This is a genomic window from Pseudoalteromonas sp. c7(2019) (assembly GCF_011378625.1).
Classification (GTDB): domain Bacteria; phylum Pseudomonadota; class Gammaproteobacteria; order Enterobacterales; family Alteromonadaceae; genus Pseudoalteromonas; species Pseudoalteromonas arctica.
On record NZ_WTKS01000018.1, the window covers coordinates 1 to 56,548 of the forward strand.

A 56,548-nucleotide genomic window follows, 5' to 3' on the forward strand; every position below is an offset into this window, starting at 1 on the left:
AAACTTTATCTCGCTAGGGCTGCGCATATTACGCTTTCCTATTTTTTTGTCAACACTTAAATTTAAACTTTCTAAAAATATTCAATCTAAGTTTTACTTAACACCCTGAGTTGTTCGTGCCTCGCTATGCGTTGGCGTTTCCCGTCTCAGTGGGGTCGCATTATAGGGAGATCCGAAAACAGATCAACCCTTTTTTGAAGAAAACTTGAAATAATGTGCTGTTCGCTGAGTATTTGAGCTAAACGCTCAAAAACACAACTAAACTACCATTATTAATAGGTTCATAGAGCTATTTGAGATGAAAGTTGGGCAACTACTAACGGGTAGAGACACATTTCGATCATCGATGCAGAAAAAACAACCAATAGAGCAAGAGTCGTATTCCTATTATCATTTAAATTAATCAAAAGCTGATAATTGAATTGATCAGCCTATGTTTAATAATAGTTTTACATATTTTAGGAGGAAGTTTACTTAGGCCGTAATGGTTAACTTTACTCTGAGGTTCTTAGTACCGGTATATTTATAAGAGTACGCACGTTATATCTTTTAATCAGCTCTATAAGTAGAAACTTCGTTAGGGATTGCTCTAATTGTAGCTCAATTCGCGGCGGTATTATTAATAGCTGTAAATCACAATATATAGTGGAAATGATCTTTAACTAGAATCTGATAGGCTATTTTGAATGAATGGTAAATAAAGAGTAATTAGATAGAGCTATTAAAGCAGCTGTCAAAACAACTTATCAATTCAGAATCTATGAGTCATTGCCCATAATAGAAGGTAATTACTGGTTCATATAGTTTGACAAATTTTAGGCAAGAAAAAGCCGAGCATAGGCTCGGCTTTTAGGTTTCTTTAAGACTTACTCTGCAGACTGTGCGTCTTCTTGAACTGCTTCGCTAGTCGCTGGGCGACCAACTAGTTCAATATAAGCCATTGGTGCATTATCACCAGTACGGAAGCCACACTTAAGAATACGAGTGTAACCACCTGGACGATCCGCGTTACGTGGACCGATTTCACTGAATAATTTACCAACAACTTCATTATCACGCGTGCGAGCAAACGCTAAACGGCGATTTGCTACACTGTCAGTCTTAGCCAGTGTGATTAAAGGTTCAATTACACGACGTAACTCTTTCGCTTTAGGCAAAGTAGTTTTGATGATTTCATGTTTCACCAAAGAACCTGCCATATTGCTAAACATCGCTTTACGATGGCTACTGTTACGGTTTAATTGACGACCACTCTTACGATGGCGCATGACCCTATCCTTCTAACTAAACTAATATAGTGATTTAGATTATTCAGCTAAACTTGCAGGTGGCCAATTTTCTAGGCGCATGCCCAGAGAAAGTCCACGTGAAGCTAGCACGTCTTTAATTTCAGTTAGAGACTTCTTACCTAAATTAGGTGTTTTAAGAAGCTCAACTTCAGTGCGCTGAACTAAATCACCGATATATTGAATTTGCTCGGCTTTCAAACAATTTGCTGAGCGTACTGTTAATTCAAGGTCATCAACTGGACGAAGTAGAATAGGATCGAATTCTGGCTTCTCTTCTTTCTCTTCTGGCTCAGTTACATCACGTAAATCTACGAATGCATCTAATTGCTCAGCTAAGATAGTAGACGCACGGCGGATCGCTTCTTCTGGATCTAAAGTGCCGTTTGTTTCCATATCAATGATTAACTTGTCTAAATCTGTACGTTGCTCAACTCGAGCTGATTCAACCGAGTACGCAATACGTTCAACTGGGCTAAATGATGCATCAAGCAACAATCTACCAATTGGACGCTCATCGTCATCAGAGGATAAACGACTAGATGCCGGCACATAACCACGACCACGTTCAACACGAATACGCATGCTGATCTCGCTGTTATTTGTAGTTAAATTACAAATAACGTGATCTGGATTAGCAATTGTTACATCGCCATCGTGCTGAATATCAGCCGCAGTAACAGGGCCTACACCAGATTTAGTCAGGGTCAGAAAAACTTCATCTTTGCCTTCTAACGTTACTGCTAAACCTTTAAGGTTTAATAGTATTTCAATGATGTCTTCTTGAACGCCTTCTTTCGCGCTGTACTCATGTAATACACCGTCGATTTCAACTTCAGTTACTGCACATCCAGGCATAGATGAAAGTAATATACGGCGTAAAGCATTACCCAGAGTATGGCCAAAGCCACGCTCTAATGGTTCTAAAACTATTTTAGAACGCGTTGGGTTGATAGCGTCGATGTCGACTAACCTTGGTTTTAGAAATTCTGTAACAGAACCCTGCATTTTATCCTCTCTTAACTCTTAACTTTACTTAGAGTAAAGTTCGACGATTAGTTGTTCATTAATGTCCGCAGACAGGTCTGAACGCTCAGGTAGACGCTTAAAGCTGCCTTCCAATTTCTTACCGTCAACTTCAACCCAAGTCGGCTTTTCACGTTGCTCAGCCAACTCTAGAGCAGCGATGATACGTGCTTGTGTCTTAGACTTCTCACGGATTACAACAGTATCTTCTGGAGTAATTACGTATGAAGGAATGTTCACAACACGACCATTAACTAAAATCGCTTTATGGCTTACTAACTGACGTGCTTCTGCACGTGTGCTAGCAAAACCCATGCGATATACAACATTGTCTAAACGTTGCTCTAAAAGCTGTAACAAGTTTTCACCTGTATTACCTTTAAGGCGAGCAGCTTCTTTGTAGTAGTTACGGAATTGCTTTTCTAATACACCGTATATACGACGTACTTTTTGCTTTTCACGTAATTGTAAACCGTAATCAGATAAACGACCTTTACGGGCGCCGTGCTGACCAGGTGCAGTCTCAAGTTTACACTTAGAGTCGATAGCTCTTACGCCGCTCTTAAGGAACAGGTCAGTACCTTCACGACGACTCAGCTTGAGCTTAGGGCCCAAATATCTTGCCATGTTATTTCTCCTAACCTATTGTTAAACGCGACGTTTCTTCGGTGGACGACAACCATTATGTGGTATAGGCGTCACGTCAGTAATGTTGGTAATACGGTAACCAGCAGCATTCAAAGCACGTACAGCAGATTCACGACCTGGACCTGGACCTTTGATGAAAACTTCTAGATTTTTTAAACCGTATTCTTGAGCAGCAGTACCTGCACGCTCTGCAGCAACCTGAGCAGCAAATGGTGTAGATTTACGTGAACCACGGAAACCTGAACCACCGGCAGTAGCCCATGATAGTGCATTACCTTGACGGTCGGTAATCGTTACAATAGTGTTGTTGAAAGACGCATGAACATGAGCCATACCATCAGCAACTTGTTTTTTAACCTTTTTACGACGAATTGGTGTCTTAGCCATAATACTATCCCCTTATCGCTTAATAGGCTTACGAGGACCCTTGCGGGTGCGCGCGTTAGTCTTAGTTCTTTGACCACGTAGTGGTAAAGAGCGACGGTGACGTAGGCCACGATAACAACCAAGGTCCATAAGGCGCTTGATATTTAAAGTAACTTCACGACGAAGATCACCTTCAACAGTGTACTTGCCAACTGCATCACGCAGTACGTCAAGAATTTCGTCTGAAAGTTCACCGATTTTTGTGGTTTCGGCGATACCAGTCGCTACTAAGATAGCCTTAGAGCGAGTCTTACCTATGCCATAAATAGCTGTTAAACCAATAACTGCATGTTTATGATCAGGGACGTTAATGCCAGCAATACGGGCCACTAACACATCTCCTATATTCGAATTTGGTAATCATCTGTTTGAAAAGCCCGTAAGGATACTCAAACGAAGACCAAATTACTACTAAAAACACAGGCCGAGAAAACTCAGCCTGCACGCTGTTTACTTAACCTTGCCTTTGCTTATGCTTAGGCTCACTGCAAATTACGCGTACTACACCAGCACGTTTAATAACTTTACAGTTACGGCATATTTTCTTAACGGAAGCACGTACTTTCATTGCTCAACTCCGTAAACTGACCTTATCGACCGTAGCCTTTAAGGTTCGCTTTTTTCAGCACAGAATCATACTGATGAGACATCAGGTGAGTCTGTACTTGTGCCATAAAGTCCATGATCACTACAACGATAATCAAAACTGATGTACCGCCGAAGTAGAATGGCGTTTGCCACGCCATCGTCATGAATTCAGGCACCAGACAGATAAAGGTTATATACAAAGCACCTGCCAATGTCAGGCGTGTCATCACTTTATCAATGTATTTAGATGTCTGCTCACCTGGACGAATACCTGGGATAAATGCGCCAGATTTCTTAAGGTTATCTGCTGTTTCACGTGGGTTAAAAACCAACGCTGTGTAGAAAAAGCAGAAGAAGATAATAGCCGCAGCTAAAACAAGTGAGTACAACGGTTGACCTGGGGTCAACGTAGTAGCAACAGCTTGTAATACATCAGCGACTGGACCTTCACCTTGGCCGAACCAGCTAGCAATTGTACCAGGGAACAGAATTATACTGCTAGCGAAGATTGGTGGAATAACACCCGCCATATTTACTTTTAGTGGTAAATGCGTGCTTTGAGCAGCAAATACTTGACGACCTTGTTGGCGTTTAGCGTAGTTAACAACAATACGACGTTGTCCACGTTCGAAAAACACTACAAGATAAGTAACAGCGAATACGATTACCGCAACCATCAACAGTACAAAAACATTCAAATCACCTTGGCGCGCCATTTCGACTGTCGAACCAATAGCAGACGGCAAGTTAGCTACAATACCAACAAATATTAGAACAGAGATACCGTTACCGATACCGCGCTCTGTTATTTGTTCACCCAACCACATAAGGAACATAGTACCAGTTACTAAACTCACCACTGCGGTGAAATAGAAACCCATACCAGGGTTAACAACTAACCCCTCCATCATGCCCGGTAAGCTAGAAGCAATACCGATTGATTGAATAGTAGCTAGCACAAGCGTGCCATAGCGTGTGTACTGGCTAATTTTTTTACGCCCTTGCTCACCTTCTTTCTTAAGCTCTATAAACGGAGGATACATATGCGTTAATAGTTGCGTAATAATCGAAGCCGAGATATACGGCATAATACCCAGTGCTAACACTGAAGCTCGCTCAAGTGCACCACCACTGAACATGTTGAACATCTCAACAATGGTGCCCTTTTGTTGCTCGAAGAAATCGGCAAGTACAGCGGCGTCAATCCCAGGGATCGGCACAAATGAACCTAGACGGTAAATTATGATAGCACCCAATACGAAGAGTAATCGGCGCTTCAATTCCGAAAGTCCACCTTGTGCACTTTTTGTATCTTGACCTGGTTTAGCCATTAGTACTTCCTTAGTCTTCTACCTTGCCTCCGGCAGCTTCAATAGCTTCGCGAGCACCTTTCGAGGCTTTAAGGCCTTTAACGGTAACAGCGCGTGAAACTTCGCCAGATTTAACAACTTTAACGAAAAGAACGTTCTTTTTAACTAGACCAGCTGCTTGTAACGCGCTTAGGTCTACCACATCGCCTTCTACTTTAGCGATTTCAAAAAGGTTTATTTCTGCAGATACTAAAGATTTGCGAGAAGTAAAACCAAATTTAGGTAGACGACGTTGCATAGGCATTTGACCGCCTTCAAAACCAACGCGTACTTTGCCGCCAGAACGTGATTTTTGACCTTTGTGACCACGGCCGCCAGTCTTACCTAGACCAGAACCGATACCACGACCAACACGTTTTGGAGCAGTTTTTGAACCTGCAGCAGGTGAAAGTGTATTCAAATGCATCGAATTAACCCTCTACCTTAACCATGTAAGAAACCTTGTTTATCATACCACGTACACATGCTGTGTCTTCTAACTCAACAGTGTGGTTGATACGACGTAAACCAAGACCGCGTAATGTAGCTTTATGTTTCGGTAAACGACCGATAGAGCTTTTTACTTGTGTTACTTTTACAGTTTGATTTGCCATGGTTACCCCAGTATTTCGTCTACGCGAAGGCCACGTTTAGCAGCGATTGACTGTGGAGAATTCATATTCTCAAGAGCCGAAATCGTTGCACGTACCACGTTGATCGGGTTAGTAGAACCGTAACATTTAGAAAGTACGTTCTGCACACCAGTAACTTCTAGTACTGCACGCATAGCACCACCTGCAATGATACCAGTACCTTCAGATGCTGGTTTCATGAACACTAGTGAGCCAGCATGACGTCCCTTAACAGGATGCTGTAATGTGTTGCCATTTAGGTCTACGTTGATCATGTTACGACGTGCTTTTTCCATTGCTTTTTGAATAGCAGCTGGAACTTCACGTGCTTTACCATAACCGAAACCTACTTTACCTGCGCCATCACCAACTACAGTTAGTGCAGTAAAGCTAAAGATACGACCACCTTTAACTACTTTAGACACACGGTTCACCGCGATTAGCTTTTCAGCTAGATCAGGCTGTTGTTGCTTTGCTTCTACGTTAGCCATAGTCTACTCCTAGAATTGCAAACCGGCTTCACGCGCAGCATCAGCTAGCGCCTTCACACGGCCGTGATATTTAAAGCCACTGCGATCAAAAGCAATCTTTTCGATGCCTTTGTCAGCCGCACGTTCAGCAACCGCTTTGCCAACTGCTTGCGCAGCTTCAACGTTACCGGTGCCTTTAACTGTTTCGCTAATAGCCTTTTCAACAGTAGAAGCAGCAGCCAGTACATTACCCTCAGCATTTACTACTTGAGCGTATATGTGACGTGGCGTGCGGTGGATAACAAGACGCGTTGTGCCTTGTTCAATATAATTTCTACGAGTGCGTTTAGCACGACGTAGACGAGCTGTTTTTTTATCCATCGTCTTACCTTACTTCTTCTTAGCCTCTTTACGGCGTACATTCTCATCTGAATAACGAACACCCTTACCTTTATAAGGCTCAGGTTTACGGTATGCACGAATGTTAGCAGCTGTTTGACCAACTAACTGCTTATCTACGCCCTTAACTAGAACTTCTGTTTGGCTTGGAGTTTCAATCGTAATTCCTTCAGGAACTGCGAAATTAACTGGGTGTGAGAAGCCAAGAGTTAAATCTAATGTTTTACCCTTAGCTGCAGCACGGTAACCCACGCCTACTAACTGAAGTTTCTTCTCGTAACCTTCATGCGTACCAACAACCATGTTGTTGATTAGAGCGCGAGCAGTACCTGCTTGAGCCCATGCATTAGCTACGCCATCACGAGGTAAAGTAGTAATAACGTTGTCATTAACTTGTACTTCAACAGCGTTGTTGATAGTACGAGTAAGTTCACCGTTTTTGCCTTTAACTGTGATTTCCTGGCCTTTTAATGTAACTTCTACACCGGCAGGAACAGTAATTGGTGCCTTTGCTATGCGAGACATAGTTCCCCTCCGATTAAGCTACAAAACCAATGATTTCACCACCAACACCAGCACTACGTGCTGTGCGGTCTGTCATTAGGCCTTTAGAAGTTGATACGATAGCGATACCAAGACCACCCATTACCTTAGGTAATTGGTCACGTTTCTTATAGATACGTAGACCAGGGCGACTTACACGCTGGATATTTTCAATTACAGCTTTGCCTTCGAAGTACTTCAACTCGATAGAAAGCTCAGGTTTAGTTTCACCGTTAACGGCGAAATCTACGATATAACCTTCGTCTTTTAGTACTTTAGCTAATGCTACTTTCAGCTTTGAAGTTGGCATCGTTACAGATACTTTCTTCGCTGATTGACCGTTACGAATTCGTGTAAACAAATCCGCGATAGGATCTTGCAAGCTCATAGTCTTACTCCCATGATTCTATTACCAGCTAGCCTTTTTAAGGCCAGGAATTTCACCGCGCATAGCTGCTTCGCGAACTTTAATACGGCTCATGCCGAATTTGCGAAGGAAACCATGTGGGCGGCCCGTAATGTTACAACGATTACGTTGACGTGCAGGGCTAGAATCACGAGGTAAAGCTTGTAGCTTAAGTACCGCGTCCCAACGATCATCTTCAGATGTGTTAACATCACTGATGATAGCTTTTAGTGCCGCGCGCTTTTCAGCGAACTGAGCAACTAGTTTTGTGCGCTTTGCTTCGCGCGCTTTCATAGAATTCTTTGCCATAACCCTACCCTTATTTCTTAAATGGGAAGTTAAACGCTTCTAACAACGCACGGCCTTCCTCATCAGATTTCGCAGAAGTAGTGATAGTAATATCCATACCGCGTACACGGTCTACTTTATCGTAATCGATTTCTGGGAAGATGATTTGTTCACGTACGCCCATGCTGTAGTTGCCACGTCCATCAAAAGACTTAGCACTTACGCCACGGAAGTCACGAATACGTGGGATAGCGATTGATACCAAACGCTCAAAAAAGTCCCACATACGCTCGCCGCGTAGGGTTACTTTACAACCAATCGGGTAACCTTCACGCACTTTGAAGCCAGCAACAGATTTGCGTGCTTTAGTGATTAGAGGTTTCTGACCAGAGATTGCTGCTAGATCCGCTACTGCGTTATCTAAAATCTTCTTGTCAGCTAGGGCTTCGCCCACGCCCATATTCAATGTGATCTTTTCGATCTGAGGGACTTGCATGACAGAGCTGAAACCAAACTTCTCTTGAAGTTCCGCAACTACTTTGTCTTTATATACTTCATGCAGTTTCGCCATCATTCTACTCCAACTATTAGATAGTTTTACCAGTAGATTTAAAGATACGTAATTTCTTACCATCTTCAATCTTGAAACCTACACGATCAGCTTTACTCGTTTCCGAGTTGAAGATCGCAACGTTTGATGCATCCATAGATGCTTCTTTCTCAACAATGCCGCCAGCTTGGTTCAATTGTGGAACCGGCTTTTGGTGTTTCTTGATCAAGTTTATGCCTTCGACAAAGATTCGACCAGATTCAGTAACAACTGAAAGCACTTTTCCGCGCTTACCTTTGTCTTTACCTGCTAGTACGATTACTTCGTCATCACGACGTATTTTTGCTGCCATGATTGGCTCCTTACAGTACTTCTGGGGCTAGTGAAACGATTTTCATGAACTTATCATTACGAAGTTCGCGAGTCACAGGGCCGAAAATACGTGTACCAATTGGCTGCAAGTTATCATTTAAGATAACAGCCGCGTTGCTGTCAAAACGGATCAAAGAACCATCTGGACGGCGAACACCTTTTCTGGTACGCACAACTACCGCGTTTTTAACATCACCTTTCTTCACTTTACCGCGAGGAATAGCTTCTTTTACAGAAACTTTAATGATGTCGCCAATCGCTGCGTAGCGACGGTGTGAACCACCAAGGACTTTTATACACTGCACTTTGCGAGCGCCGCTGTTATCAGCAACTTCCAGCTGAGTTTGCATTTGGATCATGTTAATGACCTCCGGTGTAGTAATTACAACGTGTCTAAAATTCGTTTAAAAATCAGACATTTCGATTAAATCCCAATCAAAAAACAAACGAGTTGTCTCTTAAGGGCGGGCAATTGTACCAGCATTGAGGGGGTAGTGATAGGTTATTTTTTAATTAATTTAGAGCGTATGGTTATTAAAGTTGAGTAATTACGGCTATGTAGCTATTTTACAGATGGTTACAAAACAAACAAGGCACTATATAAGTGCCTTGTTTGTTTTAACTATAGATGATTAACCGAATAAACCTTTTAATTTATCTTTAATCTTATCCTTTGCTTTGTCTTTGGCTTTTTCTTTTGCCTCATCAACCTTCTGCTTAGCTTCATCTTTAAGCGCATTGCCTACATCAAGCTTTATACCAACATCGTGGAAAGGCCCTTTTATACGTAGTGGTATTTTAAAACCAGTGCTGTCATCAGTGGTCCCCTGTCCTTCGATTGATCCAACTATGCCTGTAACCAAACGGTAATTAACTGTTGTTTGTGGTAAATCAACATCGCCTTCACCTGATATTCTAACGAGTGGGCTAATAAGTGATAAATCAGTATTTTTACCAACACCATTAGTAAAGTTAAAACTTCCTGTTAGTGCAGAGAAATCTGTTTGCTCTGATTCTTCAAACCCGGTATCCAGCCCTTCAGACGCAGCACCAAAGTTTCCTGAAATGAGTTCCTTACCTTTACGAACCATCTCAGCTATATTCGCACCTTTTACGGCTCCATCAGCAAACTCAAATCCAAGTTTTCCGTTAAGCGCACCAATAAACGACTTTTGACTTTGGCCAGTTGTGTTTAGGTTCCAATTTAAAGACCCCTTACCCATTAGCTTGTCAAAACCTGCCGCATCAGTTAATAGAGGCTGTGCATCTATACCAGCTAAGTCAAAGTTAGTTGATATTTTATAAGGTACTTGTTGTGCGTTTACATTGATAACGCCTTTACCTGACCCTTCATAAGCAGAAAAGCTATCTAGGCTTAGTTTTGCAGTGCTATTTTTTAAAGCAACAGTAAATTGATTTGCGCCCAACTTAATATCGTTAGCTTTTAATCCACTTGAACGAATAACTACATTCGCATCTAGTGAATTTAACGCACTTAGATCAATTTTAGTGTCATCCCATACTATTGGCTCTGCAGGTTTATCATTTTGCTCTACTGGCTCTTCTTGTTTTGCTACTGCTTCAGGTAGGTACGGGTTTAAATCAAGCATACCTAAATCGATATCAGCATTTACAGCTAAACGCTTTCCTAGGTTAAGCTCGCTCTTACCTTTTATTTCCAATGCGTCTAACGTCGCAACTAAATCGTCTAAATTAAATTTCTCACCTGCTAGGTGCATTTTACCGTTTACACTGAATGCGTTAAAAGCATTGTCTTTAGCGTCTAACTCTACACCTTGCCATTTTGCAATACTTTTAACAGACTCACCGCTTAGTGATAACTGACCTTTAATATCTTGGCCTTGCCCAGCGATGCTCCCTTCGAACGTTAGATCAACTAAACGAGAATCTAAGGTTTGTTTAACATTAAAAGTAGCACCTTCAATTGCTTTAGCAGGAGTATCTAATTTTATATCAAGCTCAAAACGCTCCTGCATATAAGTAATACCCCCTTTTACTTCTAATGTTTTACGAAGTGATGGAAGTAAAATAGCGAGTTCTAAATCACTAATTTGTTGCTTAGCACCTGTTAGACCATCTAAATAAGTAAATGTGCCGCCATAAATAGCGACCTCGCCTAACTCAATATCAAAGTTATCTGGAAGCTTTATAGCTTCACCTGATTGGCTTTGCTCTTTAGGTTGCTCTGCAACTGCATCAAACAACTGCCAATTAGCTTTACCATTTTTGTCAGTTTCTAATAGGATATTTGGTTCATTTATAACAAACTTATCTAATTTAAACTCACCACCAAATAATGAAAACCAAGGTATGTGTACAGCAAGCTGTTTCATACTCGCCATATCGGCGCGCGAACCTGATTCCATATTTGCAAAATGCACGTCGTTAAGTTCTAACTTTAATGCAGGGAATACGCTAAGTGTTTTATCACCTTTAATAGTAAGAGTGCGCCCAGTTGTTTGTTCTACCTGCTCAGACACTTTATTAAAAATAGTATCAGTAGGGATTAAAAACGGTGCGGCAACAATTAGTGCTATACATAGTAAAAGTATTACACCTACAATTTTAAGTAAGGTTTTCATGATCGTCCTTTCAAACGTGCAAATAATGTTCTTATCATAGCGAGTGTTAGCCTTAAAATCATTGTAGTTGATGTAAAAAAGCCACTAAAACCATTTTACCTGTTATATGTGAATCTTTCCTGAAACATTTTGATACCTTTAGGTTACAAATAAATATTGACCCGGTGATACCCCAAGGTTACATTGATACCCAGAGGTTACAAAAAATAAAATACTATTACAGGATGAATACTATGAAACAACAGGATATTAAAACTGAAGAACAATTTATGGGTCAAAACATATGGATTAGTTTAAGCGCAGGGATAGTTTGTTTACTTCTCTGTGTTTACTCACTAATAAAACAAGATCAACATATTGGAGGGCTTTTAACTGTTGGAATGGGCGTTTTTTTTTATATAGTTATAGTGATTATTTATCTCATTAAAGGGGGCTTTCCGTTAAAAATGTATTTTCAATACGCTTATAAAGATGAGTTTCTAAACACCATTGACACTAATGCATATAAACATACAAGTTTTGCATTTGGGTTTTGCCTTCTGGGTGTTTTTTATATAAGCGATGAAATACCTACCGAATTTTCGCATGCAACTATGGCAATATTCTACCTAGGTATCATGCTCTTGGTATATGGCGCTTCATTGCTTTGGCAAAATCGTGATTAGGAGTGGATATGCAAAATAACATAGCAAAGTATCGAAAAGAGGCCGGGCTTTCACAGCAAGAACTTGCTGATGCTATTAAAGTGTCGCGCAAAACAATAAGTACCGTAGAAACAAACCGGTTTACGCCGTCGGTAATAATTGCTCTAAAAATAGCAAAGCATTTTAATACCTCAGTTGAAAGCCTCTTTGTACTGGATGAAAATGATTGATACATGTTAAAGCATTAGTCTCATTTTATTAGCAAAAATACTGATTTAGTCACTTCAATTACAACGTATGGAGGACAGCGCTGTTGTTATTAGCGTAATTGCGCTAAAATAGACCAGCAAAAAAATATATATCTAAACCGGAGATTCTACAAGGCATGAAAAAACTGCTAATTTCACCGTCAAAAATGACGCTAGGCGAACAAGAAAATCAAATCTATCAGAACATTCTGAAGCAATCTTCAGAGTTAAGCCTTAACCTTATGGCCGTGAAAGTAGAAAACCACCCTGATGATTTTTTACCTTGGTGTTACGAATTGCTAAGTGCAAGCAGAGATCGTATGAACTACGATTTGCTAGAGCCACAGCAGTTACCAGTACTTAAGAAGCTACACGATCAGCTTATTTCAGCTATCAGCTTTTTACAGGTTAAAACTTTACGTATTGCTCCGTGGCCTGTTGTAAGTGTATTTGTAGAACAACACAAAGACGTTATTGCACTTGATGAACAGCTTCGTTTGGTAGACTACATCAAAAGCATTCGTGAACAATCTCTTAAAGATATGATTCCTGAAGACTTACTTGCGTTTAGCGGTAAGCACATGGCATCACTTGATCCAAGCACATACAACTTTGACGTTGAATGGTTTGCATCTACAAAGAGTGCAAAGAGCTTCCATCAAATGCTTGGTGATTTACCAGGTGCTTTTGACGATGCACTAGTAAATATTCCACTTGAAGGTGATATTACTCAATACGAATATCAACAATTTGTTGCTGCTTATTCAAAAATATTCACCGACAACAACGAAAAACCAACACTTGCGCCTGCAACACGACTGCTTGCAATGCGTCGCCCTGATTTATTTACTCCGATTACAAATAATCGATTAGATGCATTATGTGGTGCTCTTGGTGTTTCTAAACTTAAAAATAGTGATTTTGAGCGTTACTGGCAAGATATCGTAAAAGGTATTCAAGCTATGTCATGGTACAAAATGGCTAAACCTAGTAATGAGTTAGAAGAACAATTGGTTGCTATTAAAGCATTAATTCCATGTTTCTTTCACTACGCTGATGCTAAAACACCAGATAACTCTAACTACATTAAACTGCTAACCAAGCCTAAACGTACTACAACTACAACAGGTAAAACTCAGCGTAGAGGTAAAGAGTCTGCAGAAATTTTAGTAGACCGTGCTCTTGCTGCTGACGATATTCCTGAACACATTCGCAGTAAACGTGATTCAATTGTGAGTGAAGTACAAAAAGGTCGCAGCGTAAACGAAACAATTAGCCTTATGCGCACTATATTCGGTTAAAATCTTCTAATTTAGCCGTACTTTTATGGTGCGGCTAGGTTAATTTATGCACCAGCAATGTGCGCAACATCTTCCTTCATGTTATATCCCCATCCTATTCATAAAATTCAAGCTCATGTTTTTAATAAATAAAAAATAATTTTTAATAAAAAATAATGAAGCTGGCACATACAGTGCAATTATCCCGTTAGTTAAACAATAAAAAGCCGTCAGCCTAAAGGTTCCGAATACATAATAAAAACCTTGGCGAGCAAAAATCATATAACGGGAAATGGACATGCTAAAACTAAAAAAAACCATCGCTATAAGTGCTATAGCATTAATGGGCGCAACATCTTTAACGTCAACAGCCGTACATGCTGAAGTAACAGCAAACGCAGCGGCAACATCAAACTACTTATGGCGTGGTCAAGAGCAAACTGGGGGCGATGCAGCTATTTCAGGCGGTATTGATTACGCCAATGAATCGGGCTTTTATGCAGGTACTTGGGCTTCAAATGCATCGTGGGCAGATGAAATGACCTATGAGCTTGATTTATACGCAGGCTTTGGTGGCGACATTAACGAAAGCGTTAGCTACGATGTTGGCTATATTTATTACGCTTACCCAGATGCCGCTTCTGAGGCTGACGCAGATTTCTCTGAAATTTACGGTAGCATCAGTGTTGAAGGCTTTACATTTGGTGCTTCAGTACTTGCAACATCAGCTGCAAGTGGTGATGGTACAGACTTTGGTGATTCACTTTACCTAACAGCTGATTACGGTTTTGCTGTTGGCAGTAACGGCACTGAAATGGCACTTCACTTAGGCCATTACTCTGGTGACTTTATTGGCGATGATAATATCTTAGATTACGGTGTATCAATTTCGAAAGACGGTTTTACTTTTGGTTTGTCTGATACAGATATGGATGATTCAGATATTAAAGCTTACGTTGCTTATTCTGTAGACTTTAATTTATAAGAAAGAATGTGTTACTTGCTGCAACACGAAGGGCCTTTTGGCCCTTTTCTCGTTTTTGAACAAGCCCCCTCACATCTGTTAACAAACCGTTACAATTGAATAAAAACAATACATACTTTTTCCTTTATTCTATTACTTAGTCACTGGGCATTTATAACTGCCTAGCCATAAAATAGGTATAAAGGAATAATAATGAAATCACCTAACGCGTTTAGCGCCCTACTCGATATTTATATAAATCCTAGTAAAGCTTTCAATGGTGTTGAACACGCCAAAGGTTGGTCATGGTTAGCATTTATATGTATTACCCTTGCTAGTATCGCTAGTGTTTATATTTTTTACTCTAGTGTTGATATGCAGTTTTTGATTAATGAGCAAGTAGCAGCATCAAGTATAGATGCAACAATTGGCGAGCAAAAAGCAATTCGTCAAAGTATAGAGCTAAATGCAGAAAACCAAATTTGGTTTGCTCTGTTTGGCGGCGTAATTGCGCTGGCTATCATGAATGCACTCATGGCACTTTATTATATGCTTGTGGCTAAACAAGATCCTGAATCAGAACATAGCTACGGAGCTTGGTATGGATTCTCTACCTGGACAATGATGCCAGTTGTTATTTCAAGCCTAGGCACAATTGCTCTTGTACTAAGTGCAAGTACAGATCAAATATCTCAACAAGCCGTATTTAGCTACGCATCTATTAACCAATTAATAATAGGACTTGAAATTGGCCATCCTTTTTATAGCTTATTAGAATCAATAAATTTATTTAGCTTTTGGAGCATTGCGCTGGGAATGATCGGCTTAAAATGCTGGACTAATTTTTCAACTAACAAAGCACTCCTATTCTCTGCACTTCCTTCAATCATTATTTTTGGTATTTGGGCAGTCATTGCAGCAATGTAACCACTAGATGGGGGTATGTATTGCCTCCGTATTACTTAATTCACGGATAGATAAAAATGAAAAAAGCAATAATCATCACACTCGCTGTAGGCGCATTTATAGCCCTAATTGTGTCAAAGCAAATCTCTGGCGATGAAAAACAAGCCGAAGTAAATATTGCTCAAGTAGAGCTTGGCGACATTGCTGACTCAATAATGGCTTCAGGTAATTTAGTTTTTAATACACAAGTGCAATTACGCTCTGAAGTGACAGGCCGAGTAGATAAAATATTTGTTCAAGAAGGCCAAGGAGTTAAACAAGGTGACATGTTAATGCGCCTTGATACAACCGCTTTTGAATCTGAAGTTACCCGTAGTAAAGCAATCCTTCGCGCCACAGAAATTGAAATTAAACATAGTAGAACACGCCTTGCTAACCTAGAGCGCCAACTTAAAAGACAAAAAGACTTATATGATGTCGGTTTAGGTAATCAAGAGAGCTACGAGAATATTGAAAGCGCACGCGATCTAGCTAAAATTGATATTGAATCACGAATAGAGTCGTACAACCAAGCACAAGCGTCACTACAAATTGCGCAAGATCGCTTAAGTAAAAGTGTATTTAGAGCTCCAATGAGCGGCTTGCTTGCATCTGTAAATATTAAAGAAGGTGAAACCGTTATAGCCGGTACTACTAATATTATTGGCTCTGATTTAATGCTAGTAGCAGACCCAAGCGCTATTTTAGCCGAGCTACGTGTTGATGAAACCGACATTGCGAGTATTAAGCTTAACCAAAAAGCGAATATTTATGCTGCCGCATACCCAAATAAACCATTTAGCGGCACAGTAATCAATATTGGTACTTCAGCTAAAAACCAAGCCGGCTCTCAAGGTTTATCGTTTAAAGTAAAAGTATTACTCGATACTACTGAGCGCCAGCTATATGCAGGAATGAGTTGTAGAGCAGAGATCGCAACAAGCATTGCCGAAAACGGTTTAAAACTTCCAATAGAAGCAATCCAAAAAGAAGACGATAAAACATTTGTATGGCGACTAAATAGCGATAATACAGTTAGCAAAATTGCCATAACTGTTGGAATATCATCTGATATAGAGCAAGCAATTACTGACGGCTTAAATGAAGGCGACAAAATAGTTATTGGCCCTGCGCGCCCAGTAAGTCTTCTGACTGAAGGTGATGTGGTAAAACTTAAATCAGATGCAGACAAGGAAGAAGCCTAATGTCTGCGGTAATCAAGCTAGAGCATATTAATAAACAATACAAAATGGGCTCAGAGGTATTTAAGGCACTTGATGATGTAAACGTACATATAATGCAAAACGAATACGTGGCGATTATAGGACCTTCTGGTTCAGGCAAGTCGACCTTAATGAACTTATTAGGCTGTTTAGATACACCCAGCAGTGGCGAATACTACTTAAAAGACAAACTAGTAAAAAGTATGACCGAGACAGAGCTAGCTCATCAGCGTAATGAAAGCGTTGGGTTTATATTTCAAAGCTTTAACTTAATACCACGTGCAACCGCACTAGAAAATGTAATGCAGCCTTTAGTGTATCGCTTTATTCCTAGCAAACAGCGCAAGCAACAAGCCCTAGAAGCACTAAAACGGGTAGGCCTCGGTGATAAAGTTAATCACTTATCTAGCCAACTATCAGGTGGGCAACGTCAACGTGTTGCCATTGCCCGCGCTTTAGTCACAAAACCACATATATTATTAGGAGATGAACCCACAGGTAACCTTGATAGTAAAACAACCCGCGAAATTATGGGTTTATTTGATGAGCTGCATAACGAAGGTCACACTATTATTTTAGTAACACATGAGCAAGAGATTGCCGATCATTGCCAACGCGTAATTCGTTTGGTCGACGGTAAAGTGGTAAGTGATGTCACTAAAGATGAAGGAATCAAGCAGCATGTTTAAATCAGCTCTTGCGATAATGGAAGGCACTAAAGCCGCTTTTTCAGCTATTAAAGCTAATGCAATGCGCAGCGCACTGACCTGTTTGGGCATTATTATTGGTGTTGCCGCCGTAGTTACTGTAGTTGCAGTAATGCAGGGCTTTACAAAGCAAATAAACGATCAACTTGCTGATATGTCGCCAGATGTAACAACAATAAAGCCTTACACCAGTATTGAACTCGAAATGGTTGGCAAAAATGCCAAGCTTACCTACGACGATTTTTTAGCTTTAAAGTCGCGTATAAAAGAAGCTGAAACGCTAACTGCCCTAATGTTTACCTGGCGCTTTTCGGGGGGAGCTGAGTATGGAAATAAAAGCCATTCATCGCGTGTTATCGGTACTGAGCAAGACTATCAAAAAGCGTATCGTACTTATCCTGAACTTGGTCGCTTTATTCGTGCTGAGGACGATGATAAGCGAAGAAGGGTCGCATTTATCGGCCCTTCAATCATAGAAAAGCTAAACCTTCCTGAAAACCCAGTAGGTGAATATATAAAGCTAGGTGGTGAATGGTTTAGAATTATTGGCGTTGCTGAAAAACAAGGTAGCTTATTTGGTTTTGACCAAGACGATTACATTAATATTCCAATTAGTACCATGAGTGCTTTAGAAGGCGGAAGTACACAAACTAATGTGCAAATTATGTTTAGGTTAAATGAAGGTACTAACGAAGAACAAGTGCTTGCAAAAATAACCCGTGTATTGCGCCAACTACATAAACTAAAAGAGAAAGATGAAAACGACTTTGAATTTGAAACCGCTGAAAAATCTCGTGCCCAAATAGATAAATTTACCAGCAGTGCTACTGCTATTACTGCTGGTATTGTTGGAATAAGCTTACTTGTTGGCGGTATTGGTGTTATGAATATAATGCTAGTGTCGGTAACTGAACGCACACGCGTTATTGGTACATTAAAAGCACTAGGCGCAACACCTGGTTTTATTATGCTGCAGTTTTTAGTTGAAGCCGTTGTGCTTTCACTCTTTGGTGGTTTAATAGGACTCATTATAGGATATGGCGCCGCAGGGCTTATTTCGTTTTTAGTCCCTAGTATGCCTGATGCATATATACCAGCATGGGCTGTAATACTATCGTTCGGATTTACATCAATGATTGGGATTATATTTGGTTTAGCCCCTGCTATTAAAGCAGCAAGACTAAACCCTATAGATGCACTGCGTTACGAATAACTATTTTAAATAATTATTTAGCTTTAAATGGTACCTTATTACATTGTACTTCTACTGTTTTAGGGTACCAAGCTGGGCCGATTTGATTCACAACCACCTCAGCTAAACCATTAGTAAACGATTTATACGTATGAACGCTTTGCCACTCCCCTTGTGGGCAATGTGTTGTTAAATCTAACGGCTCTGATCCCTCGTACAACGCAAGTGCAAAATTATGATGCCACTGTGAGCTTTTTAGAGTTTTATTGCTTACTTTGCTCTGTATACCGTTATCAAAGTAAATATTTGTACACCCCGTTAAAATAATCAGTGTGCAACCGGCTGCAAATAGCTTGATGCTCATAATGTCTCCCCTAGTATTTGCTCTTGGCACCACACTTTAATGGTATGGGGCGAGTATATTCCAAGCGTAATTAAACTCAGCGATCCATCACTAAACGTTTGTTGTGACTGCATTTGAATAACCGGTGTATTTGAACATATTTGTTTTACGTCTACCCGCTGCTCACCCACTAATCCCCATAAATAAAATGGGCGGCTATCTTCGAAATTAGCTTGGCTCGTTATTTTTGCTGTTGCCTGTGGCTGAATGGTTACCGCAGAACAAGCACTGAGGCTTAATGCTATCGCCCCTATAATTAATGGTTTCATACTCTTCCTTATAAACTAAATACCAGTAAGGTAACTTTATAAGAGAACATAAAATATTAGCGTAAAAAGCTGTGGGGAATATGTAGAAACGCTATGAAGTTTTATACAGTTTATTACACATAAAGGCCGCATAAATGCGGCCTTTAAAGTAGTCAGTTTAAGTGGTTAGTAAATAAATAGACGTTAGAATTTAGCTAAATTATTTTTACTGTCTTTATCGACCAGCTTAATGTAAGGATCAACCCCCGCAAATAGTGGCTTTTCTTTTACTTTTAGCTCAATAGTATTGGTTCCAGATACTATTTGATGCTTGTGCGAGTAAATAACAAAGTCATCAGCTAGTAAGTTTTCAGGGTCGTCGCTAAATAATGCAATATCAATTAGCTCATCGAGCGGCTGTTCGGTTTCTTCACCTTGGCCATCCGCACGCTGTTTAATGGCTTCAATGTTTAGCGTAACGCTATAAAAGCCATCACTATCAGCGCTATCTGTAACTGAAACATCTTTCATCTCAAGCTCATACAAGGTGATATATTTAAACTGATCGTCAATAAAACTTTGTTCTGCTTGCGTTGCGTCTTGTTTTAAATAGCTAAGTAAATCAAGCGTAGTTGGGTATGGTGTTGATTGGTACTGAAATTCATTTAAAAATGATTTGAGTGCATCATTTAAACGTTTTTCACCTAAACGATCATAAATCGCCATCATCACAACTGATCCTTTATTGTAATGAAGATATTGTTGAGACTGCGTTTTATATAGTGGCATTTCTTCAAAGGCTTCCCCTGTACGCCCTATTAAGTACCTATCAAGCTCATATTTTAAAAACTTACGTAGCTTCTCGCCGCCAAAGCGTTTTTTTAGCACCATAAGCGCACTATACTGTGAAAGCGTTTCAGAAATAACTGCGCTCCCCTCAACATTTGCTCCCGACACTTGATGCCCCCACCACTGGTGCGCTACTTCATGTGCGGTAACATAGTAAGGGTAGTCAACTTTACTCTCATCTCTTAAGTCTGTAATAAACCCCATGCTTTCTGAGTAAGGGACTGTATTGGCAAAACTTTGTGCAAACGAGCGATACTTAGGAAACTCAATAATACGTAGCTGTTTATGCTGATACGGCCCAAATGCTTGTGTAAAGTAATCTATCGAGTCTTGTACTGACTCAATCATACGGTCAATATTCCATGCATGATTTTTGTGGTAATACACCTCAATATTTACCCCATTATGTTCAACCTTTTTACTTTCAAGCTCTGCCGAAAGCACCGCATAAAAGTTTAAAATAGGCGCATCCATTTCATAAACAAAAGTGCGGCGCCCGTCTTTTACACTTTCACTTTGTAAATACCCTGGGGTAATAGCAAATTGCGACTCGTCGGTTGTTACCGTTGCCTTAAAGTTAATAAACCCATTAGCTGCACCAAAATTACTTTGTGTATAGTACTGACTGGCTTCTAGCTTATGGGCACGTTCAAGTTCTGGTAAATCATGCTTACGGCGTTCAAATTTATCAGCTACCTGTAAACCACGGCTATAACCAAAGCTAGGGAGGAGTTCAAAGTTATTAATAAAAGTGCCATTGGCAACTAATTGTGTATCAGAACCTTGATCAGTAAAGCCTTTGTGATCGCGAGTAACCGACAGTTGCCCTTCTCTTATTTCGTTTGGCATAAGCGGCTGCTCAAACTCAAACCATGCTGAATAAAGCGCTGGTAATTTTTCAACTATCTTACCGCCTGCCATGGCTACATCCCAACTTTTAGCGTGTTGAGGTGAGCTTATTAACACTCGCGTAATTGGCTCGTTAGATGTATTGGTAAATTTAATTTTTGCCACAGCACTTAAAGCACGCTTTTTTGGAAAAATATCAACAGTTAAGTCAACATCGGTCACCATAGGTAGTGCTAAGTCTTTGTATTGTGCAAACTGCTGCTCATAACTTATTTGCTTGTCTTGAAACTCATCGCTCGTAGTAAACTCGTTCAAAACTCTTGTGTTGTTATAAATATTGTAGCCTGCACCAACAAACACTAATGCACTAATAACCGCAACCGCTTGCCCTTTTAACGACATATTATAACGAAGCATAGACAGGCGTGTGCGCAGCGTTTGTGAAGGACCACGATGCCATAACGCAAACCCAACAATCGCTAAAACAAGACTTAACGCACCCCAATACAATGTGTACCAATGCGCGCCTTGTAAAAAGTGCCCATAACCATTTATATCAGAATACGGTACGCTACTGCTTTGCGAAAAGTGATACATATGGTGCTCAAACCCATAAGAACCCATCACTTTTTGCGCTATGTAATACAAAATAAACAAGCCCATTCCTACATATTTATTCGGGCTAATAATTTGTAAAAAGAAGGCGAGTACCGTCAGCATAATTAACGGTAAAATCGATAAATAAACAATCCTAAATAAATACTGTCCTAGCTCTAAATTAAATTGACCTTTAAATAACTGAACTGTAATTGTGAGTATCATTCCCACGAGGAACAACCCAGAAATAGCGGCGATTAAAGCCAGTATTTTTGACACCCAAAAAACACTGTTATGTACAGGAAAGCTGTCAACAATATCGCCCATGCCACTTTGTCGCTCTCGCCACACAAGCTCAGCACTATAAAAAGCGATAATAACAAACAAAAATAAACCGGAAATACCACTAATAACATTTACCATATTCTGAGTTAAAGGCCAGTTAGTAGTGCCATAAGCACCAATAGGCGCAAACAGAGGGATCATAAGCGTTACAATGCTTACACCCGCTAAAATCATAAAAGGAGCACTAAATATAACTTGTTTAAGTTCGAATATACTGCGCATTATTAGCTGAGATTTAGTACTAACCCCCGCTGATTTATAATTTTTAGCACTATTGATAAGTGCAGCTTGTTTATTTTGTACAAAAGCAGAGACTTTAAATTGCTTCTTCTGTTTTTTAGTTACTATGCGATTGCTTAGCTTTCCAAGGCCAAAAAACATTGCAACACTGATTGCCACCCACAATATACGGTTAACTAAAAGGTCACCTGTGAGCGTTAGCACTTCTGTGTTTTTATCATTTACAGTCCAATAACGTGTTAAATCAATTAACGAACCAGAGCCAAATGGGTCGGCGTAAACAACAATATTTCTAAATGCTAAATCATCAAAGTAAACGCCGGCAATTTGATAGGCTATAAAAATCACAACAGCTGCTACATACACCGACATCATGGTTTTAAAATAGACCGCTACACTATTAAAAATAGCCGAAAGCACCAGTAAACTTGGCACTGCTAAATAAAGATAAGGCGCAGCGTAGTACATTAGCTTATTAGGACCAATCAATTCGCCATCGAGCCAGCCAACTAATAAACCAAATTGCGACCCTAAAAACACACCCAATGGCACGCTTAAAAACACAATAAGTACAACTAAGTAAGAACCAAAAAAACGCCCTGCTTGATAAGGCACAGGATTAACAGGCTTACTAAAAACCAGCTCATCCATTTTGCTTTCACTGTTGCGAATAGCAGAGCTGGCAACAAAGTTAACCACTAAAAACATAGCGAGTGTACAAAATGTAACGGTTAAAAGCATAATAGAGAAAGGCGAGTTCATATGAACATTCGCCCCACCTAACGGGAACTTACTACTAGAGCTTATAAAAAACGCCATAAAAAAGAAGATTAATGAGGTCACATAAAACGAAGGCTGACGCGCGAAATAACGCAGCTCAAACGCGAGCATATTAAAAAACATAACGCCTCCTTATGCTACTTGGCTGTTACGATGATTAAGCAGAGTAGAAAAATACACATCTTCTAAATTTGCATTACTTGCTTCAAACCCTTGTGGGGCTTGCTCTGCTATTACATGTAAAATTGTTTTCCCTGCAAATAGGCGCTTAGAAATAACCGGTAATTGTGGCTCAAGTTCTTGCGCTTCTTCTTGGCTCATGGCTTTGCGCCAAATTTGTCCTTGGAGCTTATCGGTAAGCGCTATTGGGTTACCTTCTAGTAAAATCTTACCGCCAGCCAACACCGCCATATTTGGGCAAAGCTCTGCAACATCTTCAACGATATGGGTCGATAATATAACTACTTTTTGCTCGCCTAAGCTTACTAATAAGTTATGGAAACGATTACGTTCCTCTGGGTCTAGCCCCGCTGTTGGCTCATCAACTATTAGTAAATCAGGGTCGCCCAGTAATGCCTGTGCAATACCAAAACGCTGACGCATACCGCCCGAAAAGCCACTTACCGCTTTTGAGCGATGTTGATATAAATTAGTGTGTGCAAGTAATCCTTCAACCGACTCTTTACGCTCGGCTTTATTATGAATCCCCTTTAAAACAGCCATATGATCTAGCAAATCGTAGGCACTAACACGCGGGTACACACCAAAATCTTGTGGTAAGTAACCTAAACGCTGACGCAAAGCTTGTGGGTCTTTAAATACATCAATGCCATCAAAAGTAATTGAACCTGAATCAGCCGACTGCAGCGTTGCAATGGTACGCATAAGCGATGATTTACCTGCGCCATTTGGCCCAAGTAATCCAAACATCCCTTTACCGATAGATAAATCAACACCTTGTAGTGCATGTACGCCGTTATCGTAGGTTTTAGATAACCCTGTTATTGATAGCATTTTTACTTCCTTGAGTATAAGTAATTATTTTTATGATGCTTTATATCACAAGCAAAACAGGAACATAAGTTACTTATTGGTTAAATTTGTAACAACAAATAAACACAATTTAAACTCATAACACTTGCCTGCACTGTATTCACTCGGTATAAAAACCACATATACTTTTTATAAGAAGCGAAAAGCCATGCAAGATCACCAAAGCCAGCCGTTAAATGACTTTATAGAATATCCACACGACGAAATGCTAAATCGTGCTAACGAGTTTTTACAAACCAGCCAACGCCGCCATAGCATTCGTAGCTTTAGCGATCGCCCAGTACCAAAAAATATTATTGAAGCATGTATAAAAGCAGCTGGCACAGCACCTAGTGGAGCGAATCATCAGCCTTGGCATTTTGTGGCTATAAACAGTAGCGATGTAAAAAAACAAATAAGAGAAGCCGCCGAAAAGCTAGAGCGTTCTTTTTACGAAGGCAGAGCAGGTGAAGAATGGTTAGATGCGCTAAAGCCGTTAGGTACCGACGCCAATAAACCTTATTTAGAGCATGCACCTTGGCTTATAGCTGTATTTAGTCAAAAAAAGGGCGGTGTAAGCACCGATGATAAAAATACGAATTATTATGTGCATGAGTCTGTTGGTTTAGCTACCGGCTTTTTAATTCAAGCTTTGCACCGCAGTGGTTTGGCAACCCTTACTCATACTCCAAAGCCAATGAGCTTTTTAACCGACATATGTGGTCGCGATAGAGATAATGAACGCCCATACATGCTACTTATTGCAGGCTACCCAAGTGATGATGCAACAATACCGGCTCATGCACTGGATAAAAAATCTATCGATGAAATAGCTACGTTTATTTAGTATTTTCTTGTCGGCAAAACCACTCATATAACAAAGCAATGATCGACTCAACTTTTGGGTCGGTCAATGAGTAATAAATAGTATGCCCTTCTCGGCGAGTAACAACCATATTTGCCTTGCGTAAACTTGCTAAATGCTGAGATAGCGCCGACTGCGCTAAAGGTACCTTTTTATTTAGCTCACCTACACTTTGCTCACCTTGTAATAAACTACATAAAATCATTAAGCGATTTTTGTTAGCCATTAATTTTAAAAACTGTTCGGCTTGCTCTGCGTTGACAGCTAGTTGTTCAATATTCATTTTATTATTTCTCTTTTTGATACCTTTTTAAGTATAGACTTTTACATTAGTAAGTTCTAATATAATTAACATTAGGTTTTACTAATATTAAGATGGCCATGAAACTAGCGATGCCATTTTATTAATCGGCGGAAGTGCTGTAGCAGTATCCGCACTATTAAGTTACTTTATATAAAGTAACTTTCAATTTTTAACGTTATTTATAAGTATTAACTCAATTCAACCTACTTATACCAAGTAGCACTCATTAATGTCTTTTTTAAAAAAAAGAGGATTTACAAACTAATGCTTACATCAATCCCTGACTTACTAAAAATTATCACACCTAACCAACGCCGTATTGACGCAGCGCAAGCAAAACTCGAGCTTGAACAAAATAAAGGTTTACTTATTGATGTGCGAGAACCTGCAGAGCACGCGACAAAATCGGCTGCCGGCGCTATAAATATTCCGCGTGGATTACTTGAAATGAAACTAATGGAAATAGAAAAAGACGCAGCTCGCCCTATTTACGTGCACTGCGCAAGTGGTGCACGCGCAACGTTGGGAGCAGAAGCATTAACGCGTGTGGGTTATGAAAACGTGACTGTTATTACCTGTGACGCAAACCAAATATGTAGCGTATTTTAAGTATCTACTAAGTACTTATAATTATGCGCTTAACAAAGGTAGGTGTTTAACGCTGTGATAAGTCAGTGCTAATTTAATACACTCTTTAACTGGGTGTTCTGGTAATGGCTTTTCACTATTTAACACTATTGCTCTATTTCCTTCAAAGGTAAGATTATGAGAGTACAACTCTCTAAATGTGCTTACTAGCTTTGATTGGCAATGAAAAAACAAATAACACGATGAGCCCTTAAAGCCTACGCGAATGGGGCTACCATTTATTGTGTTATAACTTGGCTCTCCCCACTTTAAAGACTCTTCAACAGCTCCTAAGTTTTGCTCTTGTGCTACGGTATAAATTAGCTCTCGTAATTGTATAAGCGTACTTTTAGCTGCCTCAGGATGATTATTAAATATATTTTTTATATCCGTATTCATAAAAACATCCTTATAAGTATTACAAGTTTAAAACAGGTTACTTTTGCTGCCTTTCATCAACTAAAACAAGTAGCATCTGCTCAATATTTTTAACACTATAAGTAAGTGCTCTCAGTAGCTCTTTCTCACTTTGCTCTGTTGCCTGCTGCGACGTTTTACCTTGATTAGCCAATACATCTTTTTGCTCAAGTATCGCCTCTCTAAACTCACTCGCATTAACTACACCAAGTAAAGATACCAATGCACCATTTCCTGACTGCCCTGCTGTTTCAAAGCTCAAACGATATAATCCAAATAATCGCATGAGCGGTCCTTGGCTTAATCCAACATCAGTTATTTTTTCAAGCGGAATTGATTTCTCTACTTTAAATAATATGCCACGTTTAACAACTAGTTTTTGCGGCAATAAATCAGCCGACATAGCTGCGAGTATTCGCCCGCCCACCAGCCATACAATAGCTAAAACAATGGGTAACAACGGAATAGTCACCAGCGCTAGTACACTAAAAAAAGCGGCCATTAGCATCCAGTATTGCTGAACCTTCGGGTCGAAAGATGCACTTTTTAAAATATGTTTTGTCATTGTTTTAATCCTTTATCTATATAACTAAAAATACACTCTGCAAACTTCAATAATCTCTACTCAATCTTACAAACTAATAACGACTTTTATAGCAAGAGCAATAAACACAACCCCCAGTATTTTATCAAGCCATGGGTTCTGCTTAGTAAAACCAAAGCGATTTTTTGAAACCTCAGTAAGTACTGCAACTAGTAAATACCAACCTGTATCAATTACAAACACGGTTAAGCACATAATAATGCCAATGCTTAAAGTGAGATTTTGCGGGTCAATAAACTGTGAGAACAAGGCTAAAAAGAAAATAGCGAGCTTGGGGTTCAAAAAGGCAATGGCGAATCCATCTTGCAACGCTTTAGTTGCGCTTATCTCACTTTTTTGTACTTGCAGTTCGTCATTATTGGGTTTTGCTAATAGTATTTTTAAACCTAAATAAGCTAAATACCCAGCGCCTAAATATACAAGTACTTGGTATACCGTTGGAAACTGAGCCATCAATGTCCCCAAACCAAGTAACGAAGCTGCCGCATAAAGCCCAACACCCATGCCATGGCTAAGTGCAGCAAGCATACCGTTTTTCATTCCGCCACTCATTGTATGCTTTAGTACAACTGCAAGGCTTGGGCCTGGCGACATTGCACCCATCATGCATACAAGTACTAAACTAAACCATGCTGCTAATGTCATTTTTGTCCTTATAGTTCATCGTTTTCTATTAATAATATATAGGCCGTTATTTGGCCTTGAAAAGCAGTCGCGGTATTTATACTTATTACTTTCCAACCTTCTTGATTTAAGTGGTATATGCGCTCATTCAAAGCATCTACATCAATGCCGTTACTAAAAAACCACGCCTTTTAAATTCTACTATTTTTTGCATTGTTTGTTATCCATTTTATAAGCGGTAGTCAAAGTCGTAATAGTGAATGCTCTGCTCAATGCGTATTTTCATACTGCCAGTTAATCCTTTTAGCTCATTTGTGCCTGAATCAGGAATAACATTTAAAATAAGACTATCTTGTCCTTTATTCATAGTGCCAAAGTGTTGCAGTACAAAACTGCCCTGCTTACCTTCAAGCTCACCTATCACTTGCTCTATTGCCACGTAACCCGCACTGCCTTGGGTTGGCGTCATTGCGCTAAGCATCTCGCCTTGGCTTGTAGCATTTAAGTCACCTTTAAATGTTTTATCAATCGACATGCGTCCTAAGTTAATACCTTGCTGCCCTTTGGCGTAACCTTCAATTGGCGCTAAAGCCACTGTAAATTCACCACTTATTATTTTTGTTGTCATAACAATTCCTTATTGATGATATTTAATACTATTGATTTTTAATCCGATGATGCCATATCTATACCTTAACCTTTAAAAAGAATCCACTATGTCAAAAAACACCTCTGCATCCGAAAAAGCAGCTTTTAGCAGCTTATTACCTGTTTTTGCTTTTATAAAACCTTACAAATGGATGGTAGTAGCTGCGCTAGCCGCGCTATTGGTCACTGCGGGGGTTAACTTATCACTAGGTCAGGGGGTTAAGTTTGTTATTGATCATGGGTTTATTGCAGGCTCCAAAGATCAATTACAACAAGCTGTACTGGTACTCATTGGCTTAATCAGCTTATTAGCGATCGGTACCTTTAGCCGTTTTTATTTAATGTCGTGGATTGGCGAGCGGGTAAGTAACGATATTAGAAAAGCCGTGTTTAATCGTATTGTTACGCTACACCCTAGCTACTTTGAAGAAAACCGCAGTGGCGAACTTATGTCGCGTTTAACCACCGACACCACATTACTGCAATCAATTATCGGCTCATCATTTTCTATGGCACTGCGCAGTGTACTTATGTTGATTGGTGGACTTGCTATGTTGTTGTTTACTAATTTGAAGCTCACCTTAATAGTTGTTGCCTGTGTACCGCTGGTACTTGTCCCTATGATGATATTTGGTCGCAAGGTACGCAAACTAGCAAGCTCAAGCCAAGATGCCATTGCCGATATAAGTACCTATGCAGGCGAAATCATACAAAATATTAAAGTAGTGCAAAGCTATAGCCATGAAGAACAAGAGCAATATGCTTTTGCACTTGAGACCGAAAAAGCCTTTAACGTAGCTAAAAAACGCATTAAGCAACGTTCATTTTTAATAGCCGTAGTGATTTTTTTAACCTTTAGTGCTATTAGCGCTATGTTATGGGTAGGTGGTAACGATGTACTTGCGGGTACTATGACCGGCGGCGAGTTAGGTGCATTTGTGTTTTACGCTATTATGGTGGCAATGTCGGTGGCAACCGTTGCTGAAGTATATGGCGAACTACAACGCGCAGCAGGCGCGGCAGCAAGGCTGCTTGAGTTACTTGCCGTTAAAAGTGAGATAGAAAACCCATTAAATCCACAAGATAGTAATTTACTGCAAGAGAGTAGCAGCCCCGCAATTGCACTTGAAAACATTAGCTTTAACTACCCTTCACGCCCCGATGTAAGTGCACTTAATAAAATAAGCCTAAATATAAATCAAGGCCAAACCGTGGCAATTGTTGGCCCTTCTGGCGCAGGTAAAACAACGTTATTTGAATTGCTACAACGTTTTTACGATCCGGCTAGCGGAGCTATTAAGTTTAAAGATGTAAACATTAAAGACCTATCACTTAATACTCTGCGTAATAAAATGGGCATGGTAGCGCAAAACCCTATTTTATTTAGCTCCGACGTAATGCATAACATCCGCTACGGCAACCCAAGTGCAACCGATGAGCAAGTATATGCCGCAGCAAAGTATGCGCATGCCGATGAATTTATCAAACAGTTACCGCAAGGTTATAACAGCTTTTTAGGTGAGCAGGGTGTGAGGTTATCGGGTGGGCAAAAGCAGCGTATTGTGCTTGCACGTGCCATATTAAAAGACCCTGAAATACTTCTTCTTGATGAAGCCACCAGCGCGCTGGATGCGCAAAGCGAACACCATGTACAAGCTGCACTTGAGCATTTAATGCAAAACAGAACAACGTTAATTATTGCCCATAGGCTGGCAACGGTAAAACATGCAGATGTAATTGTAGTAATGGAAAATGGGGAAATCATAGCAACGGGTACTCACCAAGAGTTGTTAGCAAGTAACCCGTTGTATCAAAAACTGTGTGAATTACAGTTCAATAAAGACTAGTTATTCTTCGGTATTTGGCACTATCTGAATTTCTACGCGACGGTTTTGAGCACGGCCATTTGCACTATCATTAGTTGCAATTGGGCGTGTTTCGCCATAGCCCATAGTGCTAACACGTGTAGCCATAATTTGTTGGTTCACTAAATAGTCTTTCACACTTTGTGCGCGTTCACGCGATAGGTTCATGTTGAAGCTATCTTTACCCGTACTGTCAGTATGCCCTTGCACACTAAGGTAGGTTTTTTCGTACTTGTTCATTACTTTAGCAATCGCATCTAACGTATCGTTAAAGCCTGATGAAATATAAGACTGAGCAGTCGCAAACGTAATGTTTGATGGCATTACTAAACGTAAGTTATCGCCTTCACGCACTACTTCAACACCTGAACCCGCTAACTCATCACGAAATGCTTCTTCTTGCTTATCCATGTAGTCGCCAACAGCAGCGCCCGCCAGTGCACCAATAGCTGCACCAATAAAAATACGTTTATCTTTATGATTACCCGTAGCCTTACCTAATACACCTCCGGCTGCGGCGCCTATAGCGGCTCCTTTACCTGTGTTATTCATTTCACAACCAGAAAGTAATACAGCTACTACGGTTACGCTTAAAAGTGATTTAGTTAAAGTCATGGTGATACCCTATTCATTAAGAATTTAGCAAGAGTATGCAAATACATGTATGAACAAACTATGAAGAGAGTGTTAAAAGCAACGCATCTTGCTTGATTGTTAAACAGACCTCAAACTAATGTGCCATTTTAATAAAAATGTCATACTACGCTGTGACAATTTAATGAATTTTACAAAGGATATTGGCGCAATGTTAATTGCTATTTTTAGACAGTTTTTTTTACTAGGGTGCATGAGCTTTGGTGGCCCCGCTGCGCATTTAGGTTATTTTAAACGTCACTTTGTAGACTCGTTAAATTGGTTAACTAACACGCGTTACGCACAACTTATTAGTTTAAGCCAAGCACTGCCTGGGCCTGGCTCTAGCCAAGTTAGTTTTGCTATTGGCGTTGAGCGGGCTGGGGTACTTGGTGGTATAGCTGCTTTTTTAGGCTTTACTCTGCCTTCGTTTTTAATAATGGTGCTGCTTGCGGTTAGTGCCCATCAGTTTGATGCCGTTTACTTTGCTATTATTGCAGGCTTAAAGTTATTTGCCGTTGTTATAGTCGCTGATGCAACACTTAGTATGGCTAAAAGCTTTTGTACAAGTGCTGCGCTTAAGTTACTTGCGGTAATGAGTACACTTGCTTTGGTGTTATTTCCAATGATGGGAACTCAAATAGCAATTTTAATCACCGCTGCCACAATAGGTGCTATATGGCCTTTATTAAAACTTGGCACAGTAGCAAAAGATGCTAGCAGTACAAAAAGTAATATTAACTGGATTGCACTGGGGTTATTTGCGCTCTTACTTGGTGTTAGCTTTATTCCACTAGGGCATGAGTTTGCTTTGTTTACCCCTTTTTACCAGGCAGGTGCAATGGTGTTTGGCGGCGGACACGTAGTACTGCCGGTACTTCAAGCTGGCGTACCAGCATTGAGTGATGATCAGTTTTTAAGTGCTTACGCGAGCGCTCAGGCAGTGCCCGGGCCTATGTTTACTATTGCTACTTACTTAGGCGCACAACTTACTACTGAGCAACCTCTAGTGGGTGGCCTTATAGCTACACTGCTTATATTTATGCCTGGTTTTTTACTTATACTGGCGTTTCAGAAGAGTTGGATTAACTTGGCAAACAAACCACGCTTTGCAAGTTCAATAGCGGCGCTTAATGCCGCGGTAGTCGGTTTTTTAGCGGCTGCACTGTATTCGCCAATTTGGACATCGGCTGTGCATAACTTTTGGCAAGTTGCGTTAGTAATAATTACATTTGCATGGCTGCGATTTAAAAAGCCACCTATTTGGTGGCTCTTAGCTTTATTTATTGCTGTGGGTCTTTTACAACACTATTTGCCATCACTCTAAATGTTGGCTTATCTGTTTGTTGCTCGCTAGGTGGGCTTAATTGTCCACTTACACTTTGATACGCTCTAAGCCCAAACACGGGTAATACCGCAAGTAAATGATCCATTATTTCGGCTTGTAAATGCTCGTACGAAATCCAGCGTTTGTCTTCACTAAAGCAATAAAACTCAATAGGTAAACCATGGTTTAGTGGTTGCAGCTCCCGTACCATTAACGTAAGCGACGTATTAATTTTACTGTGCTGTTTTAAATAGCCTTCAGCATAGCGACGAAACAGCCCTAAATTAGAAACTTGCGCAGGTAGTGTCGTCACTCGAATATAGTCGTGCAGCGGAATAGCCGCATCAATTTGCTTTCTAAACTCATCACTTACTAAACAAATACTGTGCATATCAATATTGAGTGAACGTTTAATACGCCTACCGCCCGACTCTTGCATCCCGCGCCAGTTTTTAAACGAGCCCGCCACCAACATATAAGTTGGAATAGTTGTGATGGTATTATCCCAGTTACGCACTTTCACAGTGTTTAAACCCAAATCAATCACTTCGCCATCGGCGCCATAATTTTCTACTTGGATCCAATCACCATAGGTTACTAGGCGATTTGCTGCTATTTGAATACTGGCTACAAAGCCTAAAATAGTGTCTTTAAATACTAATAACGTAACAGCAGCAATAGCACCAAAGCCAGAGAGAATATAAGTAGGTGACTTTTCAAGGAAAATGCTCACAATTAAAATTGCACACACAATAAAGGTTATTAGCTTAACAACCTGAATTAAGCCCTGAATAGGGACTTCGCGTGCAAACTCTAACTGGTTATAAATAGTACCTGCAATACTCACAATACTACTAAAAATAAAGCCAGCATAAATAATAAGCAAAGCTTGTCCTATCGTTTTTAGTATTTCTCCTGCAATTTCATTAACTGGGTATACGCTATCAAACGTAGCTAAAAACAATACGCAGCACAGCATTCCGGCAATACGCTTATTTAGCTTATTAAGCATAGGAGAAAGCGCACCAATTCGCTCAGGAGAAAGCCTCGTCACTATTTTTTGAATGCCAGGTAACATTAATCTACGAGTAAATAAGTAAACAATTAATAAAGAGAATATTCCTATTGAGACTCCGGTAATTGAGCTAAGAAAATCCGCGTCGGGTACTTTTTCAAACCAAGGAGCAATTAATTCCTGAAGATGGGTGTTGGTCATAGTGTTTCAATTTCCTTACTGATTTGTGGTTCAGGTAAATCTTGTTGAGCATAAATGTCGGCAAGCTGCTGATCTTTAGCAACCCATAGCTCATTCACATAATGTTGAAAATTAACTTTAAATACGTCATCGCTTTGATAGCTGCCCTGCATATTGTCATTAATGGGCGTTACGTCTATTGAAACATAAATAGAATCTAGCTCACCTTTTAGCAAGTTACGACAAACGTGATCTGTCTTACCGCTATATACTAAACTTGTATTAAGCATGGCATCAAATTGATCGGCTAATACTTCAAGCGCAAAAGCAATGCCGCCCGCTTTGGGCTTTAATAAATGTTTAAAAGGACTTTGTTGCAGATTATGTTTGGCTGGCGTATAGCGTGTACCTTCAACAAAATTAATGATGGTAGTAGGATGATGACGAAAATTACGACAGCTACGCTTCGTGCGCTCTACATCCAACCCTTTCAACTTTGGATTTTTAGCAAGCTGCGCTTTGCTTACCCGTTTCATAAACGGCATACCCATGGCCCACGCACCAGTGCCAATAAAAGGCATGTATTTTAACCCGTCTTTTAAAAAGAACTTAGGGGCAGGCAATGCATGTAATGAGCTAAGTACAGTTATATCTAACCAACTCGCGTGGTTACAAATAAGTAAATACCAACTTTTTGAGTTTAAGTCGCCACTTATATCAACCACAATGTTAGGGCAACCTAACCAAAGCCCTAAACGGTTGCCGTTACACCAACCTCGGTAAGCGCTGTGTAATATAGAGTTAACCACAGGCAAAGGCAGTAATAACTTAATAAGGCCCAGTACAAATACTAGCGAGCCAAAAAGCATTACATTAGAAAACAATACGCAGCCTACAATTAAGCCGTTAAGCCAATTTGGTAACCACTTTTTTAGCATAACTGTAAGCTCATATTTTTACCTTTTACTTATGGTTTTTTTCGAGCGATTGTAGTGTTTGCTCTTTGTTTTCCCATAAGCGGTTTAACTCGCTTTGAAAGCGAACTCTAAATTCAGAATCACCTGTGTAGTCACCAATAAGCTCTTCGCTTACCGGCCTTACTTCCACGTGTACGTTGATATTTTTTACCTTACCACCAGCAAAATCCATAAAAGTAGGAATACCATCTGGGTAATGAATGGTGACGTTAACCACTTTAGTAATTTGCTCGCCCATTGCTTGCATTACAAAAGCAATACCGCCCGCTTTTGGTTTTAATAAATGTGGGAACGGGCTATTTTGGCGCTCATGCTTTTGCGTAGTAAAACGAGTGCCTTCTACAAAGTTAACCACACTTACTGGCATCTCTTTAAATTTTTCGCAGGCTTTACGTGTGGTTTCTAAGTCTTTGCCACGCAGCTTTGGATTCTTTTTTAATTGGCTTTTACTCGTGCGAGTCATAAACGGAAAATCAAGCGCCCACCAACATAAACCTAAAATAGGCACGTAAATAAGCTCTTTTTTCAAAAAGAAGTTTAAAAATGGAATTTTACGATTAAACACACGCTGTAATACTAAAATATCGACCCAGCTTTGGTGATTTGCAATTACTAGGTACCAATCTTTTAGTTTAAGGTCTTCAAGGCCAGTTACATTAAGTTTAGTTGGCGTAAATAACGCTTGATTTAAGCTATTAAAGGTAACCCAAATAGTTGCAAATTGCTTAGCTGCCCAGCTCATAAGCTTTTGTAGAGGCTTAATAGGGATAAGCTTTATAAGCCCACAAACAAAAATAGGCACAAACCAAAAAAGTGTGTTTATTGTGTAAAAAACAATACTAAATACACTGCGAATAACTGACATTACTTCCATTCCTTTAAACATTGCGCAGCCACTAATACTGCGCTTTCAGTTGCTTACAAATTAATCTTCAAAATAGGTATAGCCTTCAAGGCCTGCATTAAGCTCAGCTAAATAACCTTCTTTACACTGCGTCGATACATCAAGTTTATTAACTTGGTACGCAAAGTTGTCAGCTAAAATGGCGCTATCATAGTCAACAAACTTTAATACATCCTTAACGCTATCACCTTTTATGGCATTGGTTAACACGTAGCCATCGTCGTTAAGCTCTACGTGCACCGAATCAGTGTCACCAAATAGGTTATGTAAATCACCTAAAATTTCTTGATACGCGCCTACCATAAACATAGCAATGTGGTATTGCTCGCCATGCTTATATTCTGGTATTGGTAGGCTGGTTTCGATACCCGCGCCTTCAACGTATTCACGAATCTGCCCGTCAGAATCGCAGGTAATATCTTGAATAATCGCGCGCTGAGTCAGTGGCTGAGTTAAGTTTTCGATTGGCATAACAGGAAACAACTGCTGAATACCCCATACATCAGGCAACGACTGAAATAATGAAAAGTTAACAAAGAGTTTATCAGCAAGCTTTTCGTTTAAATCGTCGAGTACTTCACGGTGCGCGCGCGCATTATTACTAAGCGATGCACGTACACGATGTAAAATAGTAAAGTAAAGCTGCTCTATTTTCGCCCACTCTAGCATGCTTACTAAGCCATGCACGTACTGATCGTGCGCTTCGCTAAATAAGTGCATAGCGTCGTGATAAATCTCTAATGCCATACGCGGGTTTAAACGCTGTAAACACTGCCACATTTCATCAAGCACTAATGCGCTATTTTCAAGCGGTGGCTCTGGATTTAAATGATTAGGCGCTTTTTCTACGTCAATTACATCGGTAATTAATACCGCATGGTGAGCAGTTAAAGCACGCCCCGACTCGGTGATAATGGCCGGATGCGTAAGGTTATGTTGGTCGCACACCTCAGCAAATGCATTCACTACGTTACGCGCATACTCTTCTACGGTGTAATTCATTGAACATGCACTACGCGAGCCAGAGCCCTCGTAATCAACACCTAAGCCGCCGCCCACATCAACGGTATTTAACGGTACGTTTAATTGTGTAAGCTCAGCAAAGTGGCGTGCACATTCACGTAAAGCACGGTGAATATCACGAATATTGGCAATTTGAGAACCAATATGAAAATGCACCATTTGCATTAAGTGCAGCTTATTATGCTTTTTAAGCACTTCAACAGCACTTAGTACTTGGCCTGCTGTTAAACCAAACTTGCCTTTTTCGCCGCCCGTGTTTTGCCACTTGCCTTTGCCTACTGAGTTTAGGCGAATGCGAATACCAATAGCCGGTTCAATGCCTAGGTTGTCTATTTCTTCAAGTAGTGTGGTCAGTTCTGAAAGTTTTTCTACCACAATTTTTACGCTGTGGCCCATTGCTTGACCAATACACGCTAGGCGTAAAAACTCACTGTCTTTATAGCCGTTACACACTATTGTGATTGGCTCTTTTGCTACACCCAAAATAGCCATAAGTTCTGGCTTTGAGCCTGCTTCTAGGCCAACAAGCCCGCTTGGATGCGCTAATAGCTTACTTACTACAGAACGTTGCTGATTTACTTTAATTGGATAAACACAGGTGTATTTACCGTTATATTCACGATTTGCTCGCGCTTGCGTAAACGCGTTAGTAAGTGTGTCTACACGATTTTTTAAAATATCAGTAAAGCGTACTAAAACCGGCAACGTTAAACCTTGTTGCTTAAACTGCTCAGTTAATTGCGTTAAAGAAATGGCCGGTTTTGTTTGGTCGCCATCTGGGTAAGCCACCAGTTCGCCTTGTGCGTTAATATCAAAATAACCATCACTCCAATGAGCAACGTTATAAGTGGCGCGTGCTGTTTCTAAACCCCAGGTCATGGCAACTCTTCTTTAGTCAATTAGGTATAAAGGCGCATTTTAATACGTCACTATCCACTAGGCTAACAAAAATTGAACTTTCACTCACTCCTAACTAACTTTATTCGTCAAATCAGTTAAAATGTCATTGAGCAAAACGCCAAGCACTGGCAGAATTGCCCCTTTTTCATACTCAACCTAAAAAGTGTAATAGTAACTATGGCAAATTTAGATCAAAGTAAGTGGTTTACTGAAATTAGCGACCGCGATGGCAGCGCATTTTCATTACGTATTAATAAAAAGTTAGATGAAAAACAGTCTCCTTTTCAAAAGGTAGAAATGTTTGAAACCACAGACTTTGGTAATTTAATGATCATCGACGGGTGTACTATGGTAACAACCCGCGAAAACTTCTTTTATCATGAGATGATCAGCCACCCTGCACTTTTAGCGCATCCAAACCCTAAAAACGTCGTTATTATTGGCGGCGGCGACTGCGGTACTTTACGCGAAGTATTAAAACACCCAGGCGTAGAAACTGTAACGCAAATAGATATCGACGAAGTAGTAACGCAAATGTCGTTAAAATACTTCCCAGAGCTTTGTGAATCTAATAACGACGCCCGTGCAACGGTTATGTTTGACGACGGTATTAAATACATGCGCGAAGCCGCTGGCGAATCTATCGACGTAGTGATTGTTGATGGCACAGATCCGGTAGGTCCAGGTGAGGGTTTATTTAACCATGCGTTTTACACAAGCTGTTTAGATGCACTGCGCCCAGGTGGTATTTTAGTACAACAAAGTGAATCACCACTTATGCACATGCCATTATTAGTTGAAATGCGCGAAGCAATGCTAAGCGTAGGCTTTAACGATTTACAAACATTGCCATTTCCACAACCAATTTACCCAAGCGGTTTATGGTCAGTAACACTTGCACGTAAATCACAAGCATTTGACGGTTTTAGAGAAGATGCAGCTGCAAATATTGCACAGCACAGCGAGTACTATAACAACGGTATTCACCATGGTGCACTCGCTACACCTAACTACATGAAACGCGCATTCGATAAAAAATAATACCAATCTGCTTATATATGGGGTCTATTTAACGTTAAGAAAATTACGCTAGAACTAGGCAAAAATTTTTGTATCTAGTTGTTCTAAATAAAAAATTTTTAACGACGTTATAGTGCAATTTAATTCGTTAAATTGATCAAAAATTTATGCAGGTTGGTATAATCTATACCAATTTTATTAAACTAAAAAGGGAGCATTTAAATGCTCCCTTTTTTATACTTTTAAAAACGCCATTGCGCATTTAGCATTATTTGCTGCTGCGAGATTCGTTCATTAAATCCAATTGGCTCTCTATTTTTTGCAACACTTTTAAGTGCAGAACCTTCAACCCCTATTTGTAGTTTATTAGTGAGCTGGTAGCGCCATGTTGCGGTTAAGCCTTCCCCATTACTTGCATTAGGGTCAAACGCGGTTGTGTCGTTGTCAGTAACTTTAAAATAATCATAACGTACTGAAACTCGATGTTTGCCTTCTTTATGGCTCAGCATTAAATAATGGCTATAAAAAGCATTATCAATTAATGCGTTACTGCCCATTTCAGTTTTACCATTAAGTACCTGTGCTATTAAACGTGTTTTACTATTAAACTTATAAAGCCAAGCAGCGCTTGTAAAGCGAGTATCCCAAGCATACTGCCCTGTACTAATATTAAGTGTGGTTGGGTCGCCATTATTGTTGTAATAATAAATTCGAAATTGTGATTTTTTTAAGTAATCCCAATGTACGCCAGCGTAATAGCCAAAACGCCCATCTACTTCTTCAAACGGTAAAACCTGATTAGCCTGCCAACGTAATTCGTATGCATTTAATGCCGCTATAGGCGCAAATTTAATACTTTCGTTAAATGTAGTTTGTCTATCGTGTAATGCAAAACCACGCCACGCAAGTAAAGTACCGGCAGGATCATTGCCTTTAAATGTAGCACCTACAAAACTAAAGCTATGAGCGCTGTTGAAACGTTTTGCTGGGCGCTTAATAGTTACCTCTGCGCCAACAGTGCGTACTTCCTCGCCTATCCAGCTATTAATAGCTGAGTTTGTATAGTTATAAGGAGAAGTCCACCCTATATCAGGATTTTCAAGCGACATAAGTGGGTAAAAGCCCCCCACGCGCATGTGCCATTTATAGTTGCTGTTAGATAGCGGCTGATACTTTATATAAGCCTGCGTAAAACCAAGGCCAACGTCAGGATCTTGATTCGCATTTAACACCCCATGAGCCGACCAACTAGATGCTAAATCAACATTAAAATCTAAAATACCTTGGGATAAAATAAGTTCGTCGCTTTTAGTATCGTGCCGATATAGCCCAAGGCCGCCCTCTTGGAAGCTACGTATATCGTCACCCTGCACGGCTCTAATTTGTATTAAGCCTTTTACTTGTGCATACAACACATTACTAAAACATAAAGCACCGGCTAAAAATGCCAGCCTCGTTAAGCGATTAATAGTCATCAAATTCATCCGTAGCAAAATCAATTTGCTCCGCAATTTCCTGCTTTACTTTATAAGTGATAGGGTTAGTAGCCACAGTAATAGTTTGAGATTCAACCTTACTAATATCACTAAACCCAGAATGCCAAACACTTAACGTGTATTCGCCTGCATTGGCATTTAAATCAACATTCCCGTTTTCATCAGTGATTGCAAAAATAGTGCTATCTACCACCACAATATAACCTAACATCCAATCATGAATATTACAGCCAAGCTCAACAACACCCGTTTGATCAAAAGTAATGGGCGCTTTTGGGTGCTCCTTATATAGCTTTAATTCGAACGTTTTGGCTTTAGAAAATGAATAAACATGATGCATGATTGAGTCCGCATTCGGAAACTCTACCTTTGCATTTTGTGGGACAACTAAAATACGCGGCTTAAATTCTCGATTTTTCTGGGTCATCGCATAAGGTGCTTCTGGAGGAATAACGCTAGAGGTGTCTCCTGCAGTTAGCCATACAACAGCATTAGGTAATGGGTCATTATTAGCATTTTTAATTGTAATATTTGCTGCAAAAACTCCAGTACTAACACTTAGTAAAAATACATAAAGTAAGCTTTTTATCATTTTCTTGTCGCTATTATCAATTTGTTTACATTATAGACCGATTAAGCCACCAAATTCTTTCTATTTTTTAAAACATTGAATACGTATGTAAGCAGTCGTATTAATCATCAACAGTCATTATCCTTAAATGTCACCACCGACTCATCTAAGGACACACCATGAGAATACCAGCACTTGTGCTTTTAGCCTTTGCTAGTAATAGCTACGGACAAACCGTAGAGCTAAAATCGCCAGACACACAAATAACAGTAAGCATCTCTGACGAAAACAACACGCCAAGCTACGCAATAAAATTTAAAAACAAAGCGGTTATAAACAAATCTTTACTGGGGTTTGAATTTAAAACACAAGCAGCTTTTAGCGACGGCTTTAAAATTAAAAGCATTGAACAACAAAGCGTTAACTCGCAGTGGCAACAACCTTGGGGCGAACGCCAAAACGTTGTTGACGAATATAACGAAGTAGCCGTTACCTTTACAAAAAATGAGCCAAATAAAGGTACCTACACAATTCGATTTAAAGCATTTGATAGTGGTGTAGGTTTTCGATACGAAGTGCCACAACAAGCCGGCTTCGAACATACAGAAATAACCAAAGAGCTGACTGAATTTGCTATAAACAATAGCCATGATGCAACAGCATGGTGGATACCTGCTCGTGGCTGGAACCGCTACGAATATGTTTACAACACCACCCCACTTAACGAAGCTCCACTAGCTCACACACCATTTACGTTTAAAACAAGTGACGGTACTCATATTAGTATTCATGAAGCCGCACTTGTTGATTACGCAGGCATGGTGCTTAATCAACGCCGCTCTGGTACGTTTACTGCAGATTTAACGCCGTGGTCAGATGGTGTCGCCGTTAAAAAACAAGGTGCTTTTAAAACACCATGGCGCACCATTCAAATAGCCGACAGCGCTGTTGGCTTAGTTAATTCAGATATAATACTAAACCTAAACGAGCCTAATAAACTCGGTGACGTGTCGTGGGTCAAGCCTGGCAAATACGTGGGTATTTGGTGGGGTATGCATATAAACACGCAAACTTGGGGTAGCGGTAAAAAACACGGCGCCACTACGCAAACCACAAAATACTATATGGATTTTGCAGCGCAGTATGGTTTTGATGGCGTACTCGTTGAAGGCTGGAATATTGGCTGGGATGGCGATTGGTATTTTAATGGCGATGTATTTAACTTTACCAAACCGTACGACGACTTTGATATAGCAGCGCTTACTCAATACGGCAAAGAAAAAGGCGTACAGCTCATTGGCCATCACGAAACATCAGGCAATGTAAGCAACTACCGTGACCAAATGGAAGATGCCTTTGCTCTTTACGAAAAATCAAACGTAAGCCAAGTAAAAACAGGTTATGTAGCCGATGGCGGAAATATAAAACGTATAGACAAAAACGGTATTGCTCGCCACGAATGGCATGACGGCCAGTTTATGGTTAACGAATACCTTTATAACGTAAAACTTGCGGCTAAGCATAAAATTAGCATTAATACTCACGAGCCAATTAAAGATACAGGCCTGCGCCGTACTTACCCAAACTGGATCGCGCGCGAAGGTGCACGCGGACAAGAATATAATGCATGGGGTTCACCACCTAACCCACCAGAGCATGTACCAATGCTTGCTTTTACCCGCATGCTTGCAGGACCAATGGACTTTACGCCAGGTATTTTTGATATGAGCTTTAATGGTTTAGGAGGCGATACAAACCGCCCACAAACCACACTCGCCAAACAACTCGCGCTTTATGTTGTTTTGTATAGCCCAATTCAAATGGCTGCCGACTTACCTAAAAACTATTTGGCTAAGCCCGATGCGTTTCAATTCATTCAAGACGTACCAACAGATTGGCAGCAAAGTATTGCTATTGATGGTGAAGTAGGCGACTTTATTGTATTCGCTCGTAAAGAACGTAAAAGCACTAAATACTCAGGAAATGATTGGTACCTAGGTGCTGTTACGGACGAAAAAGCCAGAACTGTTGAGGTAAAACTCGACTTTTTAGAGCAAGGCAAAAAGTTTGAAGCACAAATTTATAAAGATGGTAAAAGCGCAGAGTGGAAAAATAATCCGTACGATATAGCTATCGAAAAACGTATTGTAACTGCAAGCGATAAACTAACGCTTAAATTAGCCACTAGTGGCGGTACAGCTATTCGTTTTAAAGCACTTTAATATAATAAAGCCCCTGCATTTACTATGCCGGGGTTGATACCTTTATTGGCAAATATACTTGTGCACTTAAACCGCCTTCTGGGCGGTTTTCTAGTTTTACTTTACCGTCGTGCATATCAACAATGCGTTTAATAATAGCAAGGCCTAGGCCACTGCCTTCACTTCCTCGTGCAGCATCGCCTTGTTTAAAAGGCTCAAAAACAGACTCTAATTCGTTTTCAGGAATGCCGGGGCCACTATCGTTTACAGCGATAACTACATATTTTTTGTTTGAATTAAAGTAGCTAAGTACTTCAATATCGCCCTCAGAATAACGCAGCGCATTACCAATCATGTTGGTAATTACACGTTTAATAGCCACAGAGCTTAACGGTATATTGCCTATATTTGGATTACTTTTAAACGTAATAGTACGTTGATGCTGAAGCTCAGAATTGACAACCTCGGCAACTAAAGCATTTATATCTTCGCAACTTAGTTCTTCACGTTTATGGTGGCGTAGATACTCAATAAACTGATCAATAATCCCGTTCATGTCTTCTATATCGTAAATAATACCTTCACGGAGATAGTCGTCTTCATCAACCATCATTTCGGTGGCTAAACGGATACGCGTAAGCGGCGTGCGTAAATCATGAGATACACCGGCCATTAGTAAACGGCGGTCGTTTTCAAGTGCGGCAATTCCTCGCGACATTTGGTTAAACGCGCGTGTTACTTCTATTACTTCTGTTGAGCCTTGTTCTTCTAACTTGGTAGAAAAGTCGCCTTTACCCACTTTCACTGCAGCTTGTTGCAGTGCTTTTAATGGTCTATTAAGGTGCCTTGCAAACAACCACCCACCCAGCACACTTAAAAAGCCAATACTTGATAAGTAAAAAGTTAAAAACTCTAAGTTGTTCTCTTTAAAGCCTTTAAGCGGTACTTTTACCCAATAACCTGGCGCTTGCGGTGCTTCAACCCAATAAATCAACGGATCAGTTTGGCTAATACGTACACGAGAATAACCTCCAAGTTGCTCAGTCATGCTGCGCGATAGCATAGAATATTCGCGGCTTTGCCCAAGCCCTTGGCGCATTGCTTCGCGCTGCGTCATGACTTCAATGCCGGTAATTTCAAAAAACTTTGCAGATACTTCGTCGTTTATTTCAACGCCATCTTCCCAGTCAATAAATACTGTTTTAATTTGCTTAGCAAGCATCAAGTTAACTTGCTCAATGGTTGGTTTTACAACATAAAAACTAACCGTAACATAAGACACTATTTGATTTATGAGCAGCAGAGCCGCCACTAAAAAAACAGTTTGTCCAAAAGCACTGCGCGGAAACATACCCATAAATATTACTTTTCACCGTCGGGAACAAACACATACCCCAAACCCCAAACGGTTTGAATATATCGCGGATTGGCAGCATCTACTTCAATCATGCGGCGAAGTCTCGACACTTGCACATCAATGCTTCGCTCAAGCGCACTGTAATCGCGGCCACGCGCTAAGTTCATTAGCTTATCGCGGCTAAGTGGCTCACGTGGATGCGAAACAAGCGCTTTAAGCACTGCAAACTCACCACTGGTAAGCGATATTGTTTTATCCCCTTCACTCATTTCGCGCGTTGCTAAATTAAGCGTAAATTTACCAAAAGCGATTAAGTTTTCTTCAGCAGCAGGTGCGCCTGGCACTTCTTTTGCGCGGCGACGTAAAATGGCTTTTATGCGAGCAAGTAGCTCTCGTGGATTAAATGGTTTTGGAATGTAATCGTCAGCGCCAAGTTCAAGGCCAATAATGCGATCTACTTCGTCGCCCTTTGCAGTAAGCATAACAATAGGAATTTCATTTTCTTTTTGGCGTAGACGGCGGCAAATAGATAAGCCATCCTCGCCTGGGAGCATTAAATCGAGAACCATTAAGTGAAAGTTTTCTCGCTCTAGGAGTCTATCCATTTGCTCCGAGTTTCCTGCGGTTCTAACAATAAAGCCTTGCTCTACTAAATAACGTTCAAGCAAACTGCGTAAGCGCATATCGTCATCAACAACTAATACTTTTGTGGTTTCGTGTCCCATAATCTCTTTCTTATTTTTATATCCAATTACTAGTTAATATAAATGAAAAACTTAATAATCAAAAACTAATTACTTGCTTAGATTGTTACTGAACATTTCAAAGCTTACTTACTCGTACTTTATTACATTTTACGCTCGACAAGTTTTGGCAAATTTAATAACGTGCACACCATTAGAGCTAATAAAGAATTCACCATGAAAACAAATTTAGTTACCCGCGAAGGTTACTTACAATTACAACAAGAACACGACCAACTATGGAACGTTAAACGCCCAGAAGTAACAAAAATAGTAAGCTGGGCAGCCAGCCTCGGAGATCGCTCTGAGAACGCAGACTATCAGTACAACAAGCGTTTGCTACGCCAAATTGACCGTCGTGTACGCTATTTACGCAAACGCATACCTGATTTAAAAATCATCGACTACTCTCCCGTTCAAGATGGAAAAGTGTTTTTTGGTGCATGGGTCGAAATTGAAAACGAAGAAGGTGAAACTAAAAAATTCAGAATTGTCGGACCTGATGAAATTTACGACCGAAAAGATTACATATCGATAGACTCACCTATGGCGCGGGCGCTGATTAAAAAACAAGTAGATGACGATTTTGAGGTACCTACTCCTCAGGGTAAAAAACAGTGGTATGTAAACAGTATCGATTACCAAAAAAAGAAATAAAAAGTTTTGATTCAGATCATGTTAACTTTTGATTGTGTAAATTAAACCAATAAGCTATAACTGAATTATTCAAGTTGATTTGTTTAATTTGAAAGCAGTTAATTAAGGTCGTGGTTATGTCAAACATAGTACAGCGCATATTAAATAATGCCGTATTGTTTGCACTTTTAATGAGTGTAAGTTTGACGCTGCATGCCAGTAACACTGAAGTAAACCTTGATAACGCTAAACTATCTAATCACTTTATTGCTTGTGACATTCCTGACCAAGCAAACCTCGATTTTGACGTAGACTCTCACGTTAATACTATTACCTTTAGGTCGCCTCAACCACTTCCTAATGTCGTAGATTCTTTTTATAAGAGCACCAACCTAAACAGACCTTTTAGCACTGCGTACCAACGCGGACCACCTAGCTATTTAATTTAATTCATTATTTTACAACTTAATTAAATTTTATAACTACTAAGGTGACTACTATGTCTAACTTTAAAGAATTACGTACTCAAAATGTTTCTCACGGCGTTATTGCAAGCACATTTGCAGATGACCAACCATTGATTGATTTATCATCTCCAGCGCTAAAAATGGTAAATAACTTTACTCAAAAAACGCCTATTCGTGCAGAGCATACAACAACGATTACAGATGCACTTAAACAAGTTAGCTCGCAACAATCTGATTTTGTTTTAGTAACCGACGAGAACCAAAAATTGATTGGTCTTGTTTCTAGCGCCGATTTACAAAGCTCTAAAATTACTATTATTGCAGAGCGTTTAAATACCCCACGAAGTGAAGTAAGCTTGCGCGATATTATGACGCCAATTAGCCGACTTACAGGTGTAAGCATGCAAAGCTTAAGCTATGCATGCATTGGTGATGCGCTGCAAACGATGGAGCATCAGGGCACAATGTTTTTATTAGTTACAACAGCAAGTAGCGAAATTTGTGGTCTAATTTCAGCTCGCCAAATAGCTAAAACATTACATATTCCACTACATATTAGCCCTATTGCTCACTCTTTCAGTGAAGTATTAGAAAACATTGAGCATCCTCACTAGGGCGCTCTTTTAGTTGAATTGATTTACTCCCCTCCCAACCATCTTAAAGCAAGTGAAATAGCTTGCTTTAAGAGCTTTTTATTACTACCTCCTGTGATATTATTCAAGCAATTAACGGCGCCAGTAACACGCTTCTGGTCTTATTTTATTGTATAAAAAGGTTTTTGCATGAGCGATATCTCTGCACGTTTAGCCGGTGAGTTAAACGCACAGCAGCAACAGGTTGTTGCAGCTACAAAATTACTTGATGAAGGCGCAACTGTTCCTTTTATTGCCCGCTACAGAAAAGAAGTTACCGGCGGCCTAGACGACACCCAATTACGCCTTTTAGAGCAGCGTTTATCGTATTTACGTGAACTAGAAGAGCGCCGTAGTTTTATTTTATCGACCATCGAATCGCAAAATAAATTAACGCCAGAGCTAAGTGCCGATATAACTAATGCACAAAGTAAAACTGAACTTGAAGATTTATACCTACCTTACAAAGCTAAGCGCCGTACTAAAGGCCAAATAGCAATTGAAGCAGGTTTAGAGCCACTTGCAGATGCACTATTTAAAGATGCTAACCTTGACCCAGAGCAACAAGCAGATCAATTTGTAAGTGCTGAAAAAGGCTTTGCAGATACAAAAGCTGTACTCGAAGGCGCTAAATTTATCTTGATGGAGCGCTTTGCTGAAGACGCAAAATTACTTGCTAAATTTAGAAGCCACATAAGCCAAAACGGCGCAATTGAAAGCACTGTAATTAAAGGCCAAGAGCAAGCGGGTGCAAAATACCGTGACTACTTTGAGCATCAAGAACTTCTCAAAAAAGTACCTTCTCACCGCGCGCTTGCTATGCTTAGAGCCCGAAATGAAGGTGTACTTCAGTTAAATGTTAATCCAGAGCCTAGCGCTGAAAATTCAGCGCAACTATGTGCCAACATGATTGCTGACCATTACCGTTTAGATATTAAATATAAAGCGGCAAGTCCTTGGTTATTAAACGTTGTGCAATGGGCGTGGAAAATTAAGTTAGGATTACACCTAGAGAATGAATTTTTTGCAGCAATGCGCGAAAAAGCAGAAGCTGGTGCAATCGACGTATTTGCTAAAAACTTAAAAGATTTATTAATGGCAGCACCTGCAGGCCCCCGTACTACTTTAGGTCTTGATCCAGGCCTTCGTACTGGCTGTAAGATTGCCGTTGTTGATAGCACAGGTAAATTACTAGCTACACAAACTATTTTCCCTCATGCACCACAAAATCATTGGGATAAATCAGTGCGTACGTTAGAGCAACTTTGTCGTCAGCATAAAGTTGAGCTAATTGCGATTGGTAACGGTACTGCATCACGCGAATCAGATAAGTTGGTTGCTGAGCTTATGAAAGCAAACAGCGAACTTAAGCTTAGTAAAATTATGGTTAGCGAAGCGGGTGCATCGGTTTACTCAGCTTCTGAATTTGCAGCTAATGAATTCCCAGATTTAGATGTTTCTATACGAGGGGCTGTCTCTATTGCGCGCCGCCTTCAAGATCCTCTTGCTGAACTTGTTAAAATTGAGCCAAAATCAATTGGTGTTGGCCAATACCAACACGATGTATCGCAAAGCCAATTAGGCCAAAGCCTTATTTCAGTAGTTGAAGACTGTGTAAACTCAGTAGGCGTAGATTTAAACATGGCATCGGTACCGCTACTTACACGCGTATCTGGTTTGAACAAAACATTAGCGCAAAATATCGTTAATTATCGCGATGCTAACGGCACATTTACTAAACGTAGTGAGCTTAAAAAGGTTGAGCGTTTAGGGCCAAAAGCATTTGAACAAGCGGCTGGTTTTTTACGTATTAACAATGGTAGCGATCCTCTAGATAACTCATCAGTTCACCCTGAAGCTTATCCTGTTGTTAAACGTATTTGTGAACGCAATAGCGTCGATGTCAGTAACCTAATTGGTAACAGCGACTTTTTAACTAAACTTGCTGCTAACGATTACACTGACGAAAAATTTGGCTTACCAACCGTTACCGACATTATTACTGAGCTTGATAAACCAGGTCGAGATCCTCGCCCTGAATTTAAAACAGCTGAGTTTAAAGCCGGTGTTGAAAAAATTAGTGACCTAAAACCAGGTATGATTTTAGAAGGCGTGGTTTCAAACGTTGCTAATTTTGGTGCGTTTGTTGATGTAGGTGTTCACCAAGATGGTTTAGTGCATATTTCAGCAATCACGAATAAATTTATATCAGATCCGCGTGAAGTTGTTAAAGCTGGTGATATTGTAAAGGTTAAAGTTGTTGAAGTAGACGCTGCACGTAAACGTATAAGCTTTACTATGCGCTTAGATGACGACATTGACACAAGTAATAAGTCAGCAGCGCCAGCTACGCAAAAGCCACAAACACGTGCTAATAATTCGCAACCTCGCGCTGCAAAGCCTAAACGTGACAATGGCAATGCGTTAATGGGTAATGCATTTGCCGATGCGTTCGCTAATGCTAAAGTGAAAAAATAATACTTGTACAGCTAAGCTAAAACGAAAAAAACCGCGTAAGCGGTTTTTTTGTGGTTACGTTTTACTAAATTATTAACTTAACGCTGAAAAACTACTTTGTCTCGCTGGCGATGTAGCCATTTGATAAAAGTTAGCAATACGCCCCGCCCGTGCCTCAACATCGGCATCACGTGTTTGCTCGTCACTTTTAGCTGTTTTTGTATCGCTGCTTTCATCGCTAGAGAATGACGCTTCAAGTTTACTTTTTGCGTCTTCGTCGTCTTCTTTTTCAGGTTGTGCAAGCTCAGCCTGAGCCGCTGCTAGCTTTTGCGTAGCATCTGCAGCAATAGAGCGATCAGCTCCCGAAGGCTCTGCAGGGGCTAATGCGGCAGCGCGTACCGTTTGCATTTTGTCTATAGTCGCTTGCGGGTCACCCGGAATTTCTGACACATCTATTTGTACTTCTCCGCCAACTGCGTAGTTAGTACCATCTGGGCCACGTTGATACTCATAGCTTGGCGAGCCAGCATGTTGCCCACCTACAGAAGCGTGCGCTTGCTCGTGTATTCGTACTTCAGTATCTCGTGCTTTTAGCTCTGTAATTTGTTGTTGTTCTTGTTCTAATTGCAGCTCTTCTTGCTCAGATTCTTTTTTCTCAATTGCTTCACTTTCTTCCTCAGAGCCCTCAGGGTTTTCTGAGTTTCCATCGCGCTGCTGAACTGACTTTTCGTCTGCTATTTTTCCCGTTGCGTTATACGTCGCACCATCGCTACTGCCTGGTAATTTTGCTTTTTCAGAATCACTTTGCGCTTTGGTTTCTGTATTGCTTGCGCTACTAGATGCGGGAGCAGGAATAACTTCGCGTAGTTGGTTGTCACGCCGTGCAGTTTCCGTATAAACATTTGCAGTGTTTATATTGATAGACGGAAATGGCGTGACAATATTCATAATACTAAACTTTAATATCGATTAACGTGCCAAGTACATCATCGGCCGTTTGAATTGATTGCGTATTTGCCTTGGCATTAAACTCTTCAACTTTTAAGTTAACAAGCGCTTCATCAACACGAGCTGGCTGTGCTACAGGTGCAGTAATAGCTTCTTCAGGGCGTGCTGCTGTAAGCTGACGTTGCTGCGCTAATTGTGCGTCATCTTGCTGTTCTATACTGGCACGGTTAATCTCAGCACTGGCCTTTTCAATACCTTGGCTAGCTCGATTAAACCCTTCTACACCACTATTAAATACAGATCCGATTGGCATATTAAAACCTCCACCAAATAAACATTGTTTAATTATCGCTCAGGTTCTGCTCAAAATAAAGCTTTAAACAGCGCTATTCTTAGCTCTATTTTAAAGCATTGATTTAACGACAGATAAAAACTCACTTTTATGAGAAATAAATGGCGCGTGCGACGCTTTATCTAGCACCTCGTATTCAAACTCAGTATTTAGTACTGACATTTCACTAATTGCTTTATAAGGCACTAAGGCATCAAGTCGGCCAAATACTCCTTTGATAGGTACTGGGCAATGAGCAAATAAATCACGTAAATCGTCGTTTTGTAAAATATCTAAACCAGCACTCAGGGCGTCGCTTTGTGGTGCGCTGTACTGATTTAGTAATTGTTTAAGCAGCTTTATATCATCACGCGCCGACTCGCTACCCATCGCTTGAATAGCTAAGAAGCGCTCTATTGTTTTTTCTCGATGATTAACTAACTGCTCTTTAAACTGCGCCAATACATTCGCTTTTATTCCGGGCCAATTATCTGCCTCCGCAAAAAAAGGAGTCGATGCAATTAAAATAACTTTTGATACTTTTTCAGGCCAATGCTTAGCAATATAAAGTGCAAATAATCCACCTAACGACCACCCCATTAAAATGGTCTTCGGCTTTAACTGCTTACTTAAAGTTTCTGCTGCATCATGCAAAGTATAAGGGCTTGGGCAAACATGGTTATTACCAAACCCAGGTAGGTCAAGGCTACGTACACTTCCTGAATATAAAAACTCAAGTTCTGGCTGTACTAACTGCCATACGCCCTGATTCATTCCCCAACCATGTAATAACACTAACTCATTTTGCATATTTGCCTAACCTTTACCAAACTTAGGCTCATCATAACGTTTAAAAAGGCGATTGCAATGCAAGGAGCGAGTCAGTGAAACAAGCCATTTTAAATTGGTTATTTCCCTCTTATTGCGTGCAATGTCAAAATACGATTACGATCTCTTTAGGGCTTTGTGATTATTGCCTTGAAGATTTACCATTGTTTGATTTTAGTAAGCATAAGAATTTACTGCATCGACCCGATATTGTTGAGATGTTTCCTAATTGCGAGTTTGATAAATTATTTGCCTGTGCTTTTTATCAACCTCCCTTTGAACATTGGCTTAAAAGGCTAAAATTTAATAATCAAATTCATTATAAAAAGGCACTGCAGCAAGTTATACAAAAACAATTAACGCAGTTTTTTGAGCAAAGCCCTACTTTGCCAGATACCTTTATTATTTTACCTCTTCATAAAAGCCGATTCATTACTCGCGGGTTTAATCAGGTAAGCCAAGTTTGGCAACCATGTTTAGCTAATTACGCATCAGTGAGTAACGTACTTATTCGCGATAAAAAAACACAAGCCCAGTCGGAGCTATCTAAAGCAAAGCGTATTAAAAACTTAAAAAATGCCTTTATTTGTACACAGGATATGGGCGGTAAAACAGTCGCTATTGTTGATGATGTGATGACGACAGGGGCAACATTAAACGCAGCTACTAGTGCACTAAAACAAGCAGGCGCTAAACAAGTGTGGGCTTTTACAACTTGCTTAACGCCTATTTAATTATTAAAAAGTATTATACCAATCCGCAATAATACTTAATCATTTTGCGGGGCTAAACGTGTCGCTACCTGTGTTAAAAAATTCTCATTTACGACTGCATGGATGCAGAAGGTAGAGCAATGCAGGAGCAATTGCCGAGAACAACTAAATAGCGAATTTTTTGCCTAGCTATCAACACGTTTTTCCATCCTCAAAATAGATCACTTAATTAAGCGAATTGGTATTATTCGCCATTTGCACGAAACGTATGGCCAAAAAATAAAGCGTTGCTTAGTAGTCGACTAGTCCCATACCAGTAACCTCTAAATACAGGGTCGTCGGTCATGCCTATCACTGTACCTCGTCCGTATGAGTGAGCAATTAAGCCTGCGCCGCCAGCAACTTGCTCAACATTAACGGCATCGGTAAAACCCGCTAACAATGGCTTTTTAGTATACGTAAGTACATTTACAAACGGTGCGTCTGACACTTCAAGTAGCCACGTGCTATTTTTAAATACGGGCAATGTATTACGCTTAAGTGAAAATGTAAGTGGGTGTGTTAAGTCTACATTCGTATTAAAAATGGCACCTGCAATGCGCTGACGCCCTGCTAAATGATCTTTATCACCATAACTTAAACCTGTTGTATTAAATGCACTCGCTACATCTTGTCGTGATAGGTAGCTTGCTTTAAGTAGTTGCTGATCAGCTAAAAATTTAGCACCACCTTTATGACCCCAAATAACGCCGCCTTTTCTTACCCAACTTTTAATTGCCACTTTGTCAGCGTCAGATAAGCTACTGTAATTGCCATGAGCAAGCACAATATGGCTGTAGTCACTTAACTCGAGTGAACTAAAGCGATTCATTTCAACAATTGTTGGCGCTACACCAACAAAGCGGTCTAGGTAATACCACACTTCGCCTACTTCGTACTGGCTTGCGCCTTGCCCGCCAATAAGCAGTACTTTTGGAGCACTAACAACCGCCATTGATCGCGACCCTAAATCGGCTCCTTTGCTTGTTAAGCCTGATGTAATAGGTTTGATTGCAATACCAAACTCATTTTGTGCTTTATTTAGCAAGGTAATCCAATCTGTATTTGTTTGTAGTCCAGCCGGTATAATAATACTTCCAGGTTTAAAATTAATTTCTCCTGATGTTGATTTAGCCGTTAACGCTTTTAGCGCTACACGTGCTTTTATACCTTGCTCTAATAAGCTGTTTAACATTTTAGGTGCTAAATAATCATCCCACGAAAAACCAAATGCATAACCCTCTGAGAGTGAAGCAAATGATGGAGTTGCTACTTTTTCCCACGCTTTATCAGCAACCTTTAATCCCCAGCTACTTTTAACTTTAGAAAATGGCAGATTAAACGCATGCGCTAATGTCCAACCAGATACATCGTAAAAAGTATTATCAGCAAAGTTTTTTTGCTCACTAAAAATCGCTTTTACCAAACGATATTGCGGTTGTGCTAATGGTACAAAGTAACTATGCGTACTGAAATTTTTACCATCAGCTTTTAATGATTTAGTAAGTGGGTAAGCGTTAATTTGATGCTGCTTTAACAATTCTAAAAAATGCTTAATACGGGTGTTGTCGCTTGCACCTTCAACAACATAACCTTCAAAGCTTTCATTGCTGGCTAAATCAGTAGCCTGATTATAAAATTTAGCTTGGTAATCCAATAACGCTTGGCGGTTATCAATTGCAGCCTTAAAGGTAGATAAACTCGTTAACAGTTGATTTTTAATAGTGAAAGGAAAGCTTAAAGGTCCATTTATGGTTTCTTGAATATGTCCGCGAGAACTTGCTTGTTCAAATAAAATGCCTATGCCGCCATTTACATCTGGGTAAGTTGAGCCTTTTCCATAGTAAAAATCGTCAAAGCTTTCTTCTGTAAAATAAAGTGCATTGTTTTCATCTAAGGTTTTTGCATGATAGTTAGCAATCGCTTTAGTTAACGTTACATTTTCATCAGGTGTTATTGGGTGTTTACGGCTTGGAATACCTGGTTGAAAAAAGTAACTGCTATTAGGCCCCATTTCATGAAAATCGGTTAAGACATTTGGTTTCCACTGATGAAATTTGGCAATACGCGCACGCGATTCAGGATGCTGTAGTAATAACCAGTCACGATTTAAATCAAACCAGTAATGATTGGTACGACTACTTGGCCAGTTTTCAACATGTTCACGGGTTTTAGGGTCACTTGATAAGTTCATGCCTCGGTTACTGTTTGCCCAATTAGCAAAACGAGCAAGCCCGTCAGGATTAAGTGAAGGATCGAGTAAAATAACCGTGTTATTTAATAGCTCATCTATTTCAGTACCTTGTGCAGCAGCTAAGTAATATGCCACCAGCAAAGATGAGTTACTACCTGATGACTCATTACCATGAACGCTATAACCCATCCATACAACGGCAGGGTCGTCTTGTGCTTTACTACTGTTATTACTTAAGCGTGCTAAGTGAGCTTGGCGTGTCTGCTCTATGCTTGATAACTTATCAGCTGCTGTAATTGTTAGCATGACAAGGGGGCGTTGTTCATGTGTGCGGCCAATCACTTCAAAATTTATACGGTCGCTTTTATCAGCAAGTATTTCCATATAACGTACGAGCTGATCGTGTCTCACGTGCCACTCTCCTACTTCGTAACCGAGTACTTGCTCAGGAGTAGGAATTGAAGGGTCAAATTTTACATCTTGTTCAAAATAATACGAAAGTGGCTTAGCTACACTTGAAAAGCTAAGCAACACCACCATTAATGTTAATACCAAACGCATATAAATCACTCAAAAAATGTTCGTTGTTTGCACGCTACCATTGCTTAAAATAGATGCCAACTTTTTACGCTCAACACTAGCCGCAACACGATGAGCGGAGTATGATACGCAGTATCCGAGTAATTTAGTCAAGTATAGATGGTTTTATGATTTCTATTTCCGAAACAGCGCAAGCGCATTTTGCTAAACTATTAGCAGATCAATCACAACAAACCAATATTCGTGTGTTTGTTGTAAACCCTGGTTCATCACAAGCGGAATGTGGTGTGTCTTATTGTCCAGAAGACGCTGTAGAAGCGAGCGATATTCGCCTAAACTTTAACGGTTTTGATGCCGTTGTAGATGCTGAAAGTGCTCCATTTTTAGAAGAAGCTGAAATCGATTTTGTTACCGACAAAATGGGTACTCAGTTAACGCTAAAAGCACCAAATGCAAAGGCGCGTAAAATAGGTAACGATGCATCGTTAAACGAACGTGTACAGCACATGCTAGAAACCGAAGTAAATCCACAACTTGCTAACCACGGTGGTCAAGTAAGCCTTGTTGAAATTACAGCAGCAGGTATAGCTATACTTCAGTTTGGTGGTGGTTGTAACGGTTGTTCTATGATCGATGTAACGCTAAAAGAAGGCATTGAAAAAGAAATGATAGCTAAGTTTGAAGAAATCACCGGTGTTGCTGATATAACAGAGCACGAAGCGGGCGATCACTCTTACTATTAGGCCTTCTAAATGCTAAAGCAGCTTATTTATCGCTTAGGGAGCAACCCTAAGCTGAGCTTAAAGCGCTTTTTTCGCGGCTTAGCACTGTTTGTGCTAGCCGTGATATTCATATCTATTGGGTATTACACTCACTACAGCTTACAAATAATTGGCGTTATAATTTTACTCCCCGCATTATTTTTTGCCGGTTGGGGCTACTGCGGTATTTTTGCTAATCGTTTTTCACAAGTTTTAAAAGATATGGGCCCTAAACACCACGACCCCGATCTCTGGAAATAAACCATTTATTTAGTTTAATCTAATAGCTGATTATTTATTTTTAAGTGGTGATATTTAATTATTAATGTAACCCCGCGCATTAACATAAAACAGCTCATAGCAAGCCATAACCCATTATTTTGCCAGTCTATAAACACCCAAAACACACCAAAAAAGCCAACTCCTGCTGAAAGTATCATACTGTTACGCATGTTCTTTGCTCGCGTAAGCCCTACAAAAACACCATCAAACAAAAAGCAACTCATAGCCAAAATAGGCAACACTATTAGCCATGGTAAATAGTGTGTTGCCTCTTGAATAACCTCTGGCACATTGGTTAAAAGCTTGATTATACCGCTGCCGAATAATGCAAAAAAAGCGCTATATAAGACGCCAAAAAGCATGCCCCAAAATACACTTATTTTAACCCAAAGCTCTATATTTTTAACGCTTCCTTGGCCTTTAGCTTGCCCTACTTTTGCCTCAGACGCGTAAGCAACGCCATCAAGAGCAAAACTCACCAACATTAGAAAGTTAAGTAAAACAGCATTAGCAGCTAATGTGGTTTCGCCTATACGCGCTGCGTAAAACGTCATAAAACTAAAGCATAATTGCAGTATTAAAGAGCGAATAAATATATCTCTATTCAAACTCAATAATTCAGCCATTTTGCTAATACTCAACCAATTCGGTACATTTAGATCAATGTCTTGTTTTTTAGCTAGTTTAACCACTAAAAACAGTGCAAATACTAAAGCCGTATAATCAGCAATAAGTGAAGCCCACGCAGCGCCTGCAACTGCCCAATCTAAATAAACAACAAAATAAATATCGAGTACTATATTAACGATATTAGTGACGAGTAATAAATAAAATGGGCCTCGACCATAATGTACACCAAGCATCCAACCCAGTAACACTAAATTACACAATGCTGCTGGAGCACTAAAAATACGAATGCTAAAATACTGATACGCTTGGATAAGTACATCGCTATTGGCGGCGGAGAGATAAGCAATAGCGTGCTTTATTAATGGGGATAACACAATTAATAGCACGGCCACTGCGCTTGCAAGCAATAGGCTTCGTTTAAGTAAAGCGGCAAGTTGGGTTAAATCGTTTTTTCCATATGCTTGTGCCACGAGTCCCGTGGTGCTCATTCTTAAAAAACCAGCAAGCCAAAATAAAATAGATATAACTGCAGAGCCAAGGGCAATACCCGCTAAGTAATGAGCGCTTCCTAAGTGCCCAATTACAGCAGTATCAACAATTCCTAACAACGGCACTGTGATATTTGATAGTATCATCGGACCCGCTAACAACAGCAAG

At 40.1% G+C, this 56,548-nt stretch carries 62 protein-coding genes; 21 read left to right on the plus strand and 41 right to left on the minus strand.

What is annotated here, in order from left to right; genetic code table 11:
• Positions 1–866 precede the first annotated feature (866 nt).
• The 18 genes from rplQ to GQR38_RS17185 form a co-directional block, all read right to left on the minus strand.
• A complete protein-coding gene (rplQ, locus tag GQR38_RS17100; protein WP_002959450.1) occupies positions 867–1,268 on the minus strand; it encodes a 50S ribosomal protein L17 in 402 nt (133 codons plus the stop codon).
• A gap of 39 nt (positions 1,269–1,307) precedes the next feature.
• Positions 1,308–2,294: a DNA-directed RNA polymerase subunit alpha gene (gene rpoA, locus GQR38_RS17105; protein ID WP_002959452.1), complete on the minus strand. Its 987-nt coding sequence runs from the start codon at positions 2,292–2,294 to the stop codon at positions 1,308–1,310.
• 24 nt (positions 2,295–2,318) lie between these two features.
• A complete protein-coding gene (rpsD, locus tag GQR38_RS17110; protein ID WP_002959461.1) occupies positions 2,319–2,939 on the minus strand; it encodes a 30S ribosomal protein S4 in 621 nt (206 codons plus the stop codon).
• Positions 2,940–2,960: 21 nt separating this feature from the next.
• Positions 2,961–3,347 (minus strand): 30S ribosomal protein S11, encoded by a 387-nt coding sequence (rpsK, locus tag GQR38_RS17115; RefSeq protein WP_002959471.1) that lies wholly within the window; start codon positions 3,345–3,347, stop codon positions 2,961–2,963.
• 12 nt (positions 3,348–3,359) lie between these two features.
• Positions 3,360–3,716 (minus strand): 30S ribosomal protein S13, encoded by a 357-nt coding sequence (gene rpsM, locus GQR38_RS17120; protein ID WP_007584664.1) that lies wholly within the window; start codon positions 3,714–3,716, stop codon positions 3,360–3,362.
• A gap of 124 nt (positions 3,717–3,840) precedes the next feature.
• A complete protein-coding gene (gene rpmJ, locus GQR38_RS17125) occupies positions 3,841–3,954 on the minus strand; it encodes a 50S ribosomal protein L36 (RefSeq protein WP_002959476.1) in 114 nt (37 codons plus the stop codon).
• 22 nt (positions 3,955–3,976) lie between these two features.
• Entirely contained in the window at positions 3,977–5,305 is a 1,329-nt protein-coding gene (gene secY, locus GQR38_RS17130; protein ID WP_007584663.1) for a preprotein translocase subunit SecY, read from the minus strand.
• A 10-nt stretch (positions 5,306–5,315) separates the two neighbouring features.
• Complete coding sequence (rplO, locus tag GQR38_RS17135; protein ID WP_002959480.1) at positions 5,316–5,750, minus strand: 50S ribosomal protein L15; 435 nt, start codon at positions 5,748–5,750, stop codon at positions 5,316–5,318.
• 4 nt (positions 5,751–5,754) lie between these two features.
• Positions 5,755–5,937 (minus strand): 50S ribosomal protein L30, encoded by a 183-nt coding sequence (gene rpmD, locus GQR38_RS17140; RefSeq protein ID WP_002959482.1) that lies wholly within the window; start codon positions 5,935–5,937, stop codon positions 5,755–5,757.
• A 2-nt stretch (positions 5,938–5,939) separates the two neighbouring features.
• On the minus strand, positions 5,940–6,446 hold the full coding sequence (gene rpsE / locus GQR38_RS17145) for a 30S ribosomal protein S5 (protein WP_002959485.1): 507 nt from the start codon (positions 6,444–6,446) through the stop codon (positions 5,940–5,942).
• A 9-nt stretch (positions 6,447–6,455) separates the two neighbouring features.
• The gene (rplR, locus tag GQR38_RS17150; protein WP_002959486.1) at positions 6,456–6,806 is read right to left on the minus strand and encodes a 50S ribosomal protein L18; all 351 of its coding nucleotides are present in this window, start codon (positions 6,804–6,806) and stop codon (positions 6,456–6,458) included.
• 9 nt (positions 6,807–6,815) lie between these two features.
• Entirely contained in the window at positions 6,816–7,349 is a 534-nt protein-coding gene (rplF, locus tag GQR38_RS17155; protein ID WP_002959488.1) for a 50S ribosomal protein L6, read from the minus strand.
• Positions 7,350–7,362: 13 nt separating this feature from the next.
• Positions 7,363–7,755: a 30S ribosomal protein S8 gene (rpsH, locus tag GQR38_RS17160; RefSeq protein ID WP_007584660.1), complete on the minus strand. Its 393-nt coding sequence runs from the start codon at positions 7,753–7,755 to the stop codon at positions 7,363–7,365.
• A 21-nt stretch (positions 7,756–7,776) separates the two neighbouring features.
• Positions 7,777–8,082, minus strand: coding sequence for a 30S ribosomal protein S14 (gene rpsN, locus GQR38_RS17165; protein ID WP_010554914.1), 306 nt, complete (start codon positions 8,080–8,082; stop codon positions 7,777–7,779).
• A gap of 10 nt (positions 8,083–8,092) precedes the next feature.
• Positions 8,093–8,632 carry a 50S ribosomal protein L5 gene (gene rplE, locus GQR38_RS17170; RefSeq protein WP_010554915.1) on the minus strand — a complete coding sequence of 180 codons (540 nt, stop codon included), beginning with the start codon at positions 8,630–8,632 and terminating at the stop codon, positions 8,093–8,095.
• Positions 8,633–8,648: 16 nt separating this feature from the next.
• Positions 8,649–8,963 (minus strand): 50S ribosomal protein L24, encoded by a 315-nt coding sequence (gene rplX / locus GQR38_RS17175; protein ID WP_002959496.1) that lies wholly within the window; start codon positions 8,961–8,963, stop codon positions 8,649–8,651.
• Between the two features lie 10 nt (positions 8,964–8,973).
• On the minus strand, positions 8,974–9,342 hold the full coding sequence (gene rplN, locus GQR38_RS17180) for a 50S ribosomal protein L14 (protein ID WP_002959498.1): 369 nt from the start codon (positions 9,340–9,342) through the stop codon (positions 8,974–8,976).
• Positions 9,343–9,615: 273 nt separating this feature from the next.
• Positions 9,616–11,586: an AsmA family protein gene (locus GQR38_RS17185; RefSeq protein WP_165722775.1), complete on the minus strand. Its 1,971-nt coding sequence runs from the start codon at positions 11,584–11,586 to the stop codon at positions 9,616–9,618.
• A gap of 233 nt (positions 11,587–11,819) precedes the next feature.
• On the opposite strand from GQR38_RS17185, the gene GQR38_RS17190 reads away from it, so the two are divergent.
• From GQR38_RS17190 to GQR38_RS17225, 8 genes are all read left to right on the plus strand, one after another.
• Positions 11,820–12,251: a hypothetical protein gene (locus GQR38_RS17190; RefSeq protein WP_007584645.1), complete on the plus strand. Its 432-nt coding sequence runs from the start codon at positions 11,820–11,822 to the stop codon at positions 12,249–12,251.
• Between the two features lie 8 nt (positions 12,252–12,259).
• The gene (locus tag GQR38_RS17195; protein ID WP_007584642.1) at positions 12,260–12,460 is read left to right on the plus strand and encodes a helix-turn-helix transcriptional regulator; all 201 of its coding nucleotides are present in this window, start codon (positions 12,260–12,262) and stop codon (positions 12,458–12,460) included.
• 155 nt (positions 12,461–12,615) lie between these two features.
• The gene (locus tag GQR38_RS17200) at positions 12,616–13,779 is read left to right on the plus strand and encodes a hypothetical protein (protein ID WP_024591362.1); all 1,164 of its coding nucleotides are present in this window, start codon (positions 12,616–12,618) and stop codon (positions 13,777–13,779) included.
• A gap of 277 nt (positions 13,780–14,056) precedes the next feature.
• Complete coding sequence (locus GQR38_RS17205) at positions 14,057–14,743, plus strand: TorF family putative porin (protein ID WP_024591363.1); 687 nt, start codon at positions 14,057–14,059, stop codon at positions 14,741–14,743.
• Between the two features lie 192 nt (positions 14,744–14,935).
• Positions 14,936–15,649 carry a YIP1 family protein gene (locus GQR38_RS17210; protein WP_024594265.1) on the plus strand — a complete coding sequence of 238 codons (714 nt, stop codon included), beginning with the start codon at positions 14,936–14,938 and terminating at the stop codon, positions 15,647–15,649.
• Positions 15,650–15,705: 56 nt separating this feature from the next.
• The gene (locus GQR38_RS17215; RefSeq protein WP_165722776.1) at positions 15,706–16,872 is read left to right on the plus strand and encodes an efflux RND transporter periplasmic adaptor subunit; all 1,167 of its coding nucleotides are present in this window, start codon (positions 15,706–15,708) and stop codon (positions 16,870–16,872) included.
• Complete coding sequence (locus tag GQR38_RS17220) at positions 16,872–17,579, plus strand: ABC transporter ATP-binding protein (RefSeq protein ID WP_165722777.1); 708 nt, start codon at positions 16,872–16,874, stop codon at positions 17,577–17,579. The genes GQR38_RS17215 and GQR38_RS17220 overlap by 1 nt, the downstream gene beginning before the upstream one ends.
• Positions 17,572–18,810: an ABC transporter permease gene (locus GQR38_RS17225; protein ID WP_101216074.1), complete on the plus strand. Its 1,239-nt coding sequence runs from the start codon at positions 17,572–17,574 to the stop codon at positions 18,808–18,810. The genes GQR38_RS17220 and GQR38_RS17225 overlap by 8 nt, the downstream gene beginning before the upstream one ends.
• 13 nt (positions 18,811–18,823) lie before the next feature.
• Here GQR38_RS17225 and GQR38_RS17230 read toward each other — a convergent pair whose 3' ends face one another.
• The 4 genes from GQR38_RS17230 to GQR38_RS17245 all read right to left on the minus strand — a co-directional run bounded on the left by GQR38_RS17230 (position 18,824) and on the right by GQR38_RS17245 (position 24,114).
• Positions 18,824–19,153 carry a hypothetical protein gene (locus GQR38_RS17230; RefSeq protein ID WP_101163389.1) on the minus strand — a complete coding sequence of 110 codons (330 nt, stop codon included), beginning with the start codon at positions 19,151–19,153 and terminating at the stop codon, positions 18,824–18,826.
• Complete coding sequence (locus GQR38_RS17235) at positions 19,150–19,461, minus strand: Bor family protein (protein WP_165722778.1); 312 nt, start codon at positions 19,459–19,461, stop codon at positions 19,150–19,152. Before GQR38_RS17235 ends, GQR38_RS17230 begins: the two co-directional genes overlap by 4 nt.
• Positions 19,462–19,644: 183 nt before the next feature.
• Positions 19,645–23,223: a M1 family aminopeptidase gene (locus tag GQR38_RS17240; protein WP_165722779.1), complete on the minus strand. Its 3,579-nt coding sequence runs from the start codon at positions 23,221–23,223 to the stop codon at positions 19,645–19,647.
• 9 nt (positions 23,224–23,232) lie between these two features.
• Positions 23,233–24,114, minus strand: a complete 882-nt coding sequence (locus GQR38_RS17245) for an ABC transporter ATP-binding protein (RefSeq protein WP_007584623.1) — start codon at positions 24,112–24,114, stop codon at positions 23,233–23,235.
• Positions 24,115–24,301: 187 nt separating this feature from the next.
• Between GQR38_RS17245 and GQR38_RS17250 the strand changes: the two genes are divergently transcribed.
• The gene (locus GQR38_RS17250) at positions 24,302–24,979 is read left to right on the plus strand and encodes a nitroreductase family protein (RefSeq protein WP_165722780.1); all 678 of its coding nucleotides are present in this window, start codon (positions 24,302–24,304) and stop codon (positions 24,977–24,979) included.
• On the opposite strand, the gene GQR38_RS17255 is transcribed toward GQR38_RS17250, so the two are convergent.
• Positions 24,972–25,280 (minus strand): metalloregulator ArsR/SmtB family transcription factor, encoded by a 309-nt coding sequence (locus tag GQR38_RS17255; RefSeq protein WP_007584618.1) that lies wholly within the window; start codon positions 25,278–25,280, stop codon positions 24,972–24,974. The two genes, GQR38_RS17250 and GQR38_RS17255, sit on opposite strands and share 8 nt — an antisense overlap.
• 285 nt (positions 25,281–25,565) lie before the next feature.
• Here GQR38_RS17255 and GQR38_RS17260 point away from each other — a divergent pair, with 285 nt between their 5' ends.
• Entirely contained in the window at positions 25,566–25,910 is a 345-nt protein-coding gene (locus GQR38_RS17260) for a rhodanese-like domain-containing protein (protein ID WP_024591370.1), read from the plus strand.
• A 21-nt stretch (positions 25,911–25,931) separates the two neighbouring features.
• Here the strand turns inward: GQR38_RS17260 and GQR38_RS17265 are convergent, their stop codons facing one another.
• The 4 genes from GQR38_RS17265 to GQR38_RS17280 form a co-directional block, all read right to left on the minus strand.
• Positions 25,932–26,327 (minus strand): DUF1801 domain-containing protein, encoded by a 396-nt coding sequence (locus GQR38_RS17265; protein WP_165722781.1) that lies wholly within the window; start codon positions 26,325–26,327, stop codon positions 25,932–25,934.
• Between the two features lie 37 nt (positions 26,328–26,364).
• Entirely contained in the window at positions 26,365–26,910 is a 546-nt protein-coding gene (locus GQR38_RS17270; protein ID WP_165722782.1) for a PH domain-containing protein, read from the minus strand.
• A gap of 66 nt (positions 26,911–26,976) precedes the next feature.
• The gene (locus GQR38_RS17275) at positions 26,977–27,594 is read right to left on the minus strand and encodes a LysE family translocator (RefSeq protein ID WP_165722783.1); all 618 of its coding nucleotides are present in this window, start codon (positions 27,592–27,594) and stop codon (positions 26,977–26,979) included.
• Positions 27,595–27,802: 208 nt separating this feature from the next.
• Complete coding sequence (locus tag GQR38_RS17280; RefSeq protein ID WP_165722784.1) at positions 27,803–28,201, minus strand: DUF3224 domain-containing protein; 399 nt, start codon at positions 28,199–28,201, stop codon at positions 27,803–27,805.
• An 88-nt stretch (positions 28,202–28,289) separates the two neighbouring features.
• Between GQR38_RS17280 and GQR38_RS17285 the strand changes: the two genes are divergently transcribed.
• Positions 28,290–30,068 carry an ABC transporter transmembrane domain-containing protein gene (locus GQR38_RS17285; protein WP_165722785.1) on the plus strand — a complete coding sequence of 593 codons (1,779 nt, stop codon included), beginning with the start codon at positions 28,290–28,292 and terminating at the stop codon, positions 30,066–30,068.
• Here GQR38_RS17285 and GQR38_RS17290 read toward each other — a convergent pair whose 3' ends face one another.
• The gene (locus tag GQR38_RS17290) at positions 30,069–30,701 is read right to left on the minus strand and encodes an OmpA family protein (RefSeq protein WP_165722786.1); all 633 of its coding nucleotides are present in this window, start codon (positions 30,699–30,701) and stop codon (positions 30,069–30,071) included.
• A gap of 190 nt (positions 30,702–30,891) precedes the next feature.
• Here GQR38_RS17290 and chrA point away from each other — a divergent pair, with 190 nt between their 5' ends.
• Positions 30,892–32,046 (plus strand): chromate efflux transporter, encoded by a 1,155-nt coding sequence (gene chrA / locus GQR38_RS17295; protein WP_165722809.1) that lies wholly within the window; start codon positions 30,892–30,894, stop codon positions 32,044–32,046.
• Here the strand turns inward: chrA and GQR38_RS17300 are convergent.
• Genes GQR38_RS17300 through speA form a run of 4 tightly spaced genes read right to left on the minus strand, consistent with a single transcriptional unit; the run spans position 32,003 to position 37,024 of the window.
• A complete protein-coding gene (locus GQR38_RS17300) occupies positions 32,003–33,262 on the minus strand; it encodes a mechanosensitive ion channel domain-containing protein (RefSeq protein WP_165722787.1) in 1,260 nt (419 codons plus the stop codon). The genes chrA and GQR38_RS17300 overlap by 44 nt on opposite strands.
• Entirely contained in the window at positions 33,259–34,179 is a 921-nt protein-coding gene (locus tag GQR38_RS17305; protein WP_165722788.1) for an acetyltransferase, read from the minus strand. The genes GQR38_RS17300 and GQR38_RS17305 overlap by 4 nt, the downstream gene beginning before the upstream one ends.
• Before the next feature lie 25 nt (positions 34,180–34,204).
• Positions 34,205–35,083: an acyltransferase gene (locus GQR38_RS17310; RefSeq protein ID WP_007584592.1), complete on the minus strand. Its 879-nt coding sequence runs from the start codon at positions 35,081–35,083 to the stop codon at positions 34,205–34,207.
• A 60-nt stretch (positions 35,084–35,143) separates the two neighbouring features.
• A complete protein-coding gene (gene speA / locus GQR38_RS17315) occupies positions 35,144–37,024 on the minus strand; it encodes a biosynthetic arginine decarboxylase (protein ID WP_007584591.1) in 1,881 nt (626 codons plus the stop codon).
• Between the two features lie 198 nt (positions 37,025–37,222).
• Between speA and speE the strand changes: the two genes are divergently transcribed.
• Positions 37,223–38,086, plus strand: coding sequence for a polyamine aminopropyltransferase (speE, locus tag GQR38_RS17320; RefSeq protein ID WP_007584590.1), 864 nt, complete (start codon positions 37,223–37,225; stop codon positions 38,084–38,086).
• Positions 38,087–38,307: 221 nt separating this feature from the next.
• Here speE and GQR38_RS17325 read toward each other — a convergent pair whose 3' ends face one another.
• Entirely contained in the window at positions 38,308–39,540 is a 1,233-nt protein-coding gene (locus GQR38_RS17325) for a hypothetical protein (RefSeq protein ID WP_165722789.1), read from the minus strand.
• A complete protein-coding gene (locus tag GQR38_RS17330; RefSeq protein ID WP_165722790.1) occupies positions 39,530–40,153 on the minus strand; it encodes a methylamine utilization protein in 624 nt (207 codons plus the stop codon). The genes GQR38_RS17325 and GQR38_RS17330 overlap by 11 nt, the downstream gene beginning before the upstream one ends.
• Positions 40,154–40,311: 158 nt before the next feature.
• On the opposite strand from GQR38_RS17330, the gene GQR38_RS17335 reads away from it, so the two are divergent.
• Positions 40,312–42,354 (plus strand): glycoside hydrolase family 97 protein, encoded by a 2,043-nt coding sequence (locus GQR38_RS17335; RefSeq protein WP_165722791.1) that lies wholly within the window; start codon positions 40,312–40,314, stop codon positions 42,352–42,354.
• A gap of 22 nt (positions 42,355–42,376) precedes the next feature.
• On the opposite strand, the gene envZ is transcribed toward GQR38_RS17335, so the two are convergent.
• Entirely contained in the window at positions 42,377–43,690 is a 1,314-nt protein-coding gene (gene envZ / locus GQR38_RS17340) for a two-component system sensor histidine kinase EnvZ (RefSeq protein WP_024607434.1), read from the minus strand.
• A gap of 5 nt (positions 43,691–43,695) precedes the next feature.
• On the minus strand, positions 43,696–44,415 hold the full coding sequence (ompR, locus tag GQR38_RS17345) for a two-component system response regulator OmpR (RefSeq protein ID WP_002959552.1): 720 nt from the start codon (positions 44,413–44,415) through the stop codon (positions 43,696–43,698).
• A 195-nt stretch (positions 44,416–44,610) separates the two neighbouring features.
• Here ompR and greB point away from each other — a divergent pair, with 195 nt between their 5' ends.
• The 4 genes from greB (at position 44,611) to GQR38_RS17365 (ending at position 48,646) form a co-directional block, all read left to right on the plus strand.
• Entirely contained in the window at positions 44,611–45,090 is a 480-nt protein-coding gene (greB, locus tag GQR38_RS17350; RefSeq protein WP_007584978.1) for a transcription elongation factor GreB, read from the plus strand.
• Between the two features lie 116 nt (positions 45,091–45,206).
• Entirely contained in the window at positions 45,207–45,518 is a 312-nt protein-coding gene (locus GQR38_RS17355) for a hypothetical protein (RefSeq protein WP_007584977.1), read from the plus strand.
• 50 nt (positions 45,519–45,568) lie between these two features.
• Positions 45,569–46,150, plus strand: coding sequence for a CBS domain-containing protein (locus GQR38_RS17360; protein WP_165722792.1), 582 nt, complete (start codon positions 45,569–45,571; stop codon positions 46,148–46,150).
• 168 nt (positions 46,151–46,318) lie between these two features.
• Complete coding sequence (locus GQR38_RS17365; protein ID WP_010554943.1) at positions 46,319–48,646, plus strand: Tex family protein; 2,328 nt, start codon at positions 46,319–46,321, stop codon at positions 48,644–48,646.
• Positions 48,647–48,718: 72 nt separating this feature from the next.
• Here GQR38_RS17365 and GQR38_RS17370 read toward each other — a convergent pair whose 3' ends face one another.
• The 3 genes from GQR38_RS17370 to bioH all read right to left on the minus strand — a co-directional run bounded on the left by GQR38_RS17370 (position 48,719) and on the right by bioH (position 50,714).
• Positions 48,719–49,573, minus strand: a complete 855-nt coding sequence (locus GQR38_RS17370; protein ID WP_165722793.1) for a putative metalloprotease CJM1_0395 family protein — start codon at positions 49,571–49,573, stop codon at positions 48,719–48,721.
• A gap of 4 nt (positions 49,574–49,577) precedes the next feature.
• A complete protein-coding gene (locus GQR38_RS17375) occupies positions 49,578–49,886 on the minus strand; it encodes a hypothetical protein (RefSeq protein ID WP_007584971.1) in 309 nt (102 codons plus the stop codon).
• A gap of 90 nt (positions 49,887–49,976) precedes the next feature.
• Positions 49,977–50,714, minus strand: coding sequence for a pimeloyl-ACP methyl ester esterase BioH (gene bioH, locus GQR38_RS17380; RefSeq protein WP_101163194.1), 738 nt, complete (start codon positions 50,712–50,714; stop codon positions 49,977–49,979).
• 74 nt (positions 50,715–50,788) lie between these two features.
• On the opposite strand from bioH, the gene GQR38_RS17385 reads away from it, so the two are divergent.
• On the plus strand, positions 50,789–51,466 hold the full coding sequence (locus GQR38_RS17385) for a phosphoribosyltransferase family protein (protein WP_165722794.1): 678 nt from the start codon (positions 50,789–50,791) through the stop codon (positions 51,464–51,466).
• Between the two features lie 223 nt (positions 51,467–51,689).
• Here GQR38_RS17385 and GQR38_RS17390 read toward each other — a convergent pair whose 3' ends face one another.
• Positions 51,690–54,239 (minus strand): M14 family zinc carboxypeptidase, encoded by a 2,550-nt coding sequence (locus GQR38_RS17390; RefSeq protein WP_165722795.1) that lies wholly within the window; start codon positions 54,237–54,239, stop codon positions 51,690–51,692.
• A 146-nt stretch (positions 54,240–54,385) separates the two neighbouring features.
• Here GQR38_RS17390 and nfuA point away from each other — a divergent pair, with 146 nt between their 5' ends.
• Both nfuA and GQR38_RS17400 read left to right on the plus strand, forming a co-directional pair.
• Positions 54,386–54,961 carry a Fe-S biogenesis protein NfuA gene (gene nfuA / locus GQR38_RS17395; RefSeq protein WP_007584966.1) on the plus strand — a complete coding sequence of 192 codons (576 nt, stop codon included), beginning with the start codon at positions 54,386–54,388 and terminating at the stop codon, positions 54,959–54,961.
• A 9-nt stretch (positions 54,962–54,970) separates the two neighbouring features.
• Entirely contained in the window at positions 54,971–55,240 is a 270-nt protein-coding gene (locus tag GQR38_RS17400) for a hypothetical protein (RefSeq protein ID WP_002959572.1), read from the plus strand.
• Between the two features lie 14 nt (positions 55,241–55,254).
• Here the strand turns inward: GQR38_RS17400 and GQR38_RS17405 are convergent, their stop codons facing one another.
• Positions 55,255–56,526, minus strand: a complete 1,272-nt coding sequence (locus tag GQR38_RS17405) for an MATE family efflux transporter (RefSeq protein ID WP_165722810.1) — start codon at positions 56,524–56,526, stop codon at positions 55,255–55,257.
• Positions 56,527–56,548 lie beyond the last annotated feature (22 nt).

What these genes read in the sequence shown, in the direction of transcription:
- GQR38_RS17270 (WP_165722782.1), bottom strand. Translation starts at nt 26,910, where the DNA reads ATGACAAAACATATTTTAAAAAGTGCATCTTTCGACCCGAAGGTTCAG.
- greB (WP_007584978.1), top strand. Translation starts at nt 44,611, where the DNA reads ATGAAAACAAATTTAGTTACCCGCGAAGGTTACTTACAATTACAACAA.
- GQR38_RS17250 (WP_165722780.1), top strand. Translation starts at nt 24,302, where the DNA reads ATGCAAGATCACCAAAGCCAGCCGTTAAATGACTTTATAGAATATCCA.
- secY (WP_007584663.1), bottom strand. Translation starts at nt 5,305, where the DNA reads ATGGCTAAACCAGGTCAAGATACAAAAAGTGCACAAGGTGGACTTTCG.
- rpmD (WP_002959482.1), bottom strand. Translation starts at nt 5,937, where the DNA reads ATGGCAAATCAAACTGTAAAAGTAACACAAGTAAAAAGCTCTATCGGT.
- GQR38_RS17265 (WP_165722781.1), bottom strand. Translation starts at nt 26,327, where the DNA reads ATGAATACGGATATAAAAAATATATTTAATAATCATCCTGAGGCAGCT.
- GQR38_RS17355 (WP_007584977.1), top strand. Translation starts at nt 45,207, where the DNA reads ATGTCAAACATAGTACAGCGCATATTAAATAATGCCGTATTGTTTGCA.
- GQR38_RS17290 (WP_165722786.1), bottom strand. Translation starts at nt 30,701, where the DNA reads ATGACTTTAACTAAATCACTTTTAAGCGTAACCGTAGTAGCTGTATTA.
- GQR38_RS17230 (WP_101163389.1), bottom strand. Translation starts at nt 19,153, where the DNA reads ATGAGCATCAAGCTATTTGCAGCCGGTTGCACACTGATTATTTTAACG.
- rplO (WP_002959480.1), bottom strand. Translation starts at nt 5,750, where the DNA reads ATGCATTTGAATACACTTTCACCTGCTGCAGGTTCAAAAACTGCTCCA.
- GQR38_RS17360 (WP_165722792.1), top strand. Translation starts at nt 45,569, where the DNA reads ATGTCTAACTTTAAAGAATTACGTACTCAAAATGTTTCTCACGGCGTT.
- GQR38_RS17280 (WP_165722784.1), bottom strand. Translation starts at nt 28,201, where the DNA reads ATGACAACAAAAATAATAAGTGGTGAATTTACAGTGGCTTTAGCGCCA.
- ompR (WP_002959552.1), bottom strand. Translation starts at nt 44,415, where the DNA reads ATGGGACACGAAACCACAAAAGTATTAGTTGTTGATGACGATATGCGC.
- rpsN (WP_010554914.1), bottom strand. Translation starts at nt 8,082, where the DNA reads ATGGCAAAGAATTCTATGAAAGCGCGCGAAGCAAAGCGCACAAAACTA.
- rpsH (WP_007584660.1), bottom strand. Translation starts at nt 7,755, where the DNA reads ATGAGCTTGCAAGATCCTATCGCGGATTTGTTTACACGAATTCGTAAC.
- GQR38_RS17195 (WP_007584642.1), top strand. Translation starts at nt 12,260, where the DNA reads ATGCAAAATAACATAGCAAAGTATCGAAAAGAGGCCGGGCTTTCACAG.
- GQR38_RS17285 (WP_165722785.1), top strand. Translation starts at nt 28,290, where the DNA reads ATGTCAAAAAACACCTCTGCATCCGAAAAAGCAGCTTTTAGCAGCTTA.
- GQR38_RS17215 (WP_165722776.1), top strand. Translation starts at nt 15,706, where the DNA reads ATGAAAAAAGCAATAATCATCACACTCGCTGTAGGCGCATTTATAGCC.
- rpmJ (WP_002959476.1), bottom strand. Translation starts at nt 3,954, where the DNA reads ATGAAAGTACGTGCTTCCGTTAAGAAAATATGCCGTAACTGTAAAGTT.
- GQR38_RS17235 (WP_165722778.1), bottom strand. Translation starts at nt 19,461, where the DNA reads ATGAAACCATTAATTATAGGGGCGATAGCATTAAGCCTCAGTGCTTGT.
- chrA (WP_165722809.1), top strand. Translation starts at nt 30,892, where the DNA reads ATGTTAATTGCTATTTTTAGACAGTTTTTTTTACTAGGGTGCATGAGC.
- GQR38_RS17400 (WP_002959572.1), top strand. Translation starts at nt 54,971, where the DNA reads ATGCTAAAGCAGCTTATTTATCGCTTAGGGAGCAACCCTAAGCTGAGC.
- GQR38_RS17370 (WP_165722793.1), bottom strand. Translation starts at nt 49,573, where the DNA reads ATGAATATTGTCACGCCATTTCCGTCTATCAATATAAACACTGCAAAT.
- rpoA (WP_002959452.1), bottom strand. Translation starts at nt 2,294, where the DNA reads ATGCAGGGTTCTGTTACAGAATTTCTAAAACCAAGGTTAGTCGACATC.
- GQR38_RS17190 (WP_007584645.1), top strand. Translation starts at nt 11,820, where the DNA reads ATGAAACAACAGGATATTAAAACTGAAGAACAATTTATGGGTCAAAAC.
- GQR38_RS17220 (WP_165722777.1), top strand. Translation starts at nt 16,872, where the DNA reads ATGTCTGCGGTAATCAAGCTAGAGCATATTAATAAACAATACAAAATG.
- GQR38_RS17185 (WP_165722775.1), bottom strand. Translation starts at nt 11,586, where the DNA reads ATGAAAACCTTACTTAAAATTGTAGGTGTAATACTTTTACTATGTATA.
- GQR38_RS17390 (WP_165722795.1), bottom strand. Translation starts at nt 54,239, where the DNA reads ATGCGTTTGGTATTAACATTAATGGTGGTGTTGCTTAGCTTTTCAAGT.
- GQR38_RS17255 (WP_007584618.1), bottom strand. Translation starts at nt 25,280, where the DNA reads ATGAATATTGAACAACTAGCTGTCAACGCAGAGCAAGCCGAACAGTTT.
- rplF (WP_002959488.1), bottom strand. Translation starts at nt 7,349, where the DNA reads ATGTCTCGCATAGCAAAGGCACCAATTACTGTTCCTGCCGGTGTAGAA.
- rplQ (WP_002959450.1), bottom strand. Translation starts at nt 1,268, where the DNA reads ATGCGCCATCGTAAGAGTGGTCGTCAATTAAACCGTAACAGTAGCCAT.
- GQR38_RS17240 (WP_165722779.1), bottom strand. Translation starts at nt 23,223, where the DNA reads ATGTTTTTTAATATGCTCGCGTTTGAGCTGCGTTATTTCGCGCGTCAG.
- rpsK (WP_002959471.1), bottom strand. Translation starts at nt 3,347, where the DNA reads ATGGCTAAGACACCAATTCGTCGTAAAAAGGTTAAAAAACAAGTTGCT.
- rpsD (WP_002959461.1), bottom strand. Translation starts at nt 2,939, where the DNA reads ATGGCAAGATATTTGGGCCCTAAGCTCAAGCTGAGTCGTCGTGAAGGT.
- GQR38_RS17225 (WP_101216074.1), top strand. Translation starts at nt 17,572, where the DNA reads ATGTTTAAATCAGCTCTTGCGATAATGGAAGGCACTAAAGCCGCTTTT.
- GQR38_RS17375 (WP_007584971.1), bottom strand. Translation starts at nt 49,886, where the DNA reads ATGCCAATCGGATCTGTATTTAATAGTGGTGTAGAAGGGTTTAATCGA.
- GQR38_RS17305 (WP_165722788.1), bottom strand. Translation starts at nt 34,179, where the DNA reads ATGCTAAAAAAGTGGTTACCAAATTGGCTTAACGGCTTAATTGTAGGC.
- GQR38_RS17210 (WP_024594265.1), top strand. Translation starts at nt 14,936, where the DNA reads ATGAAATCACCTAACGCGTTTAGCGCCCTACTCGATATTTATATAAAT.
- GQR38_RS17260 (WP_024591370.1), top strand. Translation starts at nt 25,566, where the DNA reads ATGCTTACATCAATCCCTGACTTACTAAAAATTATCACACCTAACCAA.
- GQR38_RS17405 (WP_165722810.1), bottom strand. Translation starts at nt 56,526, where the DNA reads ATGATACTATCAAATATCACAGTGCCGTTGTTAGGAATTGTTGATACT.
- rplR (WP_002959486.1), bottom strand. Translation starts at nt 6,806, where the DNA reads ATGGATAAAAAAACAGCTCGTCTACGTCGTGCTAAACGCACTCGTAGA.
- envZ (WP_024607434.1), bottom strand. Translation starts at nt 43,690, where the DNA reads ATGGGTATGTTTCCGCGCAGTGCTTTTGGACAAACTGTTTTTTTAGTG.
- GQR38_RS17335 (WP_165722791.1), top strand. Translation starts at nt 40,312, where the DNA reads ATGAGAATACCAGCACTTGTGCTTTTAGCCTTTGCTAGTAATAGCTAC.
- rpsE (WP_002959485.1), bottom strand. Translation starts at nt 6,446, where the DNA reads ATGGCTAACGTAGAAGCAAAGCAACAACAGCCTGATCTAGCTGAAAAG.
- GQR38_RS17330 (WP_165722790.1), bottom strand. Translation starts at nt 40,153, where the DNA reads ATGATAAAAAGCTTACTTTATGTATTTTTACTAAGTGTTAGTACTGGA.
- GQR38_RS17205 (WP_024591363.1), top strand. Translation starts at nt 14,057, where the DNA reads ATGCTAAAACTAAAAAAAACCATCGCTATAAGTGCTATAGCATTAATG.
- nfuA (WP_007584966.1), top strand. Translation starts at nt 54,386, where the DNA reads ATGATTTCTATTTCCGAAACAGCGCAAGCGCATTTTGCTAAACTATTA.
- GQR38_RS17325 (WP_165722789.1), bottom strand. Translation starts at nt 39,540, where the DNA reads ATGACTATTAATCGCTTAACGAGGCTGGCATTTTTAGCCGGTGCTTTA.
- GQR38_RS17245 (WP_007584623.1), bottom strand. Translation starts at nt 24,114, where the DNA reads ATGCTATCAATAACAGGGTTATCTAAAACCTACGATAACGGCGTACAT.
- speE (WP_007584590.1), top strand. Translation starts at nt 37,223, where the DNA reads ATGGCAAATTTAGATCAAAGTAAGTGGTTTACTGAAATTAGCGACCGC.
- rplX (WP_002959496.1), bottom strand. Translation starts at nt 8,963, where the DNA reads ATGGCAGCAAAAATACGTCGTGATGACGAAGTAATCGTACTAGCAGGT.
- rplN (WP_002959498.1), bottom strand. Translation starts at nt 9,342, where the DNA reads ATGATCCAAATGCAAACTCAGCTGGAAGTTGCTGATAACAGCGGCGCT.
- GQR38_RS17275 (WP_165722783.1), bottom strand. Translation starts at nt 27,594, where the DNA reads ATGACATTAGCAGCATGGTTTAGTTTAGTACTTGTATGCATGATGGGT.
- GQR38_RS17310 (WP_007584592.1), bottom strand. Translation starts at nt 35,083, where the DNA reads ATGTCAGTTATTCGCAGTGTATTTAGTATTGTTTTTTACACAATAAAC.
- GQR38_RS17200 (WP_024591362.1), top strand. Translation starts at nt 12,616, where the DNA reads ATGAAAAAACTGCTAATTTCACCGTCAAAAATGACGCTAGGCGAACAA.
- bioH (WP_101163194.1), bottom strand. Translation starts at nt 50,714, where the DNA reads ATGCAAAATGAGTTAGTGTTATTACATGGTTGGGGAATGAATCAGGGC.
- speA (WP_007584591.1), bottom strand. Translation starts at nt 37,024, where the DNA reads ATGACCTGGGGTTTAGAAACAGCACGCGCCACTTATAACGTTGCTCAT.
- GQR38_RS17365 (WP_010554943.1), top strand. Translation starts at nt 46,319, where the DNA reads ATGAGCGATATCTCTGCACGTTTAGCCGGTGAGTTAAACGCACAGCAG.
- rplE (WP_010554915.1), bottom strand. Translation starts at nt 8,632, where the DNA reads ATGGCGAAACTGCATGAAGTATATAAAGACAAAGTAGTTGCGGAACTT.
- GQR38_RS17300 (WP_165722787.1), bottom strand. Translation starts at nt 33,262, where the DNA reads ATGACCAACACCCATCTTCAGGAATTAATTGCTCCTTGGTTTGAAAAA.